The 57671-nt window shown below is 43.9% G+C and carries 55 protein-coding genes, 2 tRNA genes, 1 other RNA gene and 2 other annotated features (1 of these 60 running past the window's edge); of the genes, 28 read left to right on the top strand and 30 right to left on the bottom strand.

The features are described 5' to 3' along the window. Window positions 1-15 precede the first annotated feature (15 nt). Together serA and CHH48_RS18235 are read right to left on the bottom strand one after the other, a co-directional pair. Entirely contained in the window at window positions 16-1599 is a 1584-nt protein-coding gene (serA, locus tag CHH48_RS18230; protein ID WP_095220683.1) for a phosphoglycerate dehydrogenase, read from the bottom strand. A gap of 2 nt (window positions 1600-1601) precedes the next feature. After that, window positions 1602-2759 carry a pyridoxal-phosphate-dependent aminotransferase family protein gene (locus CHH48_RS18235; RefSeq protein ID WP_095220684.1) on the bottom strand — a complete coding sequence of 386 codons (1158 nt, stop codon included), beginning with the start codon at window positions 2757-2759 and terminating at the stop codon, window positions 1602-1604. An 84-nt stretch (window positions 2760-2843) separates the two neighbouring features. After that, window positions 2844-3077 (bottom strand) — a binding site (T-box leader). A gap of 164 nt (window positions 3078-3241) precedes the next feature. Here CHH48_RS18235 and CHH48_RS18240 point away from each other — a divergent pair. Continuing rightward, entirely contained in the window at window positions 3242-3961 is a 720-nt protein-coding gene (locus CHH48_RS18240) for an NAD-dependent protein deacylase (protein ID WP_095220685.1), read from the top strand. A gap of 28 nt (window positions 3962-3989) precedes the next feature. Here the strand turns inward: CHH48_RS18240 and CHH48_RS18245 are convergent, their stop codons facing one another. The 8 genes from CHH48_RS18245 to CHH48_RS18280 all read right to left on the bottom strand — a co-directional run bounded on the left by CHH48_RS18245 (window position 3990) and on the right by CHH48_RS18280 (window position 10471). Continuing rightward, a complete protein-coding gene (locus CHH48_RS18245) occupies window positions 3990-5420 on the bottom strand; it encodes an MDR family MFS transporter (RefSeq protein ID WP_095220686.1) in 1431 nt (476 codons plus the stop codon). Window positions 5421-5650: 230 nt separating this feature from the next. Beyond that, on the bottom strand, window positions 5651-5881 hold the full coding sequence (gene rpsR, locus CHH48_RS18250) for a 30S ribosomal protein S18 (RefSeq protein ID WP_038562624.1): 231 nt from the start codon (window positions 5879-5881) through the stop codon (window positions 5651-5653). A 20-nt stretch (window positions 5882-5901) separates the two neighbouring features. Beyond that, entirely contained in the window at window positions 5902-6399 is a 498-nt protein-coding gene (ssb, locus tag CHH48_RS18255; protein ID WP_038562622.1) for a single-stranded DNA-binding protein, read from the bottom strand. A 12-nt stretch (window positions 6400-6411) separates the two neighbouring features. After that, window positions 6412-6702: a 30S ribosomal protein S6 gene (gene rpsF, locus CHH48_RS18260; protein WP_095220687.1), complete on the bottom strand. Its 291-nt coding sequence runs from the start codon at window positions 6700-6702 to the stop codon at window positions 6412-6414. A gap of 145 nt (window positions 6703-6847) precedes the next feature. Further along, complete coding sequence (gene ychF, locus CHH48_RS18265; protein ID WP_095220688.1) at window positions 6848-7948, bottom strand: redox-regulated ATPase YchF; 1101 nt, start codon at window positions 7946-7948, stop codon at window positions 6848-6850. Between the two features lie 333 nt (window positions 7949-8281). After that, window positions 8282-8488 (bottom strand): DUF951 domain-containing protein, encoded by a 207-nt coding sequence (locus CHH48_RS18270; RefSeq protein ID WP_038562615.1) that lies wholly within the window; start codon window positions 8486-8488, stop codon window positions 8282-8284. Beyond that, a complete protein-coding gene (locus tag CHH48_RS18275; RefSeq protein WP_095220689.1) occupies window positions 8481-9401 on the bottom strand; it encodes a mechanosensitive ion channel family protein in 921 nt (306 codons plus the stop codon). The genes CHH48_RS18270 and CHH48_RS18275 overlap by 8 nt, the downstream gene beginning before the upstream one ends. 50 nt (window positions 9402-9451) lie before the next feature. Continuing rightward, window positions 9452-10471 carry a YkvI family membrane protein gene (locus tag CHH48_RS18280; RefSeq protein WP_095220690.1) on the bottom strand — a complete coding sequence of 340 codons (1020 nt, stop codon included), beginning with the start codon at window positions 10469-10471 and terminating at the stop codon, window positions 9452-9454. 86 nt (window positions 10472-10557) lie between these two features. Here CHH48_RS18280 and yyaC point away from each other — a divergent pair, with 86 nt between their 5' ends. Next, complete coding sequence (gene yyaC, locus CHH48_RS18285; protein WP_095220691.1) at window positions 10558-11151, top strand: spore protease YyaC; 594 nt, start codon at window positions 10558-10560, stop codon at window positions 11149-11151. A 57-nt stretch (window positions 11152-11208) separates the two neighbouring features. On the opposite strand, the gene CHH48_RS18290 is transcribed toward yyaC, so the two are convergent. From CHH48_RS18290 to rpmH, 10 genes are all read right to left on the bottom strand, one after another. Then, the gene (locus tag CHH48_RS18290; RefSeq protein ID WP_095220692.1) at window positions 11209-12048 is read right to left on the bottom strand and encodes a ParB/RepB/Spo0J family partition protein; all 840 of its coding nucleotides are present in this window, start codon (window positions 12046-12048) and stop codon (window positions 11209-11211) included. Then, on the bottom strand, window positions 12020-12802 hold the full coding sequence (locus tag CHH48_RS18295) for a ParA family protein (protein ID WP_095220693.1): 783 nt from the start codon (window positions 12800-12802) through the stop codon (window positions 12020-12022). The genes CHH48_RS18290 and CHH48_RS18295 overlap by 29 nt, the downstream gene beginning before the upstream one ends. A gap of 147 nt (window positions 12803-12949) precedes the next feature. Next, window positions 12950-13801, bottom strand: coding sequence for a nucleoid occlusion protein (gene noc / locus CHH48_RS18300; protein ID WP_095220694.1), 852 nt, complete (start codon window positions 13799-13801; stop codon window positions 12950-12952). 218 nt (window positions 13802-14019) lie between these two features. Then, the gene (gene rsmG, locus CHH48_RS18305; protein WP_095220695.1) at window positions 14020-14736 is read right to left on the bottom strand and encodes a 16S rRNA (guanine(527)-N(7))-methyltransferase RsmG; all 717 of its coding nucleotides are present in this window, start codon (window positions 14734-14736) and stop codon (window positions 14020-14022) included. A gap of 21 nt (window positions 14737-14757) precedes the next feature. Next, window positions 14758-16644 carry a tRNA uridine-5-carboxymethylaminomethyl(34) synthesis enzyme MnmG gene (gene mnmG / locus CHH48_RS18310; RefSeq protein ID WP_095220696.1) on the bottom strand — a complete coding sequence of 629 codons (1887 nt, stop codon included), beginning with the start codon at window positions 16642-16644 and terminating at the stop codon, window positions 14758-14760. An 18-nt stretch (window positions 16645-16662) separates the two neighbouring features. Next, the gene (gene mnmE / locus CHH48_RS18315) at window positions 16663-18039 is read right to left on the bottom strand and encodes a tRNA uridine-5-carboxymethylaminomethyl(34) synthesis GTPase MnmE (protein WP_095220697.1); all 1377 of its coding nucleotides are present in this window, start codon (window positions 18037-18039) and stop codon (window positions 16663-16665) included. 190 nt (window positions 18040-18229) lie between these two features. Beyond that, window positions 18230-18868 carry an RNA-binding cell elongation regulator Jag/EloR gene (jag, locus tag CHH48_RS18320; protein ID WP_095220698.1) on the bottom strand — a complete coding sequence of 213 codons (639 nt, stop codon included), beginning with the start codon at window positions 18866-18868 and terminating at the stop codon, window positions 18230-18232. Next, window positions 18868-19644 carry a YidC family membrane integrase SpoIIIJ gene (gene spoIIIJ / locus CHH48_RS18325; RefSeq protein ID WP_095220699.1) on the bottom strand — a complete coding sequence of 259 codons (777 nt, stop codon included), beginning with the start codon at window positions 19642-19644 and terminating at the stop codon, window positions 18868-18870. Before spoIIIJ ends, jag begins: the two co-directional genes overlap by 1 nt. A 37-nt stretch (window positions 19645-19681) precedes the next feature. After that, window positions 19682-20053 carry a ribonuclease P protein component gene (gene rnpA / locus CHH48_RS18330; protein WP_095220700.1) on the bottom strand — a complete coding sequence of 124 codons (372 nt, stop codon included), beginning with the start codon at window positions 20051-20053 and terminating at the stop codon, window positions 19682-19684. 187 nt (window positions 20054-20240) lie between these two features. Further along, window positions 20241-20375, bottom strand: a complete 135-nt coding sequence (gene rpmH, locus CHH48_RS18335) for a 50S ribosomal protein L34 (protein WP_038562594.1) — start codon at window positions 20373-20375, stop codon at window positions 20241-20243. A gap of 607 nt (window positions 20376-20982) precedes the next feature. Between rpmH and dnaA the strand changes: the two genes are divergently transcribed. The 8 genes from dnaA to CHH48_RS18375 all read left to right on the top strand — a co-directional run bounded on the left by dnaA (window position 20983) and on the right by CHH48_RS18375 (window position 31100). Continuing rightward, window positions 20983-22332, top strand: a complete 1350-nt coding sequence (gene dnaA, locus CHH48_RS18340; protein ID WP_095220701.1) for a chromosomal replication initiator protein DnaA — start codon at window positions 20983-20985, stop codon at window positions 22330-22332. Between the two features lie 188 nt (window positions 22333-22520). Beyond that, window positions 22521-23663, top strand: a complete 1143-nt coding sequence (gene dnaN, locus CHH48_RS18345; protein ID WP_095220702.1) for a DNA polymerase III subunit beta — start codon at window positions 22521-22523, stop codon at window positions 23661-23663. 159 nt (window positions 23664-23822) lie between these two features. Next, window positions 23823-24044: a S4 domain-containing protein YaaA gene (yaaA, locus tag CHH48_RS18350; protein ID WP_095220703.1), complete on the top strand. Its 222-nt coding sequence runs from the start codon at window positions 23823-23825 to the stop codon at window positions 24042-24044. 34 nt (window positions 24045-24078) lie between these two features. Continuing rightward, window positions 24079-25203: a DNA replication/repair protein RecF gene (recF, locus tag CHH48_RS18355; protein ID WP_095220704.1), complete on the top strand. Its 1125-nt coding sequence runs from the start codon at window positions 24079-24081 to the stop codon at window positions 25201-25203. Further along, window positions 25203-25448, top strand: a complete 246-nt coding sequence (remB, locus tag CHH48_RS18360) for an extracellular matrix regulator RemB (protein WP_095220705.1) — start codon at window positions 25203-25205, stop codon at window positions 25446-25448. The genes recF and remB overlap by 1 nt, the downstream gene beginning before the upstream one ends. Before the next feature lie 19 nt (window positions 25449-25467). Next, window positions 25468-27396 (top strand): DNA topoisomerase (ATP-hydrolyzing) subunit B, encoded by a 1929-nt coding sequence (gene gyrB, locus CHH48_RS18365; protein WP_095220706.1) that lies wholly within the window; start codon window positions 25468-25470, stop codon window positions 27394-27396. Between the two features lie 43 nt (window positions 27397-27439). Beyond that, entirely contained in the window at window positions 27440-29956 is a 2517-nt protein-coding gene (gene gyrA, locus CHH48_RS18370) for a DNA gyrase subunit A (RefSeq protein WP_095220707.1), read from the top strand. 70 nt (window positions 29957-30026) lie between these two features. Next, a complete protein-coding gene (locus CHH48_RS18375) occupies window positions 30027-31100 on the top strand; it encodes an HD-GYP domain-containing protein (protein ID WP_176466510.1) in 1074 nt (357 codons plus the stop codon). A gap of 10 nt (window positions 31101-31110) precedes the next feature. On the opposite strand, the gene CHH48_RS18380 is transcribed toward CHH48_RS18375, so the two are convergent. Then, window positions 31111-32067: a YaaC family protein gene (locus CHH48_RS18380; RefSeq protein ID WP_176466511.1), complete on the bottom strand. Its 957-nt coding sequence runs from the start codon at window positions 32065-32067 to the stop codon at window positions 31111-31113. A gap of 135 nt (window positions 32068-32202) precedes the next feature. Here CHH48_RS18380 and guaB point away from each other — a divergent pair, with 135 nt between their 5' ends. From guaB to proC, 9 genes are all read left to right on the top strand, one after another. After that, window positions 32203-33678: an IMP dehydrogenase gene (gene guaB / locus CHH48_RS18385; RefSeq protein ID WP_095220710.1), complete on the top strand. Its 1476-nt coding sequence runs from the start codon at window positions 32203-32205 to the stop codon at window positions 33676-33678. Between the two features lie 161 nt (window positions 33679-33839). After that, window positions 33840-34832, top strand: coding sequence for a TAXI family TRAP transporter solute-binding subunit (locus CHH48_RS18390; protein WP_095220711.1), 993 nt, complete (start codon window positions 33840-33842; stop codon window positions 34830-34832). A gap of 66 nt (window positions 34833-34898) precedes the next feature. After that, complete coding sequence (locus CHH48_RS18395; RefSeq protein ID WP_095220712.1) at window positions 34899-35423, top strand: DUF1850 domain-containing protein; 525 nt, start codon at window positions 34899-34901, stop codon at window positions 35421-35423. Next, on the top strand, window positions 35416-37524 hold the full coding sequence (locus tag CHH48_RS18400) for a TRAP transporter permease (RefSeq protein ID WP_095220713.1): 2109 nt from the start codon (window positions 35416-35418) through the stop codon (window positions 37522-37524). The genes CHH48_RS18395 and CHH48_RS18400 overlap by 8 nt, the downstream gene beginning before the upstream one ends. A 69-nt stretch (window positions 37525-37593) precedes the next feature. After that, window positions 37594-38274, top strand: coding sequence for a uracil-DNA glycosylase (locus CHH48_RS18405; protein ID WP_095220714.1), 681 nt, complete (start codon window positions 37594-37596; stop codon window positions 38272-38274). 107 nt (window positions 38275-38381) lie between these two features. Beyond that, the gene (locus CHH48_RS18410) at window positions 38382-39710 is read left to right on the top strand and encodes a serine hydrolase (RefSeq protein ID WP_245840443.1); all 1329 of its coding nucleotides are present in this window, start codon (window positions 38382-38384) and stop codon (window positions 39708-39710) included. Window positions 39711-40096: 386 nt separating this feature from the next. Further along, window positions 40097-40298, top strand: a binding site (T-box leader). Between the two features lie 48 nt (window positions 40299-40346). Next, the gene (gene serS, locus CHH48_RS18415; protein WP_095220715.1) at window positions 40347-41621 is read left to right on the top strand and encodes a serine--tRNA ligase; all 1275 of its coding nucleotides are present in this window, start codon (window positions 40347-40349) and stop codon (window positions 41619-41621) included. Between the two features lie 211 nt (window positions 41622-41832). Further along, window positions 41833-41925, top strand: a tRNA-Ser gene (locus CHH48_RS18420). A 128-nt stretch (window positions 41926-42053) separates the two neighbouring features. Then, window positions 42054-42875: a pyrroline-5-carboxylate reductase gene (gene proC / locus CHH48_RS18425; protein WP_095220716.1), complete on the top strand. Its 822-nt coding sequence runs from the start codon at window positions 42054-42056 to the stop codon at window positions 42873-42875. A gap of 26 nt (window positions 42876-42901) precedes the next feature. On the opposite strand, the gene CHH48_RS18430 is transcribed toward proC, so the two are convergent. Together CHH48_RS18430 and CHH48_RS18435 are read right to left on the bottom strand one after the other, a co-directional pair. After that, entirely contained in the window at window positions 42902-43585 is a 684-nt protein-coding gene (locus CHH48_RS18430) for a deoxynucleoside kinase (protein ID WP_095220717.1), read from the bottom strand. Then, the gene (locus CHH48_RS18435) at window positions 43582-44223 is read right to left on the bottom strand and encodes a deoxynucleoside kinase (RefSeq protein ID WP_095220718.1); all 642 of its coding nucleotides are present in this window, start codon (window positions 44221-44223) and stop codon (window positions 43582-43584) included. The genes CHH48_RS18430 and CHH48_RS18435 overlap by 4 nt, the downstream gene beginning before the upstream one ends. A 150-nt stretch (window positions 44224-44373) precedes the next feature. Here CHH48_RS18435 and CHH48_RS18440 point away from each other — a divergent pair. Next, a tRNA-Arg gene (locus tag CHH48_RS18440) sits at window positions 44374-44446 on the top strand. 46 nt (window positions 44447-44492) lie between these two features. Here the strand turns inward: CHH48_RS18440 and CHH48_RS19650 are convergent. From CHH48_RS19650 to CHH48_RS18455, 4 genes are read right to left on the bottom strand one after another with little or no spacing between them, the layout of a single operon-like run. Further along, window positions 44493-44654, bottom strand: a complete 162-nt coding sequence (locus tag CHH48_RS19650) for a hypothetical protein (RefSeq protein ID WP_175074065.1) — start codon at window positions 44652-44654, stop codon at window positions 44493-44495. Then, window positions 44654-45898, bottom strand: a complete 1245-nt coding sequence (locus CHH48_RS18445; RefSeq protein ID WP_095220719.1) for a Ger(x)C family spore germination protein — start codon at window positions 45896-45898, stop codon at window positions 44654-44656. Before CHH48_RS18445 ends, CHH48_RS19650 begins: the two co-directional genes overlap by 1 nt. Further along, window positions 45895-46986, bottom strand: coding sequence for a GerAB/ArcD/ProY family transporter (locus tag CHH48_RS18450; protein WP_095220720.1), 1092 nt, complete (start codon window positions 46984-46986; stop codon window positions 45895-45897). Before CHH48_RS18450 ends, CHH48_RS18445 begins: the two co-directional genes overlap by 4 nt. A 13-nt stretch (window positions 46987-46999) precedes the next feature. Further along, window positions 47000-48478: a spore germination protein gene (locus CHH48_RS18455; protein WP_095220721.1), complete on the bottom strand. Its 1479-nt coding sequence runs from the start codon at window positions 48476-48478 to the stop codon at window positions 47000-47002. Window positions 48479-48663: 185 nt separating this feature from the next. On the opposite strand from CHH48_RS18455, the gene CHH48_RS18460 reads away from it, so the two are divergent. After that, on the top strand, window positions 48664-49419 hold the full coding sequence (locus tag CHH48_RS18460) for an N-acetylmuramoyl-L-alanine amidase (protein ID WP_093881376.1): 756 nt from the start codon (window positions 48664-48666) through the stop codon (window positions 49417-49419). Window positions 49420-49581: 162 nt separating this feature from the next. On the opposite strand, the gene CHH48_RS18465 is transcribed toward CHH48_RS18460, so the two are convergent. Continuing rightward, a complete protein-coding gene (locus CHH48_RS18465; protein WP_095220722.1) occupies window positions 49582-49785 on the bottom strand; it encodes a CsbD family protein in 204 nt (67 codons plus the stop codon). A 241-nt stretch (window positions 49786-50026) separates the two neighbouring features. Between CHH48_RS18465 and aldA the strand changes: the two genes are divergently transcribed. From aldA to CHH48_RS18485, 4 genes are all read left to right on the top strand, one after another. Further along, a complete protein-coding gene (aldA, locus tag CHH48_RS18470) occupies window positions 50027-51469 on the top strand; it encodes an aldehyde dehydrogenase (RefSeq protein WP_095220723.1) in 1443 nt (480 codons plus the stop codon). Window positions 51470-51643: 174 nt separating this feature from the next. Further along, window positions 51644-53344, top strand: a complete 1701-nt coding sequence (acsA, locus tag CHH48_RS18475; protein WP_095220724.1) for an acetate--CoA ligase — start codon at window positions 51644-51646, stop codon at window positions 53342-53344. Between the two features lie 66 nt (window positions 53345-53410). Beyond that, on the top strand, window positions 53411-53923 hold the full coding sequence (locus tag CHH48_RS18480; RefSeq protein WP_095220725.1) for a type 1 glutamine amidotransferase domain-containing protein: 513 nt from the start codon (window positions 53411-53413) through the stop codon (window positions 53921-53923). Window positions 53924-53977: 54 nt separating this feature from the next. Further along, window positions 53978-54697 (top strand): DUF3891 family protein, encoded by a 720-nt coding sequence (locus CHH48_RS18485; RefSeq protein ID WP_176466512.1) that lies wholly within the window; start codon window positions 53978-53980, stop codon window positions 54695-54697. Between the two features lie 25 nt (window positions 54698-54722). Here CHH48_RS18485 and CHH48_RS18490 read toward each other — a convergent pair whose 3' ends face one another. Continuing rightward, window positions 54723-56006, bottom strand: coding sequence for a LysM peptidoglycan-binding domain-containing protein (locus CHH48_RS18490; protein WP_095220727.1), 1284 nt, complete (start codon window positions 56004-56006; stop codon window positions 54723-54725). Between the two features lie 60 nt (window positions 56007-56066). Then, complete coding sequence (locus CHH48_RS18495; RefSeq protein WP_095220728.1) at window positions 56067-56591, bottom strand: cysteine hydrolase family protein; 525 nt, start codon at window positions 56589-56591, stop codon at window positions 56067-56069. A gap of 99 nt (window positions 56592-56690) precedes the next feature. Here CHH48_RS18495 and tadA point away from each other — a divergent pair, with 99 nt between their 5' ends. From tadA to dnaX, 3 genes are all read left to right on the top strand, one after another. After that, on the top strand, window positions 56691-57170 hold the full coding sequence (gene tadA / locus CHH48_RS18500; RefSeq protein WP_095220729.1) for a tRNA adenosine(34) deaminase TadA: 480 nt from the start codon (window positions 56691-56693) through the stop codon (window positions 57168-57170). Window positions 57171-57238: 68 nt separating this feature from the next. Then, an RNA gene (gene ffs, locus CHH48_RS18505) (signal recognition particle sRNA large type) lies at window positions 57239-57504 on the top strand. A gap of 120 nt (window positions 57505-57624) precedes the next feature. After that, a protein-coding gene (gene dnaX / locus CHH48_RS18510) for a DNA polymerase III subunit gamma/tau (protein ID WP_095220730.1) crosses the window boundary here: on the top strand, window positions 57625-57671 show its beginning. The gene runs 1630 nt beyond the window's last position; 47 of the gene's 1677 nt are visible here — the first part of the coding sequence; its start codon is at window positions 57625-57627; its stop codon lies beyond the right edge, outside the window.

Genomic DNA, 57671 nt, shown 5'->3' on the forward strand with positions numbered 1-57671 from the left:
GTCTGCTCGCTTTTTTTATATTGTGATAGCTGTTACATCAAAAATGTCATCCAGCTGTTTCAATCCTTCAACTTCTTCTTTTTGCGGTTCTTTATCGACCGTAAGCATCATGATTGCATCGCCGCCCTCATTTGAGCGCCCTACCTGCATCGTTGCGATATTCACTGCATATTGGGCGAGCAAGGTACCTACCCGGCCGATTGCTCCTGGCTGGTCTTTATGCCGAACGAGCAACATATGGCCGGCAGGCGTAACATCGACATAATAGTCATCCACCTTCACAATACGGGCACCCAAGCCATTGACAAGTGTTCCTGCAACTTGGTGTGTCACCGTCGCCGATTTCACTTCTACTGTTACTAGACTAGTGAATCCTCGTGTCGTAGAAGTCTTCTGCTCATTAATTGTAATACCTCGTTTTTTGGCTAAATGTGTCGCATTAACGTCATTCACATTTCCAAGGTACCGCTGCAGCAATCCTTTGACCGTATTTCGTGTCAATGGAGCAACCTCTTGGTCTGCCAGATCTCCTGCATAATAGACAGTCACTTCCTCGATTGCATCTGGCATAGTCCGAGCCAGGAAGGCTCCGAGCTTTTCAGCAAGATCAAAGTAAGGCTGAATTTTTCGCATGACTTCCGGAGAAATGGAGGAGAAGTTAACCGGATGAATCGCCTGCCCTCCCTGAAGAATCTGCATGACGTCCTTGCTGACATCGATCGCAACATTTTCCTGTGCTTCCACTGTGCTTGCGCCTAAATGCGGTGTGGCAATAACCTGCGGCAGCTCCAGCAGCTTATGATGAACCGCAGGCTCTTCTTCGAACACATCCAATGCTGCTCCAGCTACTTTACCGCTGATGATTGCTTCATACAAAGCATCTTCATCAATGATTCCGCCTCTTGCACAGTTGAGGATCTGCACACCACCTTTCATCTGAGCAAATGCCTCCGTGGAAATCATATGATGTGTTTCTTTCAGCAATGGCGTATGAACTGTCAGGAAGTCACTCGCTGCGAGAACTTCTTCCAATGTTCCATAGCCAATCCCCATCTTAACCGCACGGTCTTTCGTCAGGAATGGATCATAGGCGATCACATCCATACGCTGACCCTTAGCCCGGTAAGCCACTTCTGCTCCAATCCGGCCCATACCGACTATTCCAAGTGTCTTACCCTTCAATTCCACACCGATATGCTGCTTGCGCTCCCAGCGTTCTTCTTTTAACGCAAGGAATGCCTGTGGGATGTTGCGCGCAAGTGACATCATCATTGCCACTGTGTGTTCCGCAGCGGAGTTTGTGTTCCCATCTGGTGCGTTGACAACGACTATGCCAAGCTCTGTCGCTGCTTCCAAATCGATATTATCTACACCAACACCGGCACGTCCGATTACTTTAAGATTCGGTGCAGCTTCCATGATCGCCCGTGTAACAGTTGTCTGGCTGCGGACAAGCAGTGCATGAAAATTACTGATTTTCTGGATGATTTCTGCTTCAGTCAGGCCAGTATCTACTGTGACAGCAAAGTCATCTGCTTGCGTTAATGGTGCCATGCCTTCTTCACTTAATGGATCACTGATTAGTATGTGGTAAGTCATGTTCAATTCGCTCCTTGTTCCAAGTAGATTTGCTGTGCTGCTGCCGTTCCTGCACCTAATGTTATGTGTTTTCCAATTTTCACAAGACCGATCTCCACTGCTCCAATCACCTGCAGCACATCTGCTGGAGAGCAATATCCCATATGACCGATCCGGAAAATCTCACCCTTCATATGCTGCTGACCGCCTGCAAATGCCAGATTGAAGTCCTGCTTCACTTGCTTACGGAGCTTCTCAGCATCAAAATCTGTCGGTTTGATCGCCGTAACTGTCGGAGAAGCATACTCATCCTCTACAAGCAGCGGTACATCTAACGCACGGAATGCAGCTCGTGTCATATCCCGCATCAGACGATGTCTTGCATACACCTGCTCCAGCCCTTCTTCCTCAAGCAATGTCAGCACTTGTTCCAGCCCAAACAATATGGATAAAGCCGGCGTGAATGGTGTACTGTCTTTTTCCAGACCATCACGATATTTTGTCAGATCCAGATAGAATCGTGGCTGAGGATTGGCTTCAATCACTTTCCATGCCCGGTCACTTACTACTGCAAAGAACATACCGCCAGGCAGCATGAATGCCTTCTGCGTGCCTGTAACCAAAATATCGATACCCCATTTATCAAATTCCGTTTCGACACCTGCCACACAGGATACGCCATCAACGATGACCAAAGCTTCCGATACTTCATGCACCGCTTCAGCAATTTGTTTGATTGGGTTCAGCACTCCTGTGGACGTTTCACAATACGTAACAAAGACAGAGCTGATTTCCGGATGTTCCTTCAAGAATGTCTTGATATCCTCCGGATTTGCTGCCTCTCCCCATGTCACATCTAAGCGGTGGGCTTGAAGCTGATATGCTTGAGCTATCTTCACAAACCGATCACCAAATGCCCCCACAACTACAATCAGCACTTCATCTCCTGGCTTGGAAGTGTTGGCAACTGCTGCTTCCAGTCCAGCGGTTCCGCTGCCAGTCACAAGCAGTACATCCTGTTCTGTACCGAATATGGGCTTCAATTTTGGCTTAATCCGCTGCAGCAAAGCAGTTGTCTCCGCACCGCGATGGCCGATCATCGGCTGGCTCATTGCGCGCTGTACACTTGGCGGAATTGGTGATGGTCCTGGAATCCGTAGTAAAAGTTGATCTGGTAACATAATTTCTTTTCCTCCTTGGATTGTAAGATATCTTCACAGGTAAAAGAGCCCATAAGAAAAGCCTTCCGCTCCCTTACCTGATAAGTAAGGGGCGAAAAGCTTGGATCTACTCACGCGGTGCCACCCTTTTTCACTGTCTGCTTACACACGACAGCCTTCGTTGAAGCTATGCATAACGGGCATATGCCGGACAAACCTACTCAATTCAGTTTGCCTATTCAGAAGTGCTGCCCTTTGACGGATTATGCTAGTTCACACCAGCCACTAGCTCTCTTGGATAATCACGATCAAAGGTATGATCTTCATCAATATAGTTGTGTTTTGGTTCAATTTTTTATTTATCATAGCAGACACACAGCTATTGTCAATACGTTTTCTAATAATTATAGCAAATCGGATTGTTCGGATTTCGCTGTAATCTGCTTCCTTCTAGCTTTTTTGCTATACTGGAAAAAATAATAATTTTGCTGGAGGTATGAACTATGCATTTGGAAACAGCCGCCAAAATGATCGCAGATGCCTCGTCGGTGACGATCCTGACCGGAGCCGGCGTATCTACAGCCAGCGGTATTCCTGATTTCCGCTCCACCAATGGTCTTTGGACTGCTGATGAGGCTAGAGAATACTATATTTCTAATCACTATTTTTATAAGGATCCCGTAGATTTCTGGCAGAAATACAAGGATATTTTCCGAGTGAAGCTGCTTAAGGATTATGGTCCAAACCATGTACATCGCTATCTCAGAGATCTAGAGGTAAACGGAAAACAAATCACTGTCATCACCCAGAATGTTGACGGTCTTCATACCCTTGCTGGCAACGAACATGTCATCGAATACCATGGCACGTTGAATAGTGCCACATGCCCGAACTGCGGCAGTTCCTATGACTTGCCTCACCTATTGACAGCAGAAACTCCTGTTTGCGAAAAATGTGTGCATGTGCTGAAGCCAGACGTTGTCTTGTTTGGTGATCCGATTACCGAGCATGACAAAGCAGAACAGGCGATTCAGCAGAGCGAACTGGTTCTTGTACTAGGAACGTCCCTGCTCGTCAGTCCATTCAACATGCTTCCTGAATATGCAAACTCACTTGGAAAGCCATCTATCCTGATTAACCGGGAACCAACGGTCATGGATGAGCTATTTGATATTGTCATTTATGATGATCTTTCCAAAATCGTACAGCAGCTGCAAAAATAGCGAGCTCCTTAAGGGAGCTCGCTATTTTTTATTCGTATTGATAATGGTGAACAGGTTTGGACTGTTTAACTAACAGTACGAATACGACCGCTGCTACAGCGAAGGCTCCTGCAATGGTAAAGGCGAACTGTAAACCCGCTGTCATCGCCTGATCGGCACTTTGAGAAGCTACAGCTTGGCTGCCGCCGCTCATCAAGGTAATGAACAGGGCCGGACCAATCGCTCCAGAGATTTGGTTAAAGGCATTCAGAGAAGCACTGCCATGCGAATAGAGCTCCTCCGTCAATTGATTTAGTCCCAGTGTCGTCATCGGTGTCAAAATTAACCCAATAGCAAATGTAAAGCCAACATACAGCAACGTGAACTGCAGCATTGTCGTATCAGTTGAGATTGTCGTCATCAACCCGATCATGGCTACTAGAAGTACTGTTCCCGTGATAGCAAATGGTTTAGGACCGAATCGATCGGAAAGCCGACCAGTGAGCAAGGCCATGATTGCGATCATGATTCCGCCCGGGAACAGGACAATACCAGAATCAAATGCGCTAATTCCTAAAGCATCCTGCATGAACACAGGCAAGAGAATCATCGCTGCAAAGAAACACATCATAACTGTAATTGTCACCAATATTGCCATCAAGAAGTTTTTATTTTTGTATGGGCGCAGATCAAGCATCGGCGTCTCCAAATGGAATTGACGATAAGCGAAATATGCTATTGCAGCTAATCCAATCAATAAAGCACCCAGCACTAGCGGACTTGTCCATCCTTCTGCACCAGCACTGCTGAATCCGATAACGATTGAACCAAATCCGATCACTGCCAACACGACAGATAGAATATCGATTTTTGTACGTTTCGTCTCCAGTACATTTCGAACATAATAAGCAGCAAAAGCAAGCAAGACAAGTGTCACAGGCAATACACTGATGAAAACATACCGCCAGGAAGCCTGTTCCACAACAAGACCGGAAAATACAGGACCGATTGCCGGTGCAAACAATATCACTACCATGAGCAAACCGAGCATCGAACCACGTTTGGCGAGTGGAGTGATTGTGATGATCACCGTCGTTACAAGCGGGATGATAATCCCTGATCCAGAAGCTTGAATCACACGTCCGAGCAACAGAATAGCAAAGTTAGGAGCAATACCGGCAATCAGCGTTCCTATAAAGAAAAATGATAGTGCAGTAAGCAATAATTGACGCGTTGTAAAACGCTGCATGAGATAAGCACTGATCGGAATAAGAATACCGATTGTCAGCATATACCCTGTAGAAAGCCAATGCGCAGTCGTCGTTTGGATTCCAAGGGTCTCTTCTATATTGGGCAAAGCGACGTTCATAACAGTTTCATTAATCAATGCAATGAAATTCCCCACCATTAAGACAATGATCAACGGAATACGGTTTTCCACTTGCACATGCTTGTCAATTGTTTGTGTAGTAGCAGCCATATAGATGCTCCTTTCCTTCTGTCAGATTAAGAATCAACTTTTTCCATTATAGAAGTTCTGCTATGAGATTCAAGCATCTTGTTCGTAATAGGCGGATATTATCAAATTAATTAAATTCTGAAAACTCGACATTAAAAACGACCCTACTTAGAGGGTCTCGTGATATTAATATTACCTATTAAAATATATAAAAAAAGGCATCATCCAGAAGGATGATGCCTTTTTCATTATTACTCGCTCACGTATGGCAATAGAGCCATTTGACGAGAACGTTTGATAGCGATTGTCAATTTACGTTGGTATTTTGCAGAAGTTCCAGTCACACGGCGAGGAAGAATTTTTCCACGCTCGGAGATGAAACGTCTAAGCAAATCAACGTCTTTGTAATCGATGTAAGTGATGCCATTTGCTGTGAAATAACATACTTTTCTGCGCTTAGCGCGACCACGACGTGCTGCCATATCAGATTGCCTCCCTTAGATTAGAATGGTAGATCATCATCAGAAATATCGATCGGTTCACCTTTATCACGGAAAGGATCCTGGTCGTTATTTCGATTATTATTGTTGTTGCTATTGAAGTTGTTGTTATTGTTGTTGTTGAAGTTCGAGTTCTGATTTTGGTATCCAGAAGAACCTTGTCCGCCTCCTTGAGAGCCACCTTTGGTCTCGAGGAATTGTACGCTATCCGCAACAATTTCCGTTATATATACACGGTTACCCTCTTGATTATCGAAGCTTCTCGTTTGGACACGGCCATCTACGCCAACCAGACTTCCTTTGCTCATGAAGTTCGCCAGATTTTCAGCTGGACGTCTCCATACAACACAGTTGATGAAATCTGCCTCACGTTCGCCTGACTGATTAGAGAAAGGACGGTTTACTGCTAAGGTAAAGTTGGCAACTGCCACTCCATTTGGTGTGTAACGCAGGTCCGGATCCTTGGTTAATCTGCCGACAAGTACGACACGATTTAACATCAGAACCCCTCCTTATTTCTCGTCTAGACGAATAGCCATCTGACGAATAATATCATCAGAGAACTTCGCTTGACGGTCGAATTCATTAATAGCGGCTTCATTGCCTTTTAGATTAATGATGAAGTAGTAGCCATCGCGGTGATCGTTGATTTCGTAAGCAAGACGTTTCTTGCCTTTCTCGTCAACTTTCACGATTTCCGCACCGTTATCAGTTAGGATTCCGTTGAAACGCTCAACTAGAGCAGTTTTAGCTTCTTCCTCGATATCTGGGCGGACGATGTACATGATTTCGTATTCTCTCATCCGTTTGCACCTCCTTTTGGACTTAACGGCTCTTATCTCTCATAAGAGCAAGGAGTAATCTTAATTACTCACAATGATGAATTATAGCAAATTATCTGCCGTTAAGCAAGTTTATTCCGCATATTTACAAATTGAGGATCCGACCTTACACGTTGAAACGGAAATGCATGACATCTCCATCTTTCACCAAATACTCTTTTCCTTCCAAACGAACTTTCCCTCTTTCTTTTGCAACACTCATAGAACCAGCATCAACCAGATCATCGTAGGAAACAGTTTCTGCGCGGATGAATCCTTTTTCAAAGTCACTATGGATGATACCAGCTGTCTGAGGAGCTTTATAGCCCATAGGGAACGTCCAAGCACGAACTTCCTGTTCACCAGCCGTAAAGTAAGTTGCCAGCCCAAGCAGGCTGTAGGACGCCTTAATTAGCTGATCCAAACCTGACTCCGGAATACCTAGCTCTTCGAGGAACATTTCTTTTTCCTCTCCTTCAAGCTCTGCAATTTCAGATTCAATCTTCGCACAAACAACAATAACCTGCGCACCTTCGTTCGCCGCGAACTCCTGTACTTTGACAAGGTTTTGGTTCGCAGATGGATCTGCTACTTCTTCTTCGCTCACATTAGCAGCGTACAAGACTGGTTTGCTTGTCAACAAGTGCAAGCCTTTCACAATCTTACTTTGTTCATCTGTAAATTCCAGCGCACGTGCTGGTAGTTCATTCTCAAGTCCATCCTTAATTTTGGACAGTATCTCTTGCTCTACAACAGCGTCTTTGTCTTTTTGACGTGCAAGCTTTTCTACACGCTGCAGACGTTTGTTGACAGAATCAAGATCTGCAAAAATCAATTCTAGATTAATCGTTTCTATGTCATCGATAGGATCTACTTTCCCGGATACATGCGTAATATTTTCATCATCAAAGCAGCGTACCACGTGAACGATTGCATCTACTTGTCTGATGTGTGATAGGAACTGGTTTCCTAGTCCCTCGCCTTTACTTGCACCTTTCACGATACCAGCGATATCCGTGAACTCAAATGCAGTAGGGATAGTTTTTTTCGGTTTGACCAGTTCAGTCAATTTATTTAAACGTGAATCCGGGACTTCTACGATGCCGACATTCGGATCGATCGTACAGAACGGATAGTTTGCAGATTCTGCTCCCGCCTGTGTGATCGCATTGAACAATGTGGATTTACCGACGTTTGGTAATCCGACAATACCTGCTGTTAAAGCCATGTAATCTTCCACTCCTTAAGTGTCCTGGCCGCTTTTATCGTACAGCCGGCCAAAATAGATCTGCTTACTGAACACTCCGCCCAAAGGCCGGGAAGATGGGGCAGTACCGGTAACTGACTTACGTAAAATCATGCCAGCTTGCCCTTACTTTGTCCAAGTAAACATACGTACTTCTAGAGTACACTATTCTTTATAAAACAGCAAAATTATGTGTGTATTTCTGCCATTTCTATACTTATTTATATTTTAAAAATGATTTCTTACATAGAAAAAAAGAAGTCCTTCCGATGACAACATCAGACAGACTTCTATGTTTCACGTGAAACGAATATTTTAGTTTGTCGGTTCTTCAGCATGCTCCAAAACTTTTTTCATTTTTGTCTCGAATTTTTTCCGAGGAATAAGCACGCTATGACCGCAGCCTTCACATTTAATCCGGATATCCATGCCCAACCGGATAATTCTCCAGCGATTCTCGCCACATGGATGGGCTTTTTTCATTTGTACCACATCATTAAGCTGATAGACTTTGTCACTCACGAGCATTCCCCCTTACAACACTTTCCTGCATAAGCTCTTCTGCTTCTTGTTTATTATACATGACCAGCCTTGGAGCTGGAATACTGATATTACGTTCTAATAGTTTTGTTTTAATACGGTTTCTAGCTTCCCTTGCCACGCCAAAATGCTGCATTGGCAAAGTCTCAATGATAGCTCGCAAAACGATGTGTGAAGTTGATAATGTCTCAACGCCTAAAAGCTGCGGAGTTGCTTGTATCTCAGGATATTCAGCTGGCATCTCCAGCAGCACCTGCATGATGACCTCTTCTGCTACTTGCAAATTCGCTTCGTAAGGTACATTGATATCTAATACTCCCAAGCTGTTGTGCACAGAAAAGTTTGTCACTTGTGTAATATTTCCATTCGGTATAATATGCAGTTCACCTGTCCAGTTACGAATCTTGGATGTCCGTAACCCAATCTCTTCTACATCTCCTCGCACACCAGCTGTCTGAACATTATCTCCTACTGAAAACTGGTTTTCGAAAATGATGAAGAAACCGCTGATAACATCCTTCACTAAGTTTTGCGCTCCGAAGCCAATAGCTAAACCAGCAACTCCGGCACTCGCAATCAATGCTCCAATGTTTAATCCAAGCTGTGATAACACCATCACAACAGCAGTGAAATACACTACATACGTGATTACATTTTGGATTAGCTTTTTCAATGTGTTCTCTCGGCGTTCTGATACGAGAGGAGCCTTTAATTTCGCTTTTTCTCTAAAGGAATTATGAAAAGTCCTCTCCACTATATTATTGGCCACACGAGCGACAACCATAGATAATATAATGATCATGACAATCTTAAACGCTGCTATTCCGAGGTTGGTCCAAAGCTCGGCACTCGTCAAATAGTCATAAATACTGGTCCACTGCTCCTCTACATTCATGATGTGCGTATCTCCTCGTCCAATTGTTTTCTTTATATATTATCAGTTTTCTATTTCATTTTGTATCGATTTAGTATTGGATATACAAGAATGGCGGAGAGGATGTAAAGATTAGCAAAGCCAAAAATCGGGTACATCAAAGCTATCAAGTCTGTAAAACCAAGCTGTGTGAGCGGCAGCATAAGTAAGACAAGCACAGCTGCTTGCAGCCAGAGAGGTCCCTTCCATTTTGTTTGAAATCGTGAAACAATGCCCAGAACTCCGGAAACAGCAGAAGTATAGATAGCAAGCCATAAAACAATACTGATGCCGATAAGCACAATAGAGGGATAGTTCTTCAAAATATAGAACAACGGGATATCATAATGTGGAATTGCATGACTGATATGCATTAAATCATTATTGTATAAGTACGTAAGCGCACCAATGATAAGTCCGCTGCCGATACTCGCAATCCATAACTCCCCCTTCCCTTTCATTTGCTTACCAATTGCACCGATAACTGCGACAACAGGAAGAATGTTTAATGCGGTAAACGGGAATGCCGCTTGCCAATTTGCCTGTTCACGCCAATCCTGCAGCAGATCGATCTGTTCATGCCGTGTATAGACAACAAGAACAAGTACCAGACCTCCGACTAAGATAGGAAGGATATAACTATTCATCGAAACGACACCTTCTACATTGGATGTGAAAATCAGGATAATCATCAATGCAATGAAGAGGATGCCCAACCAATTCGGAATCTGATACATCGTTCCGGTAGCACCTCCGGCTGCAATCATAACAACTGTAACTGTAAATAAATAGAAAACAATTAACACATCATAAAAAGCAGCCAACTTTTTGCCGACAAGCCGCTCCAGTACCGGAAAGTAATGCGCGCTTCTTTCGGTGAAGCTAATATGCAGGATCACGTAACTGCATATTGTAAATAGAACGGTGAAAATGATGATAGCCAGTCCACTTTCATAGCCGAAAAATTGCCATATTTCTCTTCCCGAAGCATAACCAGCTCCTATTAACGTCGCCAATATTAAAAACATCCATTTCAGCCCTGCAGCCCACATCACAGTCCCTCCAATTTCATATGAACACGTATAGAAAAAGTTGAAAAGCTATATACTATTACCAATATGTGTATGGAGGATAAGCTATGAGCCTGAAGAGAATATTTACGAAAAAAAAGGAGTTCCGCTGCAACTATCAAGACCCCCTTCTTATGAGTAAAGCCTATGAAACAATCAGCTCATGGATTCCTGATGACCGAGAGATTGTTGTCCTTTGCATCGGTACGGATCGTTCGACTGGTGATGCGTTAGGACCCATAATAGGTTCATTTTTGACCGAAAAACCTTTGAACAGACTTCATGTTTATGGGACGCTGGAATCGCCTGTGCATGCAGTCAATCTGGTTGAACGTCTGCAAATGATAGCGGAAAAACATCCGAATGCTTATATAATTGCAATTGATGCCTGCTTAGGCAGGACGACTTCCATAGGTTCCATCATCGTTTCTCCTACACCTCTTCGTCCGGGGGCTGCATTGAAAAAAAATCTTCCAGCAGTTGGAGATGCCCAAATAACTGGAATCGTTAATGCCAGCGGCGATATGGAGTATTTTGTGTTACAAAATACTCGCTTGCATCTTGTCATGCAGATTGCTTATAAAATCAGTGCCCTATTGATTGCCGTCGATCGCAAACAAGTTCCTATACTATCACCCGACACAACAGCTGCTGAAAATTGACATGTTTCACGTGAAACAAACAAAAAAGCCAACAGAAGCATAAGCTCCCGTTGGCTTTTATCTATTCAATACACTTAATATTCTCTCTAAGTCTTCATCGGAAAAGAATTGAATTTCAATCTTTCCTTTTCGCTTACCACGATGAATTGTTACATCCGTTCCAAATTGGTTCCGCAGCTGAGATTCAGTTTGAACAAGAAAAATATCCTTTATAGCTTTCTTTTTCTCAGGTTCTGGAAGATTATTGTTCATCTTGATGATGAGTTGCTCTACTTGCCGGACATTCAGCGATTCATTGCGTATTTTCTCGACTAGCGATTGCAATTTCTTTTTATCTTTTAATCCCAATAGGGCGCGCCCGTGACCCATTGATAGTTCTCCATGATTGATTAAATCACTAATTTCAGGAGGAAGCGTCAATAGACGAACAAGATTCGCTATATGAGAGCGGCTCTTTCCTAAGCGTTTTGCTAAGATCTCCTGTGTGATATCCAATTCCTTCATCAGATTGGAATAAGCTTGTGCTTCTTCAATCGGAGTGAGATCTTCTCTCTGAAGGTTTTCCAGCAAGGCAAGTTCCATCATCTTCTCATCATCCAATGACTTGACGATGACAGGCACTTTTTTCAGACCTGCTGCTTTAGCTGCACGAAATCTTCTTTCTCCCGCGACAATTTCATAGCCTTTTATACTCTTACGGACAATGAGTGGCTGCAGGATGCCATATTCTTGAATTGATTGTGACAATTCCTCAATTGCATCTGCAGAAAAGACTTTGCGCGGTTGATATGGATTCGCCCGGCATTCCTTGATTGCAATTTCCTGAATCTGATCTTCTTCCTTCATTTCCAATTCTGGAAAGAAAGCATTAAGACCTTTCCCCAACCCTTTGGCCATGCGCCATCACTTCCTTTGCTAAGTCTAAATAAACTTCTGCACCACGCGACTTCGGATCGTAAATAATGATTGGCTGACCATAACTAGGTGCTTCTCCCAACCGAACATTTCTTGGAATGATCGACTGGTACACTTTATCCTGAAAATATTTCTTTACCTCTTCAATAACTTGAATACCAAGATTCGTACGGGCATCAAGCATCGTCAGCAATACGCCTTCGATCATTAGATGCTTGTTCAAATGCTTTTGTACAAGGCGAATCGTATTCAATAGCTGACTCAGCCCTTCTAATGCATAATACTCACATTGTACTGGGATAAGGACAGTATCCGCCGCTGTCAGCGAATTCAAAGTCAACAATCCTAAAGAAGGCGGACAATCAATGATGACATAATCATAATTGTCTTTCACACTATCAATCGCCTTTTTCAGACGGACTTCTCTTGAGATCGTAGGTACTAGCTCGATCTCGGCTCCTGCAAGCTGAATAGTAGCCGGAATGACATCCAAATTATCAACAGCAGTTGATACAAGGACTTGTTCGGCTTCCATATCTTCAACTAGGACGTTATATACACAATTTTCGACATCTGCTTTGTTTACACCAACACCGCTTGTAGCATTTCCTTGCGGATCAATGTCTACTAGCAAAACCTTATTTCCTAAAAAAGCCAGGCAAGCACTCAAATTGACGCTGGAAGTTGTCTTCCCTACGCCGCCTTTTTGATTTGCTATTGCGATTACTTTGCCCATGGTGTCACCTACCTCAAACTCAATACATTTATTCTATCATTTTTTCATAGAAACCGACGGATTAATTCAAGATTTTGAAAAGTTAGCTCCCTTTTCCTATATAAAAACCCATCTTTCTGCAAGATGGGTATACTATTAGAGCCTTATTCAAGATTTTTTCGGTATTTTAATCGTAATTTGGTAGTAATCGTCCTTATCCTCTTCCTCTGTTTCCAAGTTGATACCGGTATCGGAAACCATGGAAAGTGATTGGCGGATTGTATTCATGGCAATGCGCATATCCTTGTTAATACCCTTCAGCTTCGGACGTTTCTTTTTCGGCTGGGCGTTCACTATACGGGCGATGCGTGCCTCTGTCTCTTTTACATTTAATTCTTTATCTATGATTTCCTGCAAAATCAATTCTTGTTTCTCTGCATCTTTCAAAGCAATAAGCGCACGAGCATGCCTCTCTGTGATTTTCTTTGCCAATAATGCTTGCTGCACAGATTCTGGCAGTTTTAATAGTCGCATCTTATTGGCAATAGTTGATTGGCTTTTTCCGAGACGCTGCGCCAATGCTTCCTGGGTCAAAGAATGCAGCTCTAATAAACGCTCGTATGCGAGTGCTTCTTCGATCACAGTCAGCTCTTCTCGCTGCAGATTTTCAATCAGCGCTACAGAGGCCGTCTCTGTATCCGACATTTCACGGATGATGGCAGGCACTGTTTCCCATTCTAAGGACTGCACAGCACGCCAGCGACGCTCTCCTGCAATCAATTCATAGCTGCCCTCAGAATTTTTCCGAACAACAATTGGCTGGATGATGCCATGTGTGCGAATTGTCTGTGCAAGCTCTTTGATCTTATCCTCTTGGAAAACAGTTCTTGGTTGGTATTGGTTCGGGACAATATCCTGTACCCGAAGGTTTAATACTTCATCCTGATGCGCATCGTTTTCCGTTTCTGCTGAATCCGATTTATCACCTAGCCCAAAAATACGGCTGAACGGGTGTAACATCCTCAGACACCACCTTTTTTTACAATCCTAATCTAGCAAGCAGGTACATAAGGAATAGTAAATGTTTCACGTGAAACATGTATAAAAAGGCGCAGCAGTTCTAAAGTAGAAGCTGCTGCGCTCACATAAGCCGAGCCAGTTCCTTATCTACTATTTTATCATAGATTGGTTGAGAATGGTAAGCTGTATGGTACTTCATTCACTAATTTTCTTCTGTTTTAAACGATCGGCTCGCGGTTTGGAACCCCTGCTTTACGTGGATATTTCTTCGGTGTCTTTCGGCGTTTGGCAATAATGGCTATATTTCGCTCTCCGCCTTCTTCTGGCAGATCGAAGGTAAAGCTTTCAACCAATTCACCGCCCAACAATTGAATTGCCGGTTCCGCGTCTCGAAGCTCTGTTTCCAGATTAGGTCCTTTCATAGCGATAAAATGACCTTTTGTCCGGCAAAGCGGCAGACACAACTCTGACAGTACGGACATCCGAGCTACTGCTCTTGCCGTGACCAAATCATAAGACTCCCGGAAAGCATCATTTTTCCCGAAATTCTCTGCTCGATCATGATAAAAAGCGACATTGGATAAGCCAAGCTTCGATGCAAGCTCATTGAGGAATGTAATTCTCTTCTTCAAGGAGTCGACAATCGTCACTTTCAGCTCCGGAAAGACTATTTTTAGCGGGATAGATGGAAATCCAGCTCCTGCCCCGACATCACAAATACTTTCGTCTCCTTTGAAATCAAAGAAGAAAGCAGCGGAAATGGAATCATAGAAGTGTTTTAAATACACTTCTCCCTTTTCCGTAATTGCTGTTAAATTCATCTTTTCATTCCACTCAACCAATAGATGGAAATAATCCTCCAGCTGCTTTTGCTGCTGATCAGATAACGTAATTCCTTGCTCATCCAATTGTTGTAGAAAATCTGCTTGGTTCATCCTGTACCTCTTTTCGACAGATTATTGATTCGCTGCTTTCGTGTGACCACCTTGTTCGATAAATACGAGCAGGATGGAGACATCCGCTGGGTTTACACCGGAAATCCGGGAAGCCTGGCCAACAGATAGCGGGCGGACTTTTTTCAGCTTCTCACGTGCTTCTGTTGCAAGCCCGCTGACATCATCATAATTAATGATATCTGGTATTTTCTTATCTTCCATACGCTTCATACGTTCTACTTGCTGCATGGATTTCTTAATATAGCCTTCATACTTCGTTTGGATCTCAACTTGCTCTTTAACATCAGCAGGCAGATCTTTGTCTGCTGGAACAATTTTCTCCAGCAAGCTGTATTTAATCTCAGGACGTTTCAATAGATCAGATGCGCGCTGTGCTTCCTTCATGACGGATTCTGCTTCTTCCATCAACTCCAGTACATGCGGCTCTGTCTTAATGATGATTCCTTCCAAACGGTTCCGTTCTTCTTCAATCAGGCGTTTTTTCTCTAGGAAGCGCGCGTAGCGTTCTTCATTGATCATGCCGATTCGATGTCCAATCTCAGTAAGACGCATATCCGCATTATCATGACGAAGCAGTAAACGGTATTCCGCACGAGATGTTAGCAAGCGGTAAGGCTCATTTGTTCCTTTTGTTACCAAGTCATCAATCATAACACCAATGTAGGCTTGAGAACGGTCCAGAATGACTGGTTCTTTGCCTAATGCTTTCGCAGCGGCATTAATACCTGCCATAATACCTTGTCCAGATGCTTCTTCATAGCCGGATGTACCGTTTATTTGGCCCGCTGTGTAAAGACCAGGAATTTTTTTCGTTTCCAGAGTCGGCCATAGCTGTGTCGGTACCATTGCATCATACTCGATTGCATAGCCGGCGCGCATAATTTCAGCTTTTTCTAAACCAGGGATCGTTTGAAGCATCTCTTTTTGGACGTATTCTGGTAAGGAAGTAGACAATCCTTGTACGTATACCTCTTCTGTATTGCGTCCTTCCGGCTCCAAGAAGATCTGGTGGCGCGGTTTATCATTAAAACGGACAACTTTATCCTCAATAGACGGACAGTAGCGTGGCCCTGTTCCTTTGATCATGCCGGAATACATAGCAGATAGGCCTAGGTTTTCGTTGATAACATTGTGTGTGAATTCGTTTGTGTAAGTCAGCCAGCAAGGGATTTGATCGGTAATGAATTCTGTTGTTTCATAAGAGAACGCAAGCGGTTCTTCGTCTCCTGGCTGAATTTCTGTTTTGGAATAATCGATAGAACGGCTGTTAACACGTGGCGGTGTGCCAGTTTTGAACCGTACCATTTCCAAACCAAGTTCTTCAAGATGCTCTGACAACGTAACGGATGCACGCTGATTGTTCGGACCGCTCTCATAGGAAATATCTCCGATGATGACGCGTCCGCGCATGAATGTTCCAGTCGTGATTACTACTGTTTTTGCGTAATAAGCAGCTTTCGTTTCAGTGATGACGCCTTTGCAGACACCATCTTCAATGATTAAACGGTCTACCATTGCTTGGCGCATCGTCAGATTTTCTTGGCTTTCCAATGTTTTCTTCATTTCTGTAATATATAGCGGTTTATCCGCTTGAGCTCGTAATGCACGAACAGCAGGACCTTTTCCTGTGTTAAGCATGCGCATTTGGATATACGTTTTATCAATTACTTTTCCCATCACGCCGCCAAGTGCATCGATTTCGCGCACAACGACACCTTTTGCAGGTCCGCCGACGGATGGATTACATGGCATGAATCCTGTCATGTCAAGGTTCATGGACAGCATTAAGGTATTAGCACCCATTTTCGCTGCTGCTACACCAGCTTCACAGCCTGCGTGTCCTGCACCTATGACGATAACATCATAATGCCCAGCATCGTATGTCATGTTCATTCTCTCCTTTTTTTATTTTCCTAAGCAAAACTGTGAAAACAGTTGGTCGATTAAACTTTCTTGCACGGTATCTCCGATGATTTCACCGAGCAATTCCCACGTTCTTGTCACATCTATTTGGACGATATCCATCGGCATCTGCATTTCGATGCCATTCATCGCTTCCCGAAGCGACGATAATGACTGCTTCAAAAGCTGGATATGCCGTACATTTGAAATATAGCTCAAATCACCGCCATCAATCTCCCCTGTAAAGAAGGTATCCTTGATAGCAAGCTCCAATTCGTCGATTCCTTTTTCTTCAATCAGTGCAGTCGTAATTACCGGACGGCCGCCTGCCAGCTTATGAACTTCTTCCAAATCAATTTGCTGGGAGAGATCCGTTTTGTTGACAATGACAATAACATCAAGACCGGCAACGGCTTCAAATAATTGACGATCCTCATCAGACAATGCTTCTCCATAGTTCAGCACAAGCAAAATAAGATCACTTTGCTTCAGGACCTGACGGGAGCGTTCCACTCCGATTCGTTCCACGATATCTTCCGTTTCACGAATACCGGCCGTATCAACTAGCTTCAATGGTACGCCACGTACATTGACGTATTCTTCAATGATATCGCGTGTCGTACCGGCTATTTCTGTAACAATAGCTTTATTTTCATGCACAAGTGCATTCATTAAGGAAGATTTTCCGACGTTCGGACGGCCAATAATTGCAGTGGCCAACCCTTCCCGCAGGATTTTTCCTTGCTTAGCCATTTCGAGCAGCTTCTCAATTTCTTCATACACATATTGTGTTTTTTCGATCATCATATTGTGGGACATCTCTTCCACATCATCATACTCCGGATAATCGATGTTCACCTCAACATGCGCTACTGTTTCCAATAATTCCTGGCGCAGCTTCTGGATCAAACGGGATAGTCTGCCCTCCATCTGATTAAGAGCAACATTCATCGCCCGATCGGTCTTCGCACGGATCAGATCCATAACAGCTTCTGCTTGTGAAAGATCGATACGGCCATTAAGAAAGGCCCTCTTAGTGAACTCACCAGGCTCTGCCAGCCGTGCTCCCTCCTGCAATGCTAGTTCCAGTACACGGTTCACGGAGACAAGACCGCCATGGCAATTAATTTCAACAACATCTTCTCTAGTGAATGTTTTCGGCGCCTTCATAACAGACACCATCACTTCCTCTGCAACTTCTCCGGTTGCCGGGTCGATGAGCTTACCATAATGAATCGTATGACTTGGTACATCAGTCAGCTTTTTCCCATCAAAAAGGCTTGCAGCGATCTCCACCGCTTCAGCCCCACTAAGTCGAACAATGGCGATCGCTCCTTCTCCAACAGGAGTCGATATCGCGGCTATTGTATCATTCTGCATTTCTTCACCTCTTTCTCTCTTTTCTTATCTATTTATCCACAGCATGATGCTATGATTAAGTTTGTACTCACTAACTTATAAGAATAGCACAGGTATCTATCAAAAAGAAAGATATCCACATGAAATTTTAGTGACAGCTGATAGCTCGAGTTATCCACATGTGAATAGAGAACAAAAAAAAGCCTCGGCATCATTGCCAAGACTTTTCCTTTACTGGTTGGATGACTATATACCGGTTCGGTTCCTTACCTTTCGAAACGGTTTCGACACCCTTTTGCTTTTGAGCTGCCGCATGGATGATTTTCCGTTCGCTAGCCGGCATTGGATCAAGAGGAATTGCTTTTCGCAGCGCCAATGCCTTGCTGGCAGCTTGGACAGCTAGCATTTCAAGCGTTTCCCGTCTTCTTGACCGATATCCTTCCGCATCGACGGTAACGGTAAAGTGATATGCTTTTTGCTGATGCAGAAATTGTTCGACCAGCTGTTCCAGCGCATTGAGCGTTTGTCCTCTTTTTCCAATCAACATGCCGAGGTTTTCTCCGCTAAGTGTAAACATCACATGCTTTTTCTTACGAGCCGTGATCTCCACCTCTGTACCTGGGTGCAGATGGCGAACAACACTTTCCAAATAATCTTTTGCTGCTTGTACATTATCGGTCTTCACGACCACTTTTACTACTGCCGGTTTGGCACCGAACAGATTGAGGAAGCCTTTGCTTCCTTCATCGATTACAGTGACTTCGACTTCTTCCTTAGAAATACGTAACTGCTGTAAAGCTGATTGAATCGCATCATCTACGGTTTTGCCGCGAGCAGTCAGCTGTTTCATTATTTCTTGCTGTCTGCTTGTGCTTTGTTTTTCGACATCATCGGTTTATTGATAAGTAATGTCTGTGCCACCATGAAGATGTTACCAACTACCCAATACAATGCCAAAGCTGATGGAAGGAATAGTGCAAATACAGTAATCATGACCGGCATGATGTATAGCATCATCGTCATTTGCGGATTTGCAGCCATAGCTGTGTTTCCTGCCATCATCAATTTCTGCTGCAGGAATGTTGCAAGACCTGCTACGATTGGCAGAATGAAATATGGATCCGGGGCTCCAAGCTGTACCCAAAGGAAGTTATGTTCCTTGATTGCTTCTGTACGGCTGATTGCTTGATAGAACGCAAGCAATATCGGCATCTGTACGATGATCGGCAGACATCCTGCCAACGGATTTACACCGTGACGCTGGAATAGCTGCATTGTTTCCTGCTGTAATTTCTGTTGTGTGTTTGCATCTTTGGAGCTGTATTTCTTCTGAAGTTCTTTCAGTTCAGGCTGAACTTCCTGCATTGCACGAGAACTTCTCAGCTGCTTGATGTTCAATGGCAGCAATACTAAACGGATGATCACTGTTACGATGATGATCCCAAGACCAAAGTTCTCGCCTGTAAGATCAGCAAAATAAGCAATCAACCAAGATAGCGGGTAGATGAAATACTGATTCCAGAACCCAGTACTTTCCGAAGTGATTGGATCAGTGTTCGGCGCACAGCCTGCTAAGGCAGCGACGAGCAGCACGAGTGCCAATACTAATAAAACTTTTTTACGCACCATGTTTCCTCCTTAACTTCCTTGCATAAGACTTTCCCTATTGCTTCTCTTTATTTTTCCTGTTTGGCTGTTTCAGCAGATGTGATTTCCAAAGCACATGAATCAAGCTTTTTTTCAGTTCCTGATAAGCCATATCCTTCGCTGGCTGTCTGGCGATGACTATAAAATCGTAGCCCAGAGCAACCTGCTCATCCAGTTCATGAAAGGCTTGTCTCAAATAGCGCTTTATCTTGTTCCGCATAACAGCGTTTCCAAGTTTCTTGCTGACAGAAAGACCGATGCGGAAATGTGCATCAGCTGTATCCTGCTTCTTATAATATAGAACGAGTTGACGGTTCGCAAAGGAGTTCCCCTTTTGGAAAACTTCCTGGAATGCCTCATTCTTTTTGATTCGATATTCTTTCTTCATAGAGGGTCCCCTCAAGCATGCCTATTTGCAGAAATAGTCTTAAATTTGAAAGAAGGAGAATAAACGCGGCATTTAAGCTTGTAGTTTATTCTCCTTCTCCACTCATGTAAAAGCACAGCGGGAACGCTGTGTCAGTACACTGATCAAGTATATAAAGTCAAAAAGACCACTACATACGTAAGTGGCCTTATGCAGACAATACTTTTCTTCCTTTACGACGACGACGAGCTAGAACATTACGTCCGTTGCTTGTGCTCATACGTTGACGGAAGCCGTGTACTTTTTTTCTTTTACGGTTATTAGGTTGGAATGTACGTTTCATATATAAAACACCTCCCTTGAGGATATATCAAAAATATAGCGAAAGGTCATAGACAGTCTTGAACATTATACGTATAGAATGGCCAACATGTCAACCTATCATTTTTTGCTGGATCATCTCTTTCTTTTATCCACAGCCCATGTTAACCTAGTAACCCTGTGCATAACTTTTTCCACACAGGTTTTCGACAACTTACACACATAAACGCATGCTGTGGATATATTTTGTCTACACTCGCCGACATTTGTGGATAACTGTCGATTAAGCATTGCAAGACAAGGATTATTCTGGTATCATATCTGTGTTTTACTGATTGGATAACATCATCACCAAAAACCCTTATCCACAGAGTGTGGATAAGCTGTGGACATCTATTCACAGGTCTGTAGATGCAGTTATCAACAGCAACGTGGACAACTGAAGAAGTAGCTTCATTGCCCTTTATTATGCGGATTTTCTATCCACATCCATATATATATGTGCACGGTCTTTTTGCATGCTTGATCCTTTTTTCGCATGTTTCGAAAAGGCCTTTTAATACCTATCATGATGCAGTTCTTTGAGAAAGTGACTGCTTCTTTCATTTTTTCAGAAAGGGGGATGCCTGTTGGAGAATATTCAGGATTTATGGAGAAAAACATTACAAGCAATTGAGAAACGAATCAGTAAGCCGAGCTTTGATACTTGGCTGAAAAATACACAAGCTTATTCCATTGAAGAAGACACACTTGTGATTGAAGCCCCCAACGAATTCGCCAGAGATTGGCTGGAAAGCAGCTACTCCTCTTTGATCGGAGATACACTTTATGAAGTGACTGGCAATCGGCTGCAGACGAAATTCATCATTCCAGAATTTCAGCAGGAAGAAGAAGTCATCCGCCAGCCGATGCCAAAGAAAGCTGCCGTAAAGGATACGTTGGCAGAATCACCAAAAAGCATGCTGAATAGCAAGTACACATTTGATACATTCGTTATCGGCTCAGGCAACCGGTTCGCACATGCTGCTTCACTTGCTGTTGCAGAAGCACCGGCCAAAGCCTATAACCCGCTATTCATCTATGGTGGTGTCGGACTTGGTAAAACCCATTTAATGCATGGAATCGGACATTATGTCTTAGATCATAATCCGAATGCAAAAGTCGTTTATTTGTCCTCTGAAAAGTTCACAAATGAATTCATCAATGCCATCAGGGATAATAAGACAGCCGAATTTCGGGCTAAATACCGCAATATCGACGTCCTTCTTATAGATGATATTCAATTCTTGGCTGGAAAAGAACAGACGCAGGAAGAGTTCTTCCATACATTTAATGCGCTACATGAAGAAAATAAACAAATTATCATTTCCAGTGACCGGCCGCCAAAAGAAATACCAACACTCGAGGACCGGCTCAGGTCCCGCTTTGAATGGGGATTGATCACGGATATTACACCTCCGGATCTGGAAACGCGGATTGCTATCCTTCGCAAGAAAGCAAAAGCAGAAGGCCTGGACATCCCAAATGAAGTTATGCTGTACATTGCCAATCAAATAGACACCAATATCCGGGAGCTTGAAGGTGCTCTTATACGCGTTGTTGCTTATTCATCCCTTATCAACTCGGATATTGATGCTTCCTTAGCAGCAGATGCACTGAAAAATATCATTCCTAGTTCAAAGCCGAAGGTTATCACGATCCATGCGATCCAAGAACAAGTCGGCGAGCGCTACAATGTCCGCTTGGAAGAATTCACAGCGAAGAAACGTACGAAGGCTATCGCTTTCCCTCGCCAAATCGCTATGTTTCTATCGCGGGAACTGACTGATTTCTCTTTACCGAAAATTGGAGAAGAATTCGGCGGCAGAGACCATACAACCGTTATCCACGCGCATGAGAAAATCTCTAAGCTACTAAGTGTAGATCAGGATTTACAGCGCGACATCGATGAAATAAAAGAAAGACTCAAATCTTTCTGACGATTGGACCCTGTTGATAAACGTGCATAAAGTCTTTTTTTATTCACATATTATCCACAGGGTATTTTTATTGGTATTACTGGTCTTTTTCATACTTATCCACATACTCACAGGCCCTATTACTACTACTGTATTTTTATAAATAATAATTAATAAGAAGAACCCCCCATAGGAGGAACGCAATTATCATGAAATTTGTCATACAACGTGATCGGCTTTTAGCAAGTATCCAGGATGTTGTGAAAGCAATCTCATCCAGAACAGCAATTCCAATCCTTACAGGGATGAAAATCGAAGCAAAAGAAGATGGCATTACGTTAACAGGAAGTGATTCTGATATTTCCATCGAATCCTTCATTCCAAAAGAAGAAGACGGCATTGTCTATGTAGAACAGATAGAACCTGGCAGCATTGTACTGCAAGCAAAGTATTTTCCGGAAATTGTTCGTAAAGTACCGATGAATGCCGTAGAAATTGAATCTGATGCACAATTGAACGTAACAATCCGATCAGGAAGTGCAGAATTCAAGTTAAATGGCCAAGATGCAGAGGAATATCCACAGTTGCCGAAGCTGCATAGTGAAGATAGCTTTGAACTTCCTGCTGACTTATTGAAAAATGTCATCAAAGAAACTGTATTTGCTGTATCAACTCAAGAAACGCGACCACTGTTAACTGGAGTAAATGTCCGTGTTCAGGAAGATCAGCTGCATTTTGTTGCGACAGATAGTCATCGTTTGGCATCCCGTCAGATCCCAGTTTCAACAAATGAAGCCGCATTAGGGTTCCAAAATGTTGTCATTCCTGGTAAAAGCTTGACGGAATTGAACAAAATCCTTGATGAAAATCAAGATCCTGTCGAAATTCGGATTACAAATAACCAGATTTTATTCCGTACCAAGCATCTGTACTTCTTGTCCCGTTTGCTCGAAGGAAACTATCCTGATACATCTCGTTTGATTCCATCAGAAAGCAAGACAGCATTACAGATCGACACGAAGGAACTGCTCCGCTCCATCGACCGAGCATCTTTACTGGCGAAAGAAAATAGAAATAATGTCGTTAAACTGGTAACCCAGGATTCTGGACAGCTGGAGATCAGCAGTAATTCCCCAGAAGTAGGACGTGTTGTAGAAGAAGTAACCGTTCAGGAAATTTCAGGAGAAGAATTGCGAATCAGCTTTAGTGCCAAATATATGATGGATGCACTTAAGGTCATTGAAAGTGAGCAAGTGAAGATTGAATTCACGGGAGCGATGCGCCCATTCCTTATCCGTCCAACTGATGATGAGGACTTGCTGCAGCTGATTACACCAGTCCGTACGTACTGAGTTATACACATGTGGATAAAGGCACTGCCCTGACGGCGGTGCTTTTTTTCTGTGCATAACATGACGCCCTCAAGGATTGGGCATAATGAAAATAACTTTCAAAGTTGTGGATACTTTAGTAAAATAATAAGAAGGCAACATAAAGTAAGGAGAGCGGAAATGAACGAAGAAATTCAAATCAACACCGAATATATCCAGCTTGGGAAATTTCTGAAGCTAGTGAATGCTGTTGAGAGCGGCGGAATGGTTAAGCTGTATTTAGCTGATTATCCAGTGCTGGTCAATGGCGAAGAAGAAAACAGACGCGGCAGAAAGCTGTATCCGGAGGATCGTGTAGAGCTGCCGGCGACATCCGAAGTATTCATTGTCAAAAAGGCATAGCAGTCTGCCGGATACAGAAAGGACCTAAGCATGCATGCATATCCAAGAGCTAACGCTTACGCATTATCGGAACTACGATAAGCTGCAGCTTCAATTCGACGATAAAGTGAATGTAATCATCGGCGAGAATGCACAGGGCAAGACGAACCTGATGGAAGCCATCTACGTGCTCGCCTTCTCCAAATCGCATCGAACTCCTAAAGATAAAGAACTTATCCAATGGGACCAAGATTATGCTAAAATAGAAGGGAACATCCTCAAGCGGAAACAGCGGTTTCCGCTTGAGATCGTCCTATCGTCCAAAGGGAAAAAAGCAAAACTGAATCATCTGGAACAAAAACGCCTAAGTGATTATATCGGGGCGCTCAATGTCGTCATGTTCGCTCCTGAGGATCTGAACTTGGTGAAAGGCAGTCCGCAAATTCGCAGGCGTTTTATTGATATGGAGATCGGCCAGATACAGCCGGTCTATATCTACCACCTTGGACAATACCAAAAAGTTTTGAAGCAGCGGAATCATCTGCTGAAGCTTATGCAGCGGCGCCAGGCTGATCCGACAATGCTTGATGTGCTGACGGAGCAGTTGATTGAGCATGCTGCCATCATATTAGAGAAACGTTTCCTCTTCCTCAGACTGCTCCGCAAATGGGCGCAGCCCATCCACCAGAGCATCACGACGAAGCTGGAGACACTTGATATAGAATATCTTTCCAACTTACACGTATCAGAAGAATCCGATAAGGAAACGCTGAAAGTAGCTTATGAGGAGAAATTCTCTGAATTACGGACACGTGAAGTGGAAAGAGGGACAACTTTAGCAGGCCCCCATCGTGATGACCTGTCTTTTTATGTGAATGGGAAAGATGTACAAGCTTTCGGTTCACAAGGTCAGCAGCGTACGACAGCTTTGTCCTTGAAGCTGGCTGAGATAGAACTAATCTATAACGAGGTCGGAGATTATCCGATTCTTTTGCTGGATGATGTCTTAAGTGAGCTGGATGACAGCAGGCAATCGCATCTGCTTGAAACGATACAGGGGAAAGTCCAAACCTTTGTCTCGACGACGAATGTATCAGGTATCCAGCATGAAACTCTGAAACAGGCAGAACTGTTCACAATAAAATCAGGGAAGCTTGTCAGTGAGTCAGGAGGATCCTGATGTTCATCTCGATCGGTTGGAATAATGTCGTCAGAGCTGAAGAAGTGGTGGCCATCTTGGAATACGGTCAAGCAGCTAAAACAGTTGATCCCACTTTGGCAGAAAACGATGAAGCGGATCATGTATCAGCTAAATCTATCATTGTCACCACTGATCGGATTTATTCTAGTCCTTTATCAGTGCAGACATTGAAGAAACGGGCTGATTCAACGGTTCCGAGAATGATAGAAGAAGATAACCTTTAAAGAAATGCAGGTGATTTAAATGGCAATGGAAGATAAAATGCCTGAAGAACAGTTGTATGATGCAGATCAGATACAGGTACTGGAAGGACTGGAAGCAGTCCGTAAACGCCCAGGAATGTACATCGGATCTACGAGTGAACGCGGTCTGCACCATCTTGTATGGGAGATAGTCGATAATAGTATCGATGAGGCACTTGCTGGCTATTGTGACCATATCCAAGTAATCATCGAAGAAGATAACAGCATCACCGTTGAAGATAATGGACGTGGAATCCCGGTAGGTACACATGAGAAGACTGGCCGCCCAGCGGTGGAAGTTATCATGACAGTACTTCATGCTGGCGGTAAATTCGGTGGCGGAGGCTACAAAGTATCCGGCGGTCTGCACGGGGTGGGTGCGTCAGTAGTAAATGCCTTGTCCACAGAGCTTAATGTTAAAGTGCATCGTGATGGTAAGATCCATGAACAGACCTTCCAGCGAGGAATACCTGCTGGGGATCTGCAAGTCACAGGTGAATCTGACAGAACAGGTACAATTACACATTTCAAGCCAGATCCAGAGATCTTTACGGAAACGACTGAATATAACAAAGAGACTTTGCTTATCCGTATTCGTGAGCTTGCTTTCCTGAATAAAGGACTCGCAATCAGCCTGGAGGATAAACGCGAAGAAAATCCAGAGCGTATCACATTCCATTACGAAGGCGGTATCCGTTCTTATGTAGAGCATCTTAATCGCTCCAAAGAAGTACTGCACGAGCCGTTCTATGCGGAGAATACGGATTCCGAAATCACTGTGGAAGTCGCGTTGCAATACAATGACGGCTACACAAGCAGTATCTACTCTTTTGCGAATAATATCCACACGTATGAAGGCGGGACGCATGAAGCTGGATTCAAATCCGGTCTGACGCGTGTTATTAATGACTATGCCCGTAAAAACAATATGTTCAAAGAGGCAGATCCGAATCTGTCTGGTGATGATGTACGCGAAGGATTGACTGCAATTATTTCTATCAAGCATCCAGACCCGCAGTTCGAAGGGCAAACAAAGACGAAGCTTGGCAACAGTGAAGCACGTCAAGTTACTGATGCAGCATTCACAGAGCTGTTTTCCAAATTCTTGTTTGAGAACCCTGATACAGCACGAATCGTTGTTGAAAAAGGATTGATGGCATCCCGTGCTCGTATTGCAGCCAAACGTGCACGTGAACTAACCCGCCGTAAGGGTGCACTGGAAGTAAGCAGCTTACCAGGTAAACTGGCTGACTGTTCTTCCAAGGATGCTTCAATCAGTGAATTGTACGTCGTAGAGGGAGACTCTGCCGGTGGTTCTGCAAAACAAGGACGCGATCGACACTTCCAAGCTATCTTGCCTTTGCGCGGAAAAATCATCAATGTTGAAAAAGCGAGATTGGATAAAATTCTAGCTAATAATGAAATTCGTGCCATGATTACAGCGCTTGGTACAGGTATTGGTGAAGACTTTGATATTTCCAAAGCACGCTATCATAAACTGGTCATCATGACCGATGCAGATGTCGACGGTGCTCATATCCGGACATTGCTGCTTACGTTCTTCTATCGTTACATGCGACCATTGATCGAGCATGGCTATGTTTATATCGCTCAGCCACCGCTCTACAAAGTACAGCAAGGGAAAGCAGCTTACTACGCTTATAATGATCGAGAACTTGAGCGTGTAATGAGTGAGATTCCTAAAGTACCAAAACCTGGTCTGCAGCGTTATAAAGGTCTTGGAGAGATGAATGCAGCTCAGCTATGGGAAACGACAATGGATCCGGAGAACCGTACACTGCTTCAAGTCAGCTTGGCAGATGCAATCGATGCGGACCAGATTTTTGATATCCTGATGGGCGACAAAGTTGAGCCGAGACGGAATTTCATTCAAGATAACGCGGAGAATGTACAGAATCTAGATATCTAACCAATACAATTTTGGTTCCGGCAATTTGACAGGAGGTTTTCGCATGGCGGATGAATTACGTCCAAGTGTGCAAGAAAGAGATATAAGTCAGGAAATGCGTACGTCGTTCCTTGACTATGCAATGAGCGTTATCGTAGCGCGTGCATTGCCTGATGCGAGAGACGGCTTAAAGCCGGTGCATCGCAGAATCCTTTATGCATTGCATGATTTGGGAATGCATGCTGATAAGGCATATAAGAAATCAGCCCGTATCGTCGGGGAAGTAATCGGTAAATACCACCCGCATGGTGACACAGCTGTGTACGAAGCGATGGTTCGTATGGCGCAGGATTTTAGCTATCGTTATATGCTCGTAGACGGACATGGAAACTTCGGTTCTGTGGACGGCGACTCAGCAGCGGCAATGCGTTATACAGAAGCACGCATGTCCAAGATATCGATGGAGCTATTGCGTGATATCAACAAGGATACGATCGATTACGGCGATAACTATGATGGCTCTGAAAAGCAGCCACTCGTAATGCCAGCTCGTTTCCCGAACTTGCTTGTGAATGGGGCTTCGGGTATTGCGGTAGGTATGGCAACGAATATCCCGCCTCATAACCTGAATGAAACGATAAATGCGGTACTGGCCCTTAGTAAAAATCCGGATATCACTATCGAGGAATTGATGGATGATCATATATTCGGTCCAGATTTCCCTACTGCAGCTGAGATCCTGGGCCGAAGCGGTATTCGGAAAGCTTATGAAACTGGCCGTGGTTCGATTACGATTCGTGCCAAGACAGAAATTATTGAGCATGATAACGGTAAATCGACCATTCTCGTGCACGAATTGCCATATCAGGTGAATAAGGCACGTCTTGTCGAGAAAATAGCAGAACTTGTCCGTGATAAGCGTATTGAAGGAATTACAGACCTGCGAGATGAATCCGACCGTAACGGTATGCGCGTCGTGGTTGAAGTTCGCCGTGATGCGAACCCGAATGTCATTCTTAACAATTTGTACAAGCATACAGCCCTACAGACAAGTTTCGGGATCAATATGCTAGCCCTTGTGGATGACAAACCGCAGATTCTGAACCTGAAACAGGCATTGTCACATTATCTTGATCACCAGCAAGTCGTCATCCGCCGCAGAACAGAATTCGAATTGCGTAAAGCAGAAGCGAGAGCACATATCCTGGAAGGGTTACGTATTGCCCTGGATAATCTCGATGAGATCATCAGCTTGATCCGCGGCTCCCAGACAACAGATATTGCTCGTGACGGATTGATGGAGCGCTTCAACCTTTCTGATAAGCAAGCACAAGCAATCCTAGATATGCGTCTGCAGCGCCTGACAGGCTTAGAGCGTGACAAGATTGAAGATGAGTATCAGGAACTAGTCAAAGTGATTGCGGAGCTTAAAGCGATACTTGCTGATGAAGAGAAGGTGCTTGAGATCATTCGAGAAGAATTGACTGAGATCAAGGAACGTTTCGGTGATGAACGCCGTACAGAAATCGTTATTGGCGGTATTGACTTCATAGAGGATGAAGCACTTATTCCTGTTGAGAATGTCGTTATCACATTAACCCACCAAGGCTATATCAAACGCCTGCCTTCAAACACTTACCGCAGCCAAGGACGCGGCGGGCGAGGAATCCAAGGTATGGGAACGAACGAAGATGACTTCGTCGAACATCTTATTTCGACCAGCACACATGATACGATTCTGTTCTTTACGAACAAAGGAAAAGTTTATCGTGCGAAAGGCTATGAGGTGCCGGAATTCAGCCGTACAGCAAAAGGTATTCCGATCATCAATATGCTGGAAATCGAAAAAGGCGAATGGATTAACGCTTTGATTCCAGTCAAAGAGTTCGCAGATGACTGGTATTTAATATTCACAACCAAACAAGGGATCTCCAAACGGACAACCCTATCTCAATTTGCCAATATTCGTAAGGGCGGTCTTATCGCATTGAACTTGCGTGAAGATGATGAATTGATATCTGTTCGTATGACAGATGGTCATAAACACATCATGATCGCGACGAAGAATGGTTACCTGATCCGATTCCCAGAGGAGCAAATCAGACCAATGGGCCGTACTGCGGCAGGGGTTAAAGGAATAACTCTCCGCGGGGAAGATGATTCGGTCGTGTCTATGGATATAATTGATGAAGGTGTCGATATCCTGAATGTTACCGAAAAAGGTTTCGGAAAACGGACACCTGAGTCGGAGTATCGCATCACGAATCGCGGCGGTAAGGGAATTCTTACATCCAAGATCACGGATAAAACAGGACAGATGGTATCAGCTAAGCCGGTTACCGGTGAAGAAGATATCATGATCATTACAGTCTCCGGTGTATTGATTCGGATGCCTGTTTCAAGTATTTCGTCCACTGGCCGAAATACACAGGGTGTTATTCTGATTCGTATTCAGGAGAATGAAGCGGTAGCTACTGTTGCTCGTATTGATAAAGAGCAAGAGGAAGAAATCGAGGATGTCTCAGATGATATGCTGGAGGAACCAGTAGTATCAGAGGCTGATGATACAGAAGAAGAATGATTAGTAGCATTCCCGCTCCCATAGTGGGAATGCTTTTTTTACATAACCTTTGGATGAAAGGATGCAGGATATGATCGTCTCAGCCAATCAGCTCGTCGCTGGCTGTATCGTAACAGCCGATGTTATCGGTAAAAGCGGTATGCCACTCGTAAAAAGCAAGACAGTACTAACAGATATGGAGATCTTTTATTTGCAAAAAATGCTCGTAAAAGAAGTAACAGTTGCCAGTCATTTAGAGAATGGCAGCAGTTTTGTTCCTGAAAAGGATTCTGTAAGCATGCAGCCTGCCATCATACAAGTGCATTTCCTGGATGCCTATGCAGCAGCAGCTAAAGGCTATCAAAAACAATTCAACGCATGGCAGCATGGCTCCACTGTTGATATAGCTGCACTTCGCAAACATATTCTGCCTGTACTGGAGAAGGTCAGTGAATGGGAAGGAAATGTGTTCAATTTGCCTGCATACAAAGAGCAGATTGATTATTTGTCGGAACACGCAGCAGGTACGGCTGCGCTTGTAGCTGCTATTTTACAAAAAGCAGGTTTTTCTGAGGCGGACATCAAGCAAATCGGTTTGGCTGCTTACCTGGCTGATTGCGGTATATCTAAACTTAAACAGCCGTATCACATCCAGAAGCGCCGTTTGCACGATAGTGACTGGGAAGACGTCCAAAAGCATCCAACCTTCTCTTATCGTATGGTCGAGCAGGCTCCTCTCCTCTCTTCCAAAGCGAAGCTTGCCATCCTCCAGCATCATGAACGGGCAGATGGAGCTGGTTACCCGCTGCGATTACCGAAGGAAAAGATTCATTCATTTGCCAGTCTTCTCTCCATTTGTGATACATATCATGCTTTGATATCCGAACGTGCTTTCCGAGCTGCTGTATCTCCATATGAAGCAGTGGACATCATCCTGGAGGAGCAATTCAGACGATTTGACCCGGCAATGATCCAGCACTTTATCCAGGCATTTATCGATGCACAGCAAAACACAACAGTCAGACTATCATCTGGGGAGCTTGCAGAGGTTGTCTTTACGGATAATAATCATCCGACCAAGCCGATGGTTCGAGAGCAAGAAACAGGACAAGTGAAAGCATTGACTGAAATGCCGCATATACGCATCGATCAAATCATCTTATGAAGCACGCTAATCAGCGTGCTTTTTTAATATCCTGAAAATGCTTTAGCATGTAGGAACCAATCAATAAAGGGAATTTTTCTGCAGTAATCTCCAAAAAACGGACAATGAGCGGATATTCGTTACGCCGGTTAACATGAAGCAGGTCTGTCCACCACTCTGCTTCATAGCGACATATCATGCTTAAGTTATACAGCAGTGCATAATGAGCCATGCACTCATGAAAACTGCTCCAATAGCTCTGCTGGATAAAATAGTATTGATGGTTGACCGGATTGCAGTAAAGCGGTCCAGCTGTTTGCCACAGCGAATCAGGAGGCTGCATTGCAAGCTGATCCTGCTCGATTATCTTAAAAGAGAAAGATTCCAGGAATTCTAAAAAGCGGCGTTTTGTATATTGAAATTCGTCTAGTAAGCACTCCGGCAGAATTAGCGCATCCTTTCTCAGACTAACTTCTGTCAGATTACGCTTCCCCTGCTGCAGCGAAAGAAGATCATGCAGTTCTGGAACTAATCCGAACATATCCCCCATGGAAACCTTTTTGACATTATGAAGTTCTCTCTTACAAACGTGACGTGAAAAATACGGGAATAAGCCACGCTGCTGGAATAATACTTCATCCATGCTGAATTGATAGTCACGCTTCTTCCGCTTTCTAGTCGACAAGCCATGTGCAAGATCTGCTGTGGATTCTGGATAGGCAGGACGTGTCAGCAGCAAACTTGCCTTCATAAAATGGGTCATTCCGTAAAATAATAAGACAGGCTTCATCAATAGCGGGGCATTTTTTCCATAGGAATAATAAGATTTACCATGTTCCAGATAGGCGAGGAAGGCGGAAACATTTTGATAGCTCTGTGACTCTGCATCGGGAACACTGAGATGCTGATAGCTTTTTTGCAGGAAGGAAAGAGCTGCATCTTCTGCTTCAAGGAAGGAAAGAAAGGTGGATACGTTTTCATCATGCATACAGAATCCTCCAATGATTTTTACGTGCTCATATAGTTGAAAAACCGCGCATCTTGGCGTATTGTAAGTAACAATAGGTTTTAATAGCAGTATTTTAACCAAATATAAACATTTCATGATAAAAGGAGGATAAACATGCGGGAAGATAAGTTTACTAAAGAGGGTTTAACTTTTGATGATGTCTTGCTTGTGCCGGCTAAATCAGAGGTTCTGCCACGTGATGTGAAATTCCAAACAGCATTGACAAAAAATATCACTTTGAACATTCCATTGATCAGTGCAGGAATGGACACAGTAACAGAGGCAAGCATGGCGATTGCAATGGCTAGACAGGGTGGACTTGGTATCATCCACAAAAACATGTCCATTGAAGAACAAGCAGAGCAGGTGGATCGCGTCAAACGTTCGGAAAGCGGCGTTATCACAGACCCATTCTTCTTATGCCCGGAAAACCAAGTGTTCGATGCAGAGCATCTGATGGGTAAATTCCGCATTTCAGGTGTACCAATCGTTAACAACAGAGAAGAGCAGAAACTGATCGGTATCCTGACAAATCGCGATCTTCGTTTCGTACAGGATTATTCCATCGCGATCTCCGATGTCATGACAAAAGAAAACTTGGTGACAGCACCTGTTGGAACTACATTAGATGATGCAGAGAAAATCCTTCAGAAGCATAAAATCGAGAAGCTGCCGCTTGTCGATGAAAATGGTGTGCTGAAAGGCTTAATCACAATCAAAGATATCGAGAAAGTAATTGAGTTCCCGAATTCTGCTAAAGATAAACATGGACGTTTGTTAGTAGGAGCTGCTGTTGGGGTCACTGGTGATGCAATGACTCGTATCAGTAAATTGGTAGACGCAGGTGTAGACGTACTTGTTGTTGATACAGCGCATGGTCACTCCAAAGGTGTTTTGGAGCAGGTTAGAGCGATCAAAGACAAGTTCCCTGAAGTTGACTTGATTGCTGGTAACGTAGCGACAGCAGAAGGTACGCGCGCGTTGATTGAAGCTGGTGCTGACGTCGTAAAAGTCGGTATTGGACCAGGCTCCATTTGTACAACACGCGTTGTAGCTGGTGTAGGTGTACCGCAAATCACTGCTGTGCACGATTGTGCAGCAGAAGCAGAAAAGCATGGTGTCTCCATCATTGCTGACGGCGGGATCAAGTATTCCGGCGATATCGCTAAAGCGATCGCAGCAGGCGGACATGCTGTTATGCTCGGCAGTATGTTTGCGGGTACAACAGAAAGCCCTGGTGAGACTGAAATCTTCCAAGGCCGTCAATATAAAGTGTATCGCGGTATGGGATCTGTCGGTGCAATGAAATCTGGCTCGAAAGATCGCTACTTCCAAGGTGAAACAGAAGAAGCGAAGAAATTGGTTCCAGAAGGCATCGAAGGCCGTGTCGCATACAAAGGATCACTTTCTGATACGGTTCATCAGCTGCTTGGCGGCTTGCGTGCTAGCATGGGCTACTGCGGTGCCCCTGATCTTGATTATTTCCGTGAGAATGCGCAGTTTATCCGTATGACTGGTGCAGGATTGCGTGAAAGCCATCCGCATGATGTCCAAGTTACAAAAGAAGCACCGAACTATTCTATTAACTAATTATCCCGAACGGCGTGCATTTGCACGCCGTTTTTCTTTATGTAGCACATACTATACTAAAATTACTGACAATTTTCAATAAAATTAAAATTGAAATAACAAGCAGGATTTGCTACATTTATAAAGAATTGTATTTAGAAATAAATAGGGGGTATGCAAACATGAGAAAGAAGAAGAAATCATTTATTATGCTTAGCATGATTGCAGCGTTGACAGTGATTTTGGCGGCATGTGGGGGAGGGACGAGTGACAGCACCTCTTCTGATGGTGGTCCGCAATTCATCGATTTGCTGACAGGTGGAACGGAAGGTACATACTATCCGCTTGGGGGAAGCTTAGCTGAAATTATTAATTCAAACGTGGAAGATGTAGAAGCACGTGCAACATCGACAGGTGCTTCGGTAGAGAATATGAATACGATGAGTGAAGGTAATGATGATGTCATCGCCTTTACCCAGACTGATATTGCTGCATATGCTTCAGAAGGGACTTTGATGTTTGACGGGGAAGCAATTGATAATATTCAGGCCATCGGTTCCTTGTATCCAGAAACAATTCAGATTGTAGCGACAGAGGATAGCGGAATCCAAACTATAGAAGATTTGAAAGGTAAGACTGTATCAATCGGAGCTCCAGGATCCGGAACGAACGCAAGTGCAGAAGATATACTTGGTATATACGATATGACTGTAGATGATATCGAGGTACAGAATCTTGATTTCGGTGAATCGACAACTGGTATGCAGGATGGAACGATTGATGCAGCATTCATTACTGCTGGTACACCGACAGGAGCGGTAGAAAGTCTTTCTGCTACAACATCGATCACGATTGTCGGACTGGAAGAGGATAAAGTGAATCAATTAATCGAAGAGAAGCCTTATTACGCTCCTTACACGATTGAAGAAGGAACATACAGCTTGGAGGAGCCTGTTGAGACAGTTTCTGTAAATGCAATGCTTGCAACGACAGAGGGCATGGATGAGGATCTCGTTTACAACATTACGAAAGCTATCTATGAGCACACTGATGAAATCGGTCATCAGAAAGCTGAATTCATCAAGCCAGAGAGTGCTGTAGAAGGTGTGAGCATCGATTTCCATCCAGGTGCATTACGTTACTTTGAAGAAGCAGGCGTAGAAGTACCGCAATAACTGCAAGTGTATCGCCGGTATCCTTCGGTTACCGGCGATTTTTTGGGCTTGAAAGGGTGTAAGGATATGAATCGATTCCGTATACCGAAGAAACGCTGGCTGCTGGCTGCAGCGGCTGTGGTCATGCTCCTTTGGTATGCTGTCTACCCAACTCAGCAGATCCTTGCTTTCGAAAATCCCGATAATGGGGAACTGCTCAGCTATTTGCCAGTAGGGAACAGCGATCATTTCCAGATCAAATACACACATTCTATCCATTTATCGGATGTATATGAGGAGTACATGATCCAGGATGAGCGCCTATTTCCGAAACGATTGATCTATGAGGATACAGCAGTAGGGATGCCAGCTAATGCAGAAGCAGGTCAAACATTCACGATGGAGGATGGAAAATACATATTATCCGATCTCCAAGGTTCGACAGACAAGCTTTATCTGACGATTGGAGCTGTGAAAGCTAACCATCAGATCATCTTTAAAGATACAGCATATAGCTTACAGGATAACATCGGTCCAGGTGAGACGATTGCGATCGTAAGCCGCTACGTGAATCACTGGACGCTTTGGAAAGGAGAGAAATTACATGAGTGACAAGCTAGCCCAAGCAGAGAGGCTGACGGAAGAACAACAGCAGCAGCTGATTGAGAAATACGATTCTGAATCGAATTTCCGGCGACTGGCTGGAATCATGAGTATTATCGTTTTTTATGGTTTACTAGCTTTCTCGATTTATCAGCTATACACGGCAACTTACGGGAATATCCCGACACAGATTCATCGTTCCATTCACTTAGGGTTCGGGCTCGTTTTGATATTCCTTCTCTTTCCTGCTTCTAAAAAGAGCAGCAGGACAAAAATTGCCTGGTATGATTACATACTCGCTATTCTAGGATTTGTTGTCGGTGCTTATTGGCCGGTTATGTACAATGATATCATTGCGCAAGCTGGACAAATTACCACATTAGACTTCATTGTCGGCTCAATGGCTATACTTTTAGTGCTTGAAGCAACTCGTCGGACTGTAGGTCTGCCGATTGTCATTATCGCTGTCGCATTCCTGGCCTATGCCTATTGGGGCAGACAAATGCCAGGATTCCTCATTCATCCGGGAGTCGACGTCGATACACTCGTCCAGTCCCTGTTCTTTACGACACAAGGGATATTAGGTACTCCTATTGGTGTATCTGCAACTTATATTTTCCTGTTTCTGCTTTTCGGGGCTTTCCTCGTCAAAACAGGTGTCGGACAGTACTTCAATGATTTGGCCTTGGTCGTTGCCGGAAGAAGAATTGGCGGACCAGCGAAGGTAGCGATATTCTCCAGTGCCTTGCAGGGAACAGTGAGCGGAAGCTCGGTGGCTAACGTAGTTACATCCGGTTCCTTTACAATCCCAATGATGAAACGCTTGGGATACTCGAAGAATTTTGCCGGCGCAGTAGAAGCATCTTCCTCTACAGGAGGCCAGATCATGCCTCCTATTATGGGAGCGGCTGCCTTCTTGATGGTTGAGTTTATCGGAGTCAGCTATTGGACGATTGCAAAAGCAGCTATCATTCCGGCTATTCTTTACTTTTCCGGTATTTGGATTATGACTCATTTCGAGGCTAAGCGAACCGGACTGCGAGGTTTGCAGCAGGAAGAAATGCCGAACAAGAAGGAAGTTATTAAGAATTTGTATCTGCTGCTGCCGATCCTGGCAATGGTATTTTACTTAAGTTCCGGACTAAGTATCATGCGTGCAGCCATCTATGGTATTATCACGTGTATCTTGGTCGGACTTTTGCGTAAGGAACGGTATCGTCATCTATATCCAATTGTTTTCGCAGCTGCGTTTGTCGCATATATCGTGTATGGAGCTGTTACAAGCGGAATTTCAATTGAGACAGCTTTGATTGTCGCAGCACTTGTTACCGTGATCGTAAGTTATTTATTTGATGAGAACTTCATTGATACGATACAGGCATTGGTGGAAGGAGCACGTACAGCCCTTAGTGTTATCGCTGCAACTGCTGCAGCCGGGATTATCGTAGCGGTTGTGACAAAAACAGGACTTGGGCTGAGCTTGGCGAACAGTCTCGTCGATTTGGCGAATGAAAAACTGCTGCTCACATTGTTCTTTACAATGATAGCTTCCTTGATTCTCGGAATGGGAGCACCGACTACTGCTAACTATATCATCACATCAACTATTGCAGCACCAGCAATTATCCTGCTTGGTGTAAATGATCTATCTGCGCATATGTTCGTCTTTTATTTCGGAATCATGGCAGATATTACACCGCCTGTGGCCCTTGCAGCTTTTGCAGCAGCGGGTATGTCCGGCGGCCGGCCGATTGCTACAGGTGTGAATGCAGCCAAACTAGCAATTGCAGCATTTATCATTCCATACATGTTCGTGCTGGAACCAAGGCTGCTGCTTTATGACATAGATGGCAACTATCTTCATGTCGTTTGGATATTCATCACAGCCTTTCTCGGTATGATCAGTATCGGTGCAGGAATCATCGGCTACTGGTATCGCAAGCTCTATATTGTGGAGCGCTTGCTGGCTGTAGCAGGAGGACTAGTGCTCATTTATCCGGAAGTTTGGTCCGGTATAACTGGCATTATCGTCTTTGCAGCACTGATTGCTATCCAATATTTCGTAAAACGTTCCGAATGGAATGTACCTGTTAAAAAGCCATCTTCCTAAGGGAAGGTGGCTTTTCCTATGGTTGAATTCGGGTATAGGTCTGATACAATGTCCAGGAGGTGGAAGGCTATGACGAAACAAATTATTGAGAATGACTGGCAGGATATTCTGCAGGAAGAATTCCAAAAAGACTATTATAAGGAACTGCACGGCTTCCTAAAGAACGCCTACCAAGAGCGGACAATCTATCCTGATATGCAGCATATTTACGAAGCGCTGCAAGTGACCTCATTTGCGGATACAAAAGTGGTTATCCTTGGACAAGATCCATATCATGGGCCAAATCAGGCACATGGTCTTAGTTTTTCAGTGCAGCCCGAGGTGGCTATCCCGAGATCACTTGTAAATATCTACAAAGAGCTGGCAGATGATATCGGCTGCCCGATTCCGACACATGGTTATTTGAAGCGTTGGGCTGAACAAGGCGTGCTGCTTTTGAATACAGCTTTGACTGTAGAAGCCCATCAGGCAGCATCTCACCGAGGCAAAGGCTGGGAACACTTCACGGACCGTGTCATTCAATCATTGAATGACAAGCAGGATCCCGTTGTATTCATTCTTTGGGGGAAGCATGCTCAGGAGAAACAGAAGCTGATTAATACGGAGAAGCACTATACACTTACTTCTGTCCATCCAAGTCCTTTATCAGCAAGGCGCGGATTCTTCGGAAGCAAACCATTTTCTAAGACAAACGAAATATTAGAAAATAATGGATTAGAGCCAATTGACTGGTGTATTCCAGACCTGTGAACAAAATGTAGAATCGGTACAAAGTACGTTCCCCTCTGCCTATCGTCTATGGTAAAATAGCGGGGATGCACAGTAACGATTCTATTTTTTGTGGAGGTAGGAAGACTTTGAAACATCTTTTGAAAGCATCGATGATCGGTTTGCTCGCGATGCTGATTACGTTTAACACTTTTCTAGCGAAGCCACTAGACACACAAGCTGCGGAAGGCTTGGATATTGAAGCGGAATCCGCAATTCTAATAGACGCCAACTCTGGTGAAATATTATATGCGAAGCAGGCAGATCTCACTTTACCTCCAGCAAGTATGACGAAGATGATGTCGGAATATCTCATCTTGGATGCTATTGCAGCAGGAGATATTTCATGGGATACGACAACACAGGTAAGCGATTATCCATATAGCATTTCCTCGAATACGGATTTCTCCGGAACAGGACTGACACAGGATAAAGATTACACTGTTCGCGACTTGTACAATGCGATGGCGATCTACTCCGATAACGCAGCTACTATCGTGCTGGCTGAGCTTGTGGCGGGCAGCGAGACGGAATTCGTCAAAATGATGAATGAAAAAGCAGAAGAAATCGGGATGAAGGATTACAAATTCGTTAACTCTTCCGGTCTTTCCAATTCTGATTTAGGCGATGACCGACCAGAGGGTACAAATGTCAACGACGAAAACCTGATGACTGCAAAGTCTACTGGTATCCTGGCATATAACTTGATCAAGGATCATCCAGAGGCGCTTGAGGTTGCCAGTCAGACACAGACAAACTTTGATGGTAAACAAATCACGAACTGGAACTGGATGCTTCCAGACATGCCGGGCTACTTGAAAGCATATGGCTATGAAGGCATGGATGGTTTAAAAACAGGCCATACAACTCCAGCAGGTTACTGCTTTACAGGTACAGCAGAACGGAATGGACAGCGCTATATTACAGTTGTTATGAGAACAGAAAGCGAAGAAGCACGCTTCCAAGAAACAGCAAAGCTGCTTGATTACGGCTTCAATCAATTCGAGCAGGCTGAACTTTACAAAGCAGGAACAGAAATCAAGGACCATGCTTCTGTACCAGTTGCAAAAGGAAAAGAAGATAGTGTAGCCATCTCAACAAAAGATGCAGTTACCACTTCTGTGAAGAATGGCGAAGAAGATAAATACCACTTGGAATACAAAGTAGACAAGGACAAGCTGGATGCAGATGGCGAACTGGTTGCTCCAGTGAAAAAAGGCGACAAAGTCGGAACTGCGACACTCGTCTATGACGGAGATGACCAAGGCAACATCAACGGCGGCTCCTATACTGTTGACGTTGTAGCATCCGAAGATGTAGAAAAATCAAACTGGTTCATGCTCTCTCTAGGCGCAATCGGTGATTTCTTCGCAGGAATCTTCACTAGCGTCTCTGACACAGTTAAAGGCTGGTTTTAAATAAGAAAAGCGGAAAAGAACGCTTAGAAACGGAGAAATAGGTGAGAAAGCCCGGAATGAGGTGCTTTTCCTCGTGCAGGGATTTATCGCCTATACCGCAGTTTCTGTTCTTTGCAGCTAGACAACAAAGAAAAGCGGAAGAAACCGGTTAGAAACGTAGAAATAAGTGAGAAGGCCCGGAGGAAGATGTTCTTACTTCCGCAGGGACTTCACGCTTATGGCGAAGTTTCTGGTTTCTGGAGCTAGACATAGCTGAAAACCGGAAAAGACTCAGTCTTTTCCGGTTTTTTCGTATAAAATTCTTTTAGTATGTAGAAGCTAGAGCTGGAATTGCATATCATACTTGCATAATTACCTGAAATTAGCTATTCTTTAGGAAGAATAACAACAACGTGATGATAGGAACTAGTAACTTACAGCATGCTTTAAGAGAGTCGATGGCTGGTGAAAATCGATGCAGCGCTGTAGGTGAATCCATCCTGGAATGGTATGGAAACATACCCGGTACAAACCGTTACCTTGCCGAGCCGGAAGACTTCTTTGTCTTCAACCAGGGTGGTATCGCGGGTGAAACATCTCGTCCCTTTTTTTAGGGATGGGATGTTTTTTTGTTCAAGAAAAAAGGAGGAAGCACATATGCTGGATATGAAATTTTTACGTTCAAACTTTGAAGAAGTAAAACAAAAGTTGCAAAATCGCGGTGAAGATTTAACTGATCTAGATAAATTCGGGGATTTAGATGACCGTCGCCGCAAACTGATTAATGATACAGAAGAACTGAAAGCAAAGCGTAATGAGGTATCTAAGCAGATTGCTGTTCTTAAAAAAGAGAAGCAAGATGCTGATGCACAAATCAAAGAGATGCGCGAAGTAGGCGATCAAATCAAAGCATACGACGAGGAGCTTCGAGACGTTGAGAGTGAGCTTGATTTGCTATTACTCTCTATCCCGAATATTCCGCATGAGAGCGTCCCAGTTGGCGAATCTGAGGATGATAATGTGGAAGCACGCAAATGGGGCGAAGTGCAGCAGAAGGATTTTGAAGAAAAGGCCCACTGGGATATTGCAACAGACTTAAGCATACTAGACTTCGAACGTGCTGCTAAGGTAACAGGAAGCCGTTTCGTGTTCTACAAAGGATTAGGTGCCCGCTTGGAGCGCGCCTTGATTAACTTCATGATGGATTTGCATTCTGATGAGCACGGATATCAGGAAATGCTTCCGCCATACATGGTGAACAGAACAAGCATGACAGGAACTGGCCAGCTGCCAAAATTCGAAGAAGATGCCTTCAAGGTTGAGGGTTGGGATTACTTCCTCGTACCAACAGCAGAGGTTCCTGTAACGAACTACTATCGCGAAGAAATCTTGAAAAGCGATCAGCTGCCACAGAGATTCGCGGCATTCAGTGCTTCCTTCCGTTCTGAAGCTGGGTCTGCCGGCCGTGATACACGCGGTCTGATTCGCCAGCATCAGTTCAATAAAGTGGAGCTTGTACAGTTTGTTAAGCCTGAGGATTCCTATAACGTACTGGAAGAAATCACAGGACATGCAGAGAAAGTATTGCAGCTGCTAGGTCTGCCATACCGTGTCATGAGCATGTGTACAGGCGATCTCGGTTTCACAGCTGCGAAAAAATACGACCTGGAAGTTTGGCTTCCAAGCAGCGGTACGTATCGTGAAATCTCTTCTGTATCCAACTTTGAGGACTTCCAAGCGCGTCGTGCTGGCATTCGTTTTAGACGCGATGAGAAGAGCAAGCCGGAATTTGTTCATACATTGAATGGATCTGGATTGGCACTAGGCCGTACAGTTGCTGCTATCCTGGAGAATTACCAGCAGGCTGATGGTTCCGTGAAGGTTCCAGAAGTATTGGTACCTTACATGGGCGGTAAGGCTGAGATCCGCTAAAGGATTTTGACAGTAGACTTGAAATTATGGTGAGAAAGCTTTGGAGACAAAAGCATGGAGGGGTACCCTAGATTCAGCTGAAAGAATCGGTCTCGAAAACCGATAGTGGCTCGTTTAAGGATCGTAAGGGTTTGTTTTCCCCTCCTTCACCTTTTTTTAATATTTTGTTGACATGTGGACATACTACATGATATATTAGTACTTGTCTTACGGAGGAATACCCAAGTTTGGCTGAAGGGATCGGTCTTGAAAACCGACAGGGGCTTCATCGCTCGCGGGGGTTCGAATCCCTCTTCCTCCTCCATTTTTACAAACATATAAAATTAAAATACATAAATCGTTACGGTTGATCCGTAACGATTTTTTTATTGACTTCTGAAAAGAAGCATCGGATAATACTACAAACTTGTTTCACGTGGAACGGAGGCATTTATGAAGAAAATAGCATTTGTAGGTGCAGGCGCAATGGCAGAAGCGCTCGTTAAAGGATTAATCGCAGCAGAGCATCTCCCAGCGAAAGGTATATGGCTGACGAATCATGCTAATGATGCGAGGCTACAAGAATTGCATGCAGCATATGGAGTAACGATTACGCGGAATCAGACGGATCTGTTAAAAGATGCAGACGTCATTATTTTATCGATGAAGCCGAAAGATGCCGAAGCTGCGTTATCATCTTTGAAATCAGCAAATCTTAATTCAAAACAAATTGTTGTATCGATATTGGCAGGAATTCACACTTCTTTTCTGGAAAGCTATCTACCATCCAATCAGCCGGTAGTTCGGGCGATGCCTAATACCTCTGCTACGATTCTCGAGGCAGCTACAGCAGTTGCTGCAGGAGTACATGCAGGTAGTGAGGATATGAAGGTCGTTAGCAGTTTGTTCAAGACTGTTGGAGAGGCTGTAGAGGTAGAGGAAGAGGCTATGGATGCAGTCACTGCCATTTCCGGCAGCGGTCCGGCTTATCTTTATTACATGATGGAAGCGTTGGAGGAAGCAAGCTCTCAAGTCGGTCTTGATGAGAGTGTTAGCAAACAGCTGTTGATCCAAACTTTCAAAGGGGCAGCGAAGATGCTTGAGCAGTCAGATCTAACCCCAGCTCAGCTGCGTGCGAACATCACGAGTGCTGGCGGCACAACAGCAGCGGGTATCAGCGTGCTGGAAGAGCAAGGTGTAAAAGCAGCTATTCAAGCATGTGTAAAAGCAGCGGCTGCCCGATCGAAGGAAATGGGACAAGCATTCAGCAAATAAAAAAAACGCCATTATAGGCGTTTTTTTTATTTGGAAGGCTGACGGGAAGTCCATTTACGGGAATGCTGGATAAAATGGCCGACCTTCTCTAAAATCGGTTCAATTGATGTATTTGGATTGTATAAATCATAGTCTGCTATATTCACTCGCAGTACAGGACAAGCATTAAAATCATTGATCCATTTTTCATAGCGGTGGAACATCTCTTCCCAATAGCTGATTGGTGTTTGCTGTTCCATCTCGCGGCCGCGCTGTTTAATTCGGCTGATGATATGATCGAAGGATCCTTCCAAGTAGATCAATAAATCCGGATGGGGGAAGTAAGGCGTCATAACCATCGCATCAAAGAGAGAACGATATGTTTCATAATCTACTTTGGACATATTACCTTCTTCAAACGCCATTTTAGCAAAGATTCCTGTATCTTCATAAATAGAACGGTCTTGAATGAAGCCGCCGCCATATTCAAAGATTCGCTTTTGCTCCTTGAAGCGTTCTGCTAGGAAGTAGACTTGAAGATGGAAACTCCAGCGTTCAAAATCAGCATAATATTTATCCAAGTAAGGATTTCCGTCTACTTTCTCAAAGCTTGTACGGAAGTCCAGTGCATCTGCTAATGCATGTGTCATTGTCGATTTTCCGACACCTACTGTACCTGCAATGGTAATGACACTGTCTGCGGGTATATGGTATTTCGCTCTAAGATTCATGATGATGTTACTCCTTTATCCAAGTGAGAGGAGATCCTGTCACAAATATACTTCCAATCCTGCTCGTTCTTTACAAAATCCAACTCATCACCGCTTAATCGAAGTACAGGTATGTGCGGGTTGTCTTGTTCGAAACGATCCATGAAGGTCTGGTAATCAGCCGACAATTGCTTCAAGTAATCCGGCTGGATAAGCTGTTCCGCTTTTCGGTCACGCATTTCGATCCGTTCAAGCAATGTTTCCAAACTGGCATCTAAATAGATGACCATATTAGGCAGCGCGATATCCTCTGTCAGAATAGAGAAGATCTTGCTGTATTTATCAAACTCGGGTGCAGCAAGTGTACGCTGGGCAAAAATCATATTCTTTGCGATATGATAATCTGCGACTACCGGCTGATTCTGGGAAAGATAATCCTTACGAATATCATTCAGCTGTTTGTAGCGGTTCGTCAAAAAGAACATTTCCAGCTGAAAGCTCCATTCCTCGATATTCTCATAGAACTTGCCTAGGAACGGGTTTTCTTCTACGATCTCCTTCAGCAACGTATACTGAAAGTGATCCGCAATTTTCTTAGCCAATGATGTCTTACCGACACCGATTGGACCTTCCACTGCAATAAAGGGCAGCTCGTGCATGATGTATCCTCCAAACTCAAACGTTGTATGGCAAATAAATATAGTTTACCATAGAAGGTCGCAAGCTTCGATATAGTGAAGGAAGAAACTAGTGGAAAAAGCGACAGACTTTGCAAGCTTTGTCGATTCAGTTATAATATAGTATGTCGTGGCTCCGTAGCTCAGGGGATAGAGCATCGGTTTCCTAAACCGTGTGTCGCAAGTTCGAATCTTGCCGGGGCCGTCTTAATAAGAAAAATTGCCACAGCCTGTTGAGGCTGTGGCTTTTTTTAAGTTAATTTCAGTATGACCGCACTTGCGATTGCTGTAATTATAAGTGAAATTACAGCAACCATCCCTTTCTTATTGCCAGTTCTATGGAGGGAATAAGCGAATAAACCAGTATAGATGGTGACGCCCAACGTCATGAGTATCAAATAGAAAATTGGCATCAATCCCGCACCCTTCCTATGTCGGATTGACGAAGTGTCTTTCCGAATTCAAGACTTGCTACTTTTACATGCAGCCGAACATGAGCATTGGGATAAATCTTATTGGACCAATCTGCCTGTTCATAATCCTTGATAGATAGAAACTTCTTTCGAATGTGGAGAGACCAGTAAAATGGTTCTGCCTTATATTCTTCCTGTGTTTTTTTCACTAGTTTTTCACCATTTTTAAGTATTTCTTTTTGTATAGAGTCGTAGAGGATTTTCCTTTTTTTCTGACTCTTCATATAATCTTCTGTGCTTGGAATGGCAAATATGTTCAAATGGGTCGTAATATATACATCGATCGTTGACGTCTGATTTTTTTTGTAATCAATTTTCACTTTGACTTTATCTAGTTGAACCCTTGCAGCTATATTGTATTCTGGTTCTAATGGATCTACAAAGGTAGAGAGAATAACCTGTTGGGGAAATGTGGGATCCATCATATGAATGTAGCGAGTTTCTTCACCAGTCAATGAGTCAATCATCTGGCCTTCCTTGAAAACAGCAGACCCCATAAATTGGGTTACGTTACCGCCATGAAAATCAATTTCCCCAGCTTTGTAGCTATCTTCATCACCATAACTGTCTTTTGGTTTCTTTACAGTAGAAGCATACGGCGCTACGAATAAATCGGCATCCCCTTCTGTAATCTGAAAGAACCGAACCAAAGGTGCATCTGGAATGACTCCTGTTTCTCTAGCACGATCGAGCATATATTGAAAGTATTTGTGTGGCCGAGATTCCAAATTGGGACTGTTATGCCGGACGAATTCTTCTGCTTTTTCTTTACTTATCACTAATTGGGCATTTAATTTTAAATCAACCGTACTTGGTGCCGATTGCATCAGATGAATGAACTCTTTGGAACGGGCCAGTTTCTCGGAAACGATGACTACCCGTACCTGCTCCAAGGTAATTTCCTTTGCTACAGATGAATTAGCAGTGCTTGTAGCTGATAGAAAATCAGTTCCTAATACACTAATCATTTCTTGAGCAGGTTCATTGGTGGAAGGAGTAGTTGCAGAGCTTCCTACTTCCGGGTTAGCAATCTCAAAGGTGAATCGAAATATATTATCACGGTCTGTTTTATCCACCGCGATGGTGATGACATAAGCCTGTTCTTCTAGCTCTTTCCTGTCATAACACCCACTCAGGATCATAGCTAGCTGCAGAAGAGACAAAATGAGGATAAATTGTCTCATGTTTTCTTTCTATCCTTCCAAAAAGCTGCTCCCCACAACAAAAAGGGAAAGATGAGGAACAGGGGCGTAATAATCTGCAGACTTGTTTCCCTGACAATGAGCTCATTGACAGCAAAGCTGGGTGGAATTAGGGACAACATCATGGAAATGAAGCCAATAGGCAGAAGAAGTCCTTCAAATCGCTTAATCTCAAATATAGCCCCAAAGATCCAGCATATGATATACAGATAGATAATGAAACGCAAGAAGCTGGAGAAAAGCCAGCCGATCATGAAGAAAGTGCTGATGTTTGTAAAAAAGTGGCCAAGTGTTACAATCTCTGTCGACTCCTGGTAAAGAAAAGCTATATTATTGATCGTGTTATAGTCGAACATCATCGTATAAAGAGCATAGAAAGAGACTATTAGAATACAGGAGAGTATTCCACCAGTATATATACCAAGTCGAAAATTCTTTGGCTGATGGAAAGCCTGATATGCAATTGGAAGGAGGAGGAATTCCAAAAAAGCCGAAGATTTACTAATCCCTTCTTTTAGGACAACATCTGCTCCGCCGCCGAAAATCGGAAAGATACGATATCCAACAGCATCCCTCATATCAACAATCAAGACTGCAAGGATAGTTAATACAATTACCGGAAGTAAAGCCCAAGTCAAGCTCCCGATCGTTTCCCATCCTTTATTAGCTATAAGGATGCAAATACTGATGAAGATGATATAGATAGCTATGGTGGGGGAGTTCGGAAAATAGAGATAGTTAATTTCTTCTACAACATTCCGCATATCAGTTGACAGAGCAACAAAACCACTCGCAAACAGAAGTAATCCTAAAATGGTGCCAGCCTTGTTTCCTATTAAGTGGAATGTGAGTTCAATCAAATTGAATCTTTTATATTTTTTCAGGAGGTACATTAGCACAAGGAAGGGAGCTAAAAGGACTAGGAAAGATACGATTGGACCAAGCCAGATAGCATTTTGAGCATGTTCTGCAAAAAGGGCAGGTGTGGTATCACCGCCTTTAAGACCAACAATCATAAAGACAATTGCCACCATCTCACGAGTACGCAACGGCTTCTTCGTCAATTCCACGTCTATCCCTCCTTCAATATTTGTCCCAATCTTTTGGATTCAGAAAGCCTGGTCTCCACCGTTCATTCTTCAAAATCTTTCGGAAAAAGGTATCATGTGTCGATTTCGTGGATGGTGTTGCAGGTGAGAAATAGCTGACACCAAATGACGAGATGGAGACGACGTACGCGACCCATAATAATATTGCACCTAACAGACTTAGCAACCCATACACGCTGGCAGCTGCTATGAAAAGAAAGCGGGAGATCCGCAATGTATGGTTGATGCTATAATTAGCGGCCGCAAATGAGGACAAGCCGCTTAATGCTACGATGATAACAACGATTGGACTAACAAGATTTGCCTCGACAGCAGCCTGACCTAGAATCAATGCCCCGACAATACCGATTGTCGGTCCTAGCGGCGATGGTATCCTTACTCCTGCTTCTCTAATCAATTCAAAAGCAACTTCCATCAGAAGGATTTCGAAAGCAATTGGGAGCGGTACACGCTCCCTGCTGCTGGCGATCGCGAGCAGCAAATCAATTGGCATCAACTGACTATGATAGTTTGTAACTGCTACATAGCTAGCAGATACAAAAAGGGTGATAAAATAGGCGATCGCTCGAATTAGTCGGCTGAAGTTCGCAAAAGCCCATCTCAAATACCGATCTTCTGGCGAATGGAAGAAAGACCAGATTGTAATAGGTGCAATCAAACAGGAAGAAGAATTATCCATAATGATGGCAATGTAACCATCCGATACAAAGTTGGATGCATTATCGGGTCTTTCGGTATAAAGCATTGAAGGAAATAGGGAAGACGGCCTTTCTTCAATGAATTGTTCCAAGATCTCAACATTCCGGATGTTATCAACTGTTATATTCTTAATCCGCTGCTTAATATTCTCCAACACTTCGTCATTAACTAAATCTCGTTCATAGATAAGGGTGACCGGCATTGCTGGTCGCATCCCAACATTGATATTTTCGACTATCAAATCTTTAGACGGTATCTTCTTCCGAAACATAGAGACATTTGTCGGTAAAGACTCTGTGAATGACTCCTTCGGTCCCTTTACGGTCTTCTCATTTTCTGCTTTTTCCACTGCACGATGCTTGAAATCTTGAATTTTCGCTTCGAATCCTTCTGCCAATCCTTCTTTGAAGATAATTACACTGCCTTCATTCAGGCCTTTTTCGGCTTCTCCCATATTCTTTATGGGAGTGATACTTGGTACGGATAAAATTTGATTAATCGGAATATCCTTTTTCACTTCCAATAACGGTGAAACAATATGATTACTCAGCTGTTGTGTATTTACTGTAGTGGAATAAAAGAGTAGGTGGTATTTGCCCGTCGGTCCATGAACCGACTTAGATTCGAAATCGTAATTCAATCCATAGGAATACTGTTCTTCTAGATATGCGATATTGTCTTTTAAGTTCTTTGATATCTTTCTGTTTTCTCGCTTCTCTATCGCTTCTGTCTTTTGTTTCTGCCAAGGAAACATAACCGATCACCTCACTCTCGTTTTGTTAGTGTGGCTAACTTGCTAACTTTTATGACACGAATCATCCCTAGCTTTCGATATTAAAAGCAGAATGGGTTGTGAAATTGTGACACCAACCGCTTTTATCTAGTACAAGGCTGCATAAGGTACTATAAGCAGTCAAAAAAAGAAAGGGAGATGGTCGAATGGTGAAAATCTATGTAGATCCAGGTCATGGAGGGTCAGATCCAGGAGCAACAGCAAACGGAATTCAAGAGAAGAATGTGGTGTTGGCAATTGGAACATCAATCCGAAATATCTTGCAGCTTGAATATGAAAATGCAGAGGTTCGTATGTCACGTACCGGGGATACGTTTCCGTCTCTTACTCAGCGTACGAATGATGCTAATGCTTGGGGCGCTGATTTCTTCCTCAGCATCCATATCAATGCTGGCGGAGGGACTGGATATGAGGATTTCATTTATTCCACATTATCGGACAGCTCTGCAACAGGGGTAATGCGAGCAAGAATTCACGAAGAAGTCATGAAACTAAATGGAATGTCGGATCGCGGCAGGAAAAAGGCGAATTTCCACGTACTTCGGGAGACAAATATGCCTGCTGTCCTGACGGAAAATGGATTTATTGATAATAGTGCCGATGCGGCGAAGATGAAATCCAACTCATGGATTCAGAATGTGGCGCGAGGTCATGTAAATGGTTTGGAGAAAGCACTTGGTCTAACGAAGAAATCCGGTTCAGGCTCAACTTTCTTGATTCGAGTGAAGGCCGCATCGCTATACTACTATGATGCGCCGGATTGGAATGCACGAGCTGGTACAGTGAGCCAAGGAGAAGTATTTACTGTAGTGGAGACATTAACTGTCGATGGTTCTACGATGTATAAGCTGAAGAGCGGGAACTATATTACAGCGAATCCGCAATATGTAGAAATTGTCTAAAACAAAAATGGCTGCCAATTGGCAGCCATTTTGCGTTAGAAATTTTAGGGGAAATCTTGAATTAAGTGTAGCACGAAATTTGCCGAAATTGGGTGCTGTTCTCACTTTCCCAAGTCCCCCTTGTTTCCTGTTAGTTTATCTGACAAAAGGATAGGCTCTTTCTTAATGACGGTCAGGATGACGATCAGGGTTTTCTTTCAATTTACCTGCTGTATCCTGCAAGTTTCCTTTTGCTTTGTCTTTCTTACCATCTGCCTGCATACCTTTGTCATTTTTGACATTACCGATTTGGTCTTTTGTTTCGCCTTTTACTTTAGAAACGGCACCCTTCACTTTATCACTAACACTTTGTTTATTTTCAGCCATTTATAATCCACTCCTTCTGTAAAATGTATATAAATCTCTTCCCGATGAAGAAAATAATAAACTTTTTAAGAAATATGTTTAATATACAAACAGAAGGGTATATTGGTATCAGGTATCCCCCATACCACTAATCTGCTAAGTGTAAGAAAAAGCCCGCTCTTTTAAAGAGTGGGCCTTTTTGTGTTTGTATCTTCCTTTATGGTGGAAAACAACTACCAGGAATAAAAAGAGGAGGATGAATGTGGAAACGCATAAGCTTTATATCAACGGACGTTTTATGACTTCACAAACAGAAGAGACAATTGATATCTTAAACCCGGCAACAGAGGAAGTCATCTCTAAAATCCCCAAATCGACAGAGGATGAAGTGAACCAAGCTGTGGATGGTGCTGCCGCAGCTCAAAAAGAGTGGGAGCAGACGCCGGCGATTGAGCGTGCTAAAATAGTGCGCCAGCTTGGAGATGAGCTGGAAAAACGAAAAGATACCTTTGTTTCCTTGCTTCAGGAAGAGCAAGGCAAGAATTATGAGCTTGCTACTGGAGAAGTGGATATGGCGATTGATTTCTTCCGCTACACATCAGAATGGGCACGCCGCATTGAAGGTGACATTGTCCCGAGTGACCGGCCAAATGAAAATATCTTTATCTATAAGAAGCCAATCGGGGTTGTAGCAGGTATCGTGCCATGGAACTTCCCTGTCTTTATTTTGGCGCGGAAAGTTGCACAGGCTCTCACCGCAGGATGTACACTTGTCTTGAAACCAAGTCAACAGACACCGAATACAGCTTACGAATTCACCAAGATGGTTGATGAATTGGGTATTATACCCGACGGCGTCTATCAGTATGTCACAGGGACAGGCTCTGCATTAGGAAATCAGCTTGCTTCCCATCCGAAAGTAGACATGATTTCGATTACAGGCAGTGTTACAGCTGGAACAAAAGTAATGGAGGCTGCTGCACAGAATATTACCAAAGTAAACCTGGAGCTTGGTGGTAAGGCACCTGCCATTGTGACGGCAAATGCTGATTTGGATTTAGCGGTAGAACAAATTAAAGCATCTCGCCTGCTGAATAACGGACAAACTTGTACGAATGCTGAGCGCGTTTATGTACACGAAAGTGTGGCAGAAACGTTTACGGAAAAACTCAAGCAGTCGTTTGAGGGAGTCTCTTATGGAGATCCTGCCAAAGATCATAATGTAGAGTTGGGACCGCTTGTCAGCAAGGATCGGTTGGAGACGGTCGAAGAGATGGTAGCGGCTGCTAAAGAGGAAGGCGCCAATTGTATCATCGGTGGTAAAAGACCAGATGCAGAATCCGGCTATTTCTATGAGCCAACTATCCTGACAAACGTTCAGCATGACTCGTCTATTATCAAAGATGAAATCTTCGGTCCGGTCGTTCCAGTTGTTACATTCACAAACTTGGAAGAGGCTATTGAAATGGGTAATGATACAGACTATGGTCTTTCTTCTTCTATCTATACAGAAAATCTGAATGAAGCGATGAAAGTGATCAACGAGCTTAAGTTCGGCGAAACGTATGTAAATCGTGAGAACATGGAAGCAGTCCAAGGATATCATGCAGGTATTCGTAAATCAGGTCTCGGCGGTACGGACGGTAAATACGGAATCGAGGACTTCCTGATTACGCAGGCAGTATATATGCAATATAAAAAATAACAACCATGGGCACCTGCGTATATACGCGGGTGTTCATTTTTATGATTTCACTTTGATTGGTAAGGAAAACAAGGTACAATGGAAATAACCTACTTGCTTTGCTGATGCAGACAGAGGCTTTTTTATTCGTATTTATTGTAAACGCTTACAAAATAAAGGGAAGGATGTCGAATCATGAAAATGTTAGCACCTCTCGCTGGAAAGCACAATGTAACGGATTTTGAAGCACTACGTCAGACGTTTGAGTGGAGTCAGATGGAGCGGGATTTTTCCTGGTTCCACACAGGCAAATTGAATGCAGCTTATGAAGCGATCGACCGTCATGCGGAAAATCCAGCTAAAGCGGATCAGCTTGCTCTTATTTTTCAGGATGGACAGACAGAGGAAAAATGGACGTTCACACAACTGAAGGAACGCAGCAATCAGGCAGCCAATATGCTGAAATCTCTCGGAGCAGCAAAAGGAGACCGTGTCTTTTTGTTCATGCCTCGCTGTCCTGATTTTTACGCAAGCTTTTTTGGTATTCTCAAAATTGGCGCAGTAGCTGGACCATTATTCGAAGCATTCATGGAGCAGGCAGTAGAAGATCGACTGAAGGACAGTGGTGCTAGCATCCTAATTACCACTGCAGAACTGCTGCAACGTGTTAACAGAGATAATTTGCCTGAATTGAAGGAAGTCATTGTACTAGAGTGCGAAACAGATGGAGTGCATGACTATACAGAATTGATGGATCAGGCATCAACCGAATTCGAGCCCGTCTGGCTGGATAAAGAGGATGGTATGCTGCTGCATTATACCTCCGGTTCCACTGGGAAGCCCAAAGGTGTCTATCATGCGCATCGGGCGATGATTCAGCATTATGCTACTGGCAAGTGGATCTTGGATTTACAGGAGGATGATGTCTATTGGTGTACCGCAGATCCGGGCTGGGTGACAGGAACGAGCTATGGCATATTCGGACCATGGCTGAATGGGGCAACAAATGTCATAGCTGGCGGCCGTTTCACCCCGGAAGCATGGTATAAGATCATCGAAAAGCATAAGGTAACAGTCTGGTACACAGCTCCGACTGCATTGCGGAAGCTGGCGGCTGCAGGAGATGAGGTTGCCCATTCCCATGATTTGTCCTCGCTTCGTCATGTTCTCAGTGTTGGGGAGCCACTGAACCCAGAGATTATCTATTGGGCGGAAGAAGTTTACGGCAAACGTATCCATGATACATGGTGGATGACCGAAACTGGCGCCATGCTCATCGTCAATCATCCAACACTATCGATCAAACCAGGAGCAATGGGCAAACCGATTCCAGGTGTCGAAGCTGCTATTATTGATGATGCAGGGAATGTACTGCCAGCGCATACAAGTGGAAATCTTGCAGTTAAGGCAGGATGGCCATCAATGATGAAGACAATATGGGGCAATCAAGAGAAGTTCGATAGTTACTTTATCAATGGCTGGTACGTGTCAGGTGATAGCGCCAAAATGGATGAAGAGGGCTATTTCTGGTTTGAAGGGCGTTTGGACGATGTGATAAACACTTCTGGAAAATTGGTTGGACCATTTGAAGTGGAAAGTAAGCTTATTGAGCATTATGCAGTTACCGAGGCTGCTGTGATCGGGAAACCGGATGAAGAGCGTGGGGAGATCATCAAAGCTTTTATCACATTGGATAAAGGGCATAAAGATTCCATGGAGTTGCGTGAAGAGATTCGTCAGTTCATTAAAAAAGGACTGAGTGCACATGCTGCACCAAGGGAAATTGAAATTGTCACCTCGATTCCAAAGACAAGAAGCGGTAAGATCATGCGACGTCTGCTTCGTGCCAAAGAGCTTGGTCTTCCGCTAGGTGATACATCGACTTTAGAGGAATAAGAGGTTTAATCGACAGCCAACGTGGAACTATACATTGTGTGATACTTTATAAAGGAGTGTTAGACAATGGCTAAAATTGCAACAGTAATTACTGATACTTTTGAAGACGTAGAATACACAGATCCAGCGAAAGCATTTAAAGAAGCAGGTCATGAAGTGACAACCATTGAATTTGAGGCAGGAAAAAGTGTGACAGGTAAGCAAGGGGAAGCAACAGTGTCTATCGATAAAGGCATCGATGATGTGAACCCATCTGATTTTGATGCACTGTTCATCCCTGGCGGTAATTCACCTGATAACTTGCGGGCGGATGATCGATTTGTTAACTTTGCGAAGCATTTCATGGATGAGAAGAAGCCTGTATTTGCAATTTGTCACGGACCGCAGCTGCTAATTACAGCTAAAACACTAGAAGGTCGAAAAGCGACAGGATATAAGTCCATTCAAGTGGATATGGAATACGCTGGCGCAACAGTCGAAGATAAGGAAGTTGTCGTATGCCAGAACCAGCTGGTTACAAGCAGACAACCGGATGATATTCCAGCATTCATCGACGAATCCTTGAAGCTATTGAAATAAGATTAAATTGCGACTCCCGGCTATATGCCGGGAGTTTTTCATAGGAGGGATAGAATGATCGTTCGAGAAAATAACGATGGGAAAACGGTGCTAATACCTCAGCATGCCCATGCAGCTATTTCCGGGGAAATAGCCAGGCATTGGCGAAAGGATGATCCAGATTCACCTGTTCAGCGTCCGGAGACTATCATGGCAATTGACCAACATGACAGAGCCTGGATACCTTTGGATGAGTTACCACAACGAAAACCCGATGGGAATGGATTCTACAGCTTTATCGATTATCCATTAACCGACAAGCTGCGTGCATATCAGCAGGGAATCATGGAAGTACGGGAACAATCTCGTTATGCGGCTGTATTGTGCAGCAGACATTATTGCTCCTTCTTTTCCGATGATACAGATGATGAACAGATAAAAGCATTTTTGAATCGGGAATACGGGTTGCAGCAGGCTGACATGCAAACACTAACATCAGCTGAGAAAGCTACGCTGGATATCGATCAGAAAATGCTCTCTTTCTGTGATGATGTTTCTTTGTACTTATGTATGAACCAGCCGGGAGTATCAAAGAAAGACGAAGTGAGCTGGTTCCGTGATGGCTTCAGAGAACAGTTTTCTTTTGCTGACAAGATTATTGGAGAGTGGGTTTCATCCGACGAGGTCAGGCTGACACCTTCCCCGCTCGAAGACACTGTGCGTGTAGCCATTCCGCAAGTGATAGTTGATGGAGATGAGTTCCGTGAAGTGAAGCTCTGGGTGACAGTGACATAAAAAAAGAGCAGTAGGTCTACTGCTCTCATAGCTTTCTGACTGTGAAATTATCGGTAAGTAACAACCAGTTTTGCGGAAAGGAAAGACCAAGCTTCCAATAACTGATTCCGCGCAGATTCAACTCCTTGATCAAATCGAATTTTGCCTGGATGGAGCGGGCATCTTCAAACCACACCTCATGCTGTGCACCAGCTGCTGTATACGTAAAGAAAGGTGCTTGCGCAGTAGTATCGTACTGAATCGAGACATTATTCTCACGAGCAATTGCGATGGCTCGCTGCGGACTGACGGCTTTGGCATAGTCTCCTCCTGGCTCGTATGGAAGTGTCCAATCATAGCCGTACAAGTTCTGTCCTAACATGATTTTGTTAGCAGGCATTTCAGTTAATGCATATTCCACAACATCTCTTACATTTGGCAATGGGGAGACGGCTAATGGCGGTCCGCCGCTATAACCCCATTCATAGGTCATCAAGATAACAAAGTCGACAATCTCCCCATGTGCAGCATAGTCATGTGCTTCGTACCATTGCCCTTGCTGGGTTGCGCTCGTTTTCGGTGCTACTGCTGTCGATACACGCAGTCCTTCAGGTCGAAGCCTGGCGACAGCGCGCCTTAGGAAATTGTTATAGTCTTCCCGATTCTCTGCCGGCAAAAATTCAATGTCGAAGTGCACCTCGCCAAAACCTACTTCATTGGCTGTATTGATAATATTCGTAAATAATCGATCTTGTACAGAAGTTGTGGTTACAATTCGAGTCCCTAATTCGGCACTGAACTGTCCGCCCTCAAGTGTGGAGACAGCAAGACTTAATGTCGTATTATTGGCCTGTGCAATTGCTGCAAAATCATTCAATGGCGGTGCGGTAAGGTTCCCTTCCCGATCTACTCTGTAACTAAAAGGCATCAAATAGGTGAGGTATGGGGCACGCTGTCTTGCTGCAGTCTCCAATGTCTGGGAAACAGTATTTCCGGATGGCTCGATATACGCATTTGATTCTATCTGCCTTTTTGGCTTTGGTGGCAGATAGAGACGCTGTCCTGGCTGCAGGACTGCTGATGCAGAAATATTATTGATTCGAGCGAGCTCTGTAACTGACAGGTTATTTCTTCTGGCTATCGTGTAAAGACTGTCGCCAGCTTGGACATAATAGAATGAGCCAATGATCGGGATCACCAGCGCCTGTCCGACGACAAGGTCATTTGGTGCTGCAAGTTCGTTTGCAGTAATCAATTCCTGACTTGTCGTACCATAACGGCTTGCAATGCTATTCAGTGAATCACCAGTCTGAACTACATATATTTGCAAAACGACTCCTCCTTTATAAAGCCTCTATAGAAAAGCTATGCTCGGAGGAGCCGTCTTATGTTAGATTGAATCTGTATTGGCATTGAGAGTCGCTTCAATAACACGCAATGCATCTTCATTTTGTTCTTTTGTATTAGAAGCTACACAATTTCTCGGCACATCCAGCTTGAACTCCCGCATATGGGCATCATTCGCGGAGAAAATAACACAAATATTACCCGCAACACCTGCTAGAATAACTCGTTCGCAATCTAAATCCTTTAATAAAGATGGCAGTGATGTCTGGAAAAAAGCAGAATGCTTCGGTTTTAAAAGAAAATAATCATCTTCTTGCGGCATCATACTATCGATGATTTCCTTGTTATCTTCATTCCGGCAATAGTCAGCTATTTTTTTGAAGTTATCCTGCCAGATTCCGTAGTGGTCGTTCACAAAGATGACTGGCCAATCATTTTCTTTTGCTTTTTTGCGAAGCTTCTCCCAATTAGGCAATATTTCTTTTGTATTTTCCAGCAGCTTATCACCGCCGGGAAAATCAAATGTGTTGAACACATCTATAAACAGAACGGCTTTTTTGTCACTCATGATAATTCTCCTTTACTTCGTAGTAGGAAGCTTCTTATACTTATACATTATCAACTTTACGTAATTTGAAACCTTTAGATAGAAATGTGGGAGATAGATATGACGACCGATGCTTACTGGATGGAGCAAGCGATAAATGAAGCGAAGCGAGCGGAGCATCTTGGAGAAGTTCCAATTGGAGCTATTATTGTGAAGGATGGAGAAATCATCGCTTCTGGCTTTAATCTTAGAGAAACGACGCAGCAGGCACACTCACATGCAGAAATGCATGCAATCCAGGCAGCTAATGAAAAGGTAGGCAGCTGGCGATTGGAGGATTGTGATTTGTACGTGACCCTTGAGCCTTGCCCAATGTGTGCAGGTGCTATCATCCAATCACGGATCCGACGGGTAGTGTTTGGTGCGTATGATCCGAAAGCAGGCTGTGCGGGAACTTTATATAATTTACTGGAAGATGATCGGTTCAATCACCAGACAGAAGTGACTGGCGGTGTGCTGCAAGAGGAATGCGGCGGACTGCTGACCTCATTTTTCCGAGAACTCCGAAAGCGAAAAGCAGAGAAAAACAGCCGGATTTGATTTTTCACTATAAACAAGCTATACTATGAAGTGCGCTATCGAAGCGCCTAACTTTATTCACAACTTAGCCGTGCTAAGCGGGGAGGTAGCGGTGCCCTGTACTCGCAATCCGCTATAGCGAGGCCGAATTCCCGCCCGAGGTAATGCGGCTTTAAGGTCTGCCATAAGGAATTGGTGTTGACACCCGGGTCCTGCGCAACAGGAAACTGTGAACCCTGTCAGGTCCGGAAGGAAGCAGCAGTAAGCAGTCTCTCCTGTGTGCCGCGGGGAAGCCTGGGTCGAGCCATGAACTTATGTAACGCTTAGATCCGTATTATCGACGGTGGGTGCACGGCGCTTAATTAATAAACAATCAGAGTCCTTGCCATTTTGGTAAGGGCTCTTTTTATACATGTAGTATCAGTAAACTAATTCCGTTATAATGAAGGAAGAATGAAAAAAGGAGCGCGGCGCAATGAGTTATCAAGCATTATACCGTGTCTGGAGGCCAAGGACATTTGC

Origin of the sequence: Terribacillus saccharophilus (genome assembly GCF_002272075.1) — a bacterium.
Classification (GTDB): domain Bacteria; phylum Bacillota; class Bacilli; order Bacillales; family Amphibacillaceae; genus Terribacillus; species Terribacillus saccharophilus_A.

What these genes read in the sequence shown, in the direction of transcription:
- gyrA (WP_095220707.1), top strand. Translation starts at nt 27,440, where the DNA reads ATGGCGGATGAATTACGTCCAAGTGTGCAAGAAAGAGATATAAGTCAG.
- jag (WP_095220698.1), bottom strand. Translation starts at nt 18,868, where the DNA reads ATGAAACAGCTGACTGCTCGCGGCAAAACCGTAGATGATGCGATTCAA.
- CHH48_RS18240 (WP_095220685.1), top strand. Translation starts at nt 3,242, where the DNA reads ATGCATTTGGAAACAGCCGCCAAAATGATCGCAGATGCCTCGTCGGTG.
- CHH48_RS18275 (WP_095220689.1), bottom strand. Translation starts at nt 9,401, where the DNA reads ATGAATGTAGAGGAGCAGTGGACCAGTATTTATGACTATTTGACGAGT.
- CHH48_RS18495 (WP_095220728.1), bottom strand. Translation starts at nt 56,591, where the DNA reads ATGAGTGACAAAAAAGCCGTTCTGTTTATAGATGTGTTCAACACATTT.
- CHH48_RS18455 (WP_095220721.1), bottom strand. Translation starts at nt 48,478, where the DNA reads ATGTTTCCTTGGCAGAAACAAAAGACAGAAGCGATAGAGAAGCGAGAA.
- serA (WP_095220683.1), bottom strand. Translation starts at nt 1,599, where the DNA reads ATGACTTACCACATACTAATCAGTGATCCATTAAGTGAAGAAGGCATG.
- ssb (WP_038562622.1), bottom strand. Translation starts at nt 6,399, where the DNA reads ATGTTAAATCGTGTCGTACTTGTCGGCAGATTAACCAAGGATCCGGAC.
- rpsR (WP_038562624.1), bottom strand. Translation starts at nt 5,881, where the DNA reads ATGGCAGCACGTCGTGGTCGCGCTAAGCGCAGAAAAGTATGTTATTTC.
- CHH48_RS18460 (WP_093881376.1), top strand. Translation starts at nt 48,664, where the DNA reads ATGGTGAAAATCTATGTAGATCCAGGTCATGGAGGGTCAGATCCAGGA.
- rpmH (WP_038562594.1), bottom strand. Translation starts at nt 20,375, where the DNA reads ATGAAACGTACATTCCAACCTAATAACCGTAAAAGAAAAAAAGTACAC.
- CHH48_RS18295 (WP_095220693.1), bottom strand. Translation starts at nt 12,802, where the DNA reads ATGGGCAAAGTAATCGCAATAGCAAATCAAAAAGGCGGCGTAGGGAAG.
- CHH48_RS18400 (WP_095220713.1), top strand. Translation starts at nt 35,416, where the DNA reads ATGAGTGACAAGCTAGCCCAAGCAGAGAGGCTGACGGAAGAACAACAG.
- recF (WP_095220704.1), top strand. Translation starts at nt 24,079, where the DNA reads ATGCATATCCAAGAGCTAACGCTTACGCATTATCGGAACTACGATAAG.
- dnaN (WP_095220702.1), top strand. Translation starts at nt 22,521, where the DNA reads ATGAAATTTGTCATACAACGTGATCGGCTTTTAGCAAGTATCCAGGAT.
- yyaC (WP_095220691.1), top strand. Translation starts at nt 10,558, where the DNA reads ATGAGCCTGAAGAGAATATTTACGAAAAAAAAGGAGTTCCGCTGCAAC.
- CHH48_RS18445 (WP_095220719.1), bottom strand. Translation starts at nt 45,898, where the DNA reads ATGAGACAATTTATCCTCATTTTGTCTCTTCTGCAGCTAGCTATGATC.
- guaB (WP_095220710.1), top strand. Translation starts at nt 32,203, where the DNA reads ATGCGGGAAGATAAGTTTACTAAAGAGGGTTTAACTTTTGATGATGTC.
- CHH48_RS19650 (WP_175074065.1), bottom strand. Translation starts at nt 44,654, where the DNA reads ATGCCAATTTTCTATTTGATACTCATGACGTTGGGCGTCACCATCTAT.
- acsA (WP_095220724.1), top strand. Translation starts at nt 51,644, where the DNA reads ATGAAAATGTTAGCACCTCTCGCTGGAAAGCACAATGTAACGGATTTT.
- tadA (WP_095220729.1), top strand. Translation starts at nt 56,691, where the DNA reads ATGACGACCGATGCTTACTGGATGGAGCAAGCGATAAATGAAGCGAAG.
- ychF (WP_095220688.1), bottom strand. Translation starts at nt 7,948, where the DNA reads ATGGCTTTAACAGCAGGTATTGTCGGATTACCAAACGTCGGTAAATCC.
- CHH48_RS18395 (WP_095220712.1), top strand. Translation starts at nt 34,899, where the DNA reads ATGAATCGATTCCGTATACCGAAGAAACGCTGGCTGCTGGCTGCAGCG.
- gyrB (WP_095220706.1), top strand. Translation starts at nt 25,468, where the DNA reads ATGGCAATGGAAGATAAAATGCCTGAAGAACAGTTGTATGATGCAGAT.
- CHH48_RS18465 (WP_095220722.1), bottom strand. Translation starts at nt 49,785, where the DNA reads ATGGCTGAAAATAAACAAAGTGTTAGTGATAAAGTGAAGGGTGCCGTT.
- CHH48_RS18485 (WP_176466512.1), top strand. Translation starts at nt 53,978, where the DNA reads ATGATCGTTCGAGAAAATAACGATGGGAAAACGGTGCTAATACCTCAG.
- mnmG (WP_095220696.1), bottom strand. Translation starts at nt 16,644, where the DNA reads ATGACATACGATGCTGGGCATTATGATGTTATCGTCATAGGTGCAGGA.
- CHH48_RS18435 (WP_095220718.1), bottom strand. Translation starts at nt 44,223, where the DNA reads ATGCACGAGCTGCCCTTTATTGCAGTGGAAGGTCCAATCGGTGTCGGT.
- rpsF (WP_095220687.1), bottom strand. Translation starts at nt 6,702, where the DNA reads ATGAGAGAATACGAAATCATGTACATCGTCCGCCCAGATATCGAGGAA.
- CHH48_RS18405 (WP_095220714.1), top strand. Translation starts at nt 37,594, where the DNA reads ATGACGAAACAAATTATTGAGAATGACTGGCAGGATATTCTGCAGGAA.
- proC (WP_095220716.1), top strand. Translation starts at nt 42,054, where the DNA reads ATGAAGAAAATAGCATTTGTAGGTGCAGGCGCAATGGCAGAAGCGCTC.
- remB (WP_095220705.1), top strand. Translation starts at nt 25,203, where the DNA reads ATGTTCATCTCGATCGGTTGGAATAATGTCGTCAGAGCTGAAGAAGTG.
- CHH48_RS18235 (WP_095220684.1), bottom strand. Translation starts at nt 2,759, where the DNA reads ATGTTACCAGATCAACTTTTACTACGGATTCCAGGACCATCACCAATT.
- CHH48_RS18290 (WP_095220692.1), bottom strand. Translation starts at nt 12,048, where the DNA reads ATGGCCAAAGGGTTGGGGAAAGGTCTTAATGCTTTCTTTCCAGAATTG.
- rsmG (WP_095220695.1), bottom strand. Translation starts at nt 14,736, where the DNA reads ATGAACCAAGCAGATTTTCTACAACAATTGGATGAGCAAGGAATTACG.
- CHH48_RS18390 (WP_095220711.1), top strand. Translation starts at nt 33,840, where the DNA reads ATGAGAAAGAAGAAGAAATCATTTATTATGCTTAGCATGATTGCAGCG.
- CHH48_RS18375 (WP_176466510.1), top strand. Translation starts at nt 30,027, where the DNA reads ATGATCGTCTCAGCCAATCAGCTCGTCGCTGGCTGTATCGTAACAGCC.
- rnpA (WP_095220700.1), bottom strand. Translation starts at nt 20,053, where the DNA reads ATGAAGAAAGAATATCGAATCAAAAAGAATGAGGCATTCCAGGAAGTT.
- CHH48_RS18430 (WP_095220717.1), bottom strand. Translation starts at nt 43,585, where the DNA reads ATGAATCTTAGAGCGAAATACCATATACCCGCAGACAGTGTCATTACC.
- noc (WP_095220694.1), bottom strand. Translation starts at nt 13,801, where the DNA reads ATGTTACACCCGTTCAGCCGTATTTTTGGGCTAGGTGATAAATCGGAT.
- mnmE (WP_095220697.1), bottom strand. Translation starts at nt 18,039, where the DNA reads ATGCAGAATGATACAATAGCCGCGATATCGACTCCTGTTGGAGAAGGA.
- CHH48_RS18380 (WP_176466511.1), bottom strand. Translation starts at nt 32,067, where the DNA reads ATGCATGATGAAAACGTATCCACCTTTCTTTCCTTCCTTGAAGCAGAA.
- CHH48_RS18245 (WP_095220686.1), bottom strand. Translation starts at nt 5,420, where the DNA reads ATGGCTGCTACTACACAAACAATTGACAAGCATGTGCAAGTGGAAAAC.
- CHH48_RS18480 (WP_095220725.1), top strand. Translation starts at nt 53,411, where the DNA reads ATGGCTAAAATTGCAACAGTAATTACTGATACTTTTGAAGACGTAGAA.
- CHH48_RS18280 (WP_095220690.1), bottom strand. Translation starts at nt 10,471, where the DNA reads ATGTGGGCTGCAGGGCTGAAATGGATGTTTTTAATATTGGCGACGTTA.
- serS (WP_095220715.1), top strand. Translation starts at nt 40,347, where the DNA reads ATGCTGGATATGAAATTTTTACGTTCAAACTTTGAAGAAGTAAAACAA.
- yaaA (WP_095220703.1), top strand. Translation starts at nt 23,823, where the DNA reads ATGAACGAAGAAATTCAAATCAACACCGAATATATCCAGCTTGGGAAA.